The following is a 57,671-nucleotide window of genomic DNA, read 5'->3' on the forward strand; positions in this document are numbered from 1 at the left end:
TTGTTGTGCTCGAATTTCCACATGCGCCTCCAATGGTGTAGGTAATCGTATGCGTTCCTACGCCCGCTGATGCAGGATCAAATGTCCCGTTAGTAGGATTCGTAATTCCAGGTCCACTCCAGGTTCCACCTGCATCCACCGCGGTTAAGTTCACACTCGATGCATTGATACAAAATGGTCCCGCCGGTGTTATCGTCGTATTCGCTGTGTCGTTCACTACAATATTCGTAGTACCAATATCGCCACATACGCCACTAATCGTATAGGTAATTGTATGCGTTCCTACACCTGCCGTTGCAGGATCAAATGTTCCCGTTGCAGCATTGGTAATTCCTGTTCCACTCCAGCTGCCTCCTGTTTGTGCAGCCGTTAATGTCACCGACGGATCACCCACGCAGAATGGTCCTGCAGGAGTCACCGTTGCATCAGCATCAGCAATCACCTGAATGGTGGTCGTCTGTGTATCTGAACAAGCTCCTGTTCCTACCACATAAGTAATCGTATGCGTTCCCGCTCCCGCTGTAGCTGGATTAAACGTTCCATTAGCCGCATTGGTAATTCCTGTTCCACTCCATGTTCCGCCTGCATCCACCGCCGTTAAATTCACCGCCGCATTCGATTCGCAGAATGGTCCCGCCGGTGTTATCGTTGCATCCAGTTGTGCGCTTACGGTGATATTCATAGTGGCAGGATTGGTACATCCTGTTGGCGTATAAGTGATGGTATGCGTACCCACACCCGCAATCGACGGATCAAAAATTCCGGTAGTGGCATTGGTAATTCCTGTTCCACTCCATGTTCCTCCGGCAATCGATGCGGTTAATCCTACTGCTGGATCAGTATCGCAGAATGGTCCTGCAGGTGTAAGTGTTGGTGTGGCTGGACCTACAAATGGTCCGCCGCTATAGGTAATCGGACAGCCATTGGCATCTTGTATCGTTACCGAATACATATCGCCATTAACTAATCCGCTAATCACTATCGTTCCATTGTTATTGCAGGTTGTATTGTTCAATACCGCATTGGCAGGTGTTGCTCCCGTGGCCGTAAACTGCGATCCATTCATTGCTGGTAGTCCACCACTCACCGTCACCGTTACTGTTCCATTTGCACAATCTTCTACACCTGTTGCAGTGATTTCAGTGAGGTACTGCACCGCAAATGGCTGACCCAAATCGTAGCAATAACCGCCCCAGTTGGTCACCGAATAATAACCTCCCGTTACATCATACATCGTTATCGGTACTATGTAAACCGTGTTATTGGTAAAGGTGCCCGCAGGGAATGAATTGATGATAAATAAATCATTGATATCCGTAAACGTACTGCTGGTTTCTATTACACCCAATAAACATGGATCAGTAGTGATGTCCGGTAATCCTACAGTTGGTGGACAGGAATAAATCATGTACCAAATTCCGGGATTGTACGGAATCGTTGCATCGTTTACATCGTTGGCATACGTGAAATTTCCATTGGAGTTGATCGTAATCTGATCACCATAACACATCACGTAATTCGTAGTAGAACTTCCGGTGATTGTACCCGTGTATGTTCCCGCATCGGCAGGACATAAGCAGTTGGGTTGTGGTGTAAACGTAATGGTTTGCTGACAGGCAGGATTCGCTGTAAAGTACACTTGCACATCACAGGTCGCTAATCCCGGTGTACCTCCATTGATCGTATAAGTAAGCGGAGATACAAACGGAGGATTGAATACTTGTTGTAATCCTTCACAGGTTTCTACAATGAGCTGACCTGTACTCGGTGGTGATGTAAATTGAATATTTCCATTGATCGGATAAGTATTCGTTGCAGGATCACATACACCAATATTCACATCGAAGAAATCGAGGTTACACGGACAAACCGGTTCGGTGAATGTGGGACTCGTAATGGTACATGCCGGTGATGCACTAAACACTGCCGTAATCGAACATCCCGTGGAGCCATCCGCATTGATATTACTCAATGTGAAATTCGTTGGCGATGTAAATGGCGCATTAAATGTTTGCGATCCGCCACAAGAACTGGTCACCGTCATCGTTCCACTCGATGGGGCATTGGTAAATGAAACACTTCCAGTGATGGAATAGGTGTTACTCGCAGGAACACATGCTCCCACATTCACGTTAATCGCTGTAAATGCACAAGGGTTACATGCTGCCGGTGCAGTATAATTCGCTGTATTAGTACAAGCCGTATTAGCAGAAAAAGTTGCAGTCACCGTACACGCTGCTCCATTAGCAGTAAGTCCGGTTAAGTTATAATTCAACGGCGATGTAAACGGCGCATTAAAGGTCTGCGATCCACCGCAGGAATTCGTCACCGTTAAGGTGCCACTGGAAGGCGCATTCGAAAACGTAACTGAACCCGACAAACTATATGTGCTATTGGCAGGATTACATGCCGATGGTGTAGCCGTTACTGAGGTAATGGAACAAGGTAAACATGCAGCAGGAGCAGTGTAATTGGATGTTGCTGTACATGATGTATTAGCAGAGAACGTGGCAGTAACAGTACATGCTGCACCATTTGAAGTAAGACCTGTTAAATTATAATTCAACGGAGAAGTGAATGGTGCGTTAAATGTTTGCGATCCGCCACAGGAACTTGTCACCGTTAAGGTGCCTGTAGTGGGTGGTGAAGAAAATGTAATTTGACCAGCAACTGAATATTGATTATTTGCAGGATTACAAGCTGAAGGTGTTGAAGTAAGATTTGAAATAACACAACAACTGTTGTTAAGCGAGATTTCTACTGTATAGGAATTAATCCCTGCAATTGGACAAGCATTATCTTCTGCCTGAATAGTTACTGTTTGAAAGGCAGGCGCACCGGTTGGCGGAGTCCAGCAAACTGTTGCTGTGGCAGGATTTGTTCCCGTAAAATTTACGGTTGCACCCGGTAATGCTGTAGTAATATTTGAAGTTAGTGTAATAATATTTCCTGCATTGTTATCACTGAAAACAACACTAAAACAACCATTGTTTCCATAACACATGGAAACAGCATTGGAACCCGTTTGATTGATGGTGCCCGATAATCCGGATACACCACCTGCAGGAGGTTGCGGAGCCTGATTTGTACAGTTGATTACTTCAACCTGGAATTGCTGCACAACAGTACCAACGACTTGTCCGGATGTATTTGTTTAAGTAATTAAAACAGCTACAACAAAGTTTCCAATTGTATTTGGAGTGAAGGTTAACACCCCTGCATTATTGTCAATTACAATTCCATTTATTGGTGTTCCACCGGTAAAGCCAGCATTATAGGTAACAGGCGTACCCGCTGCAGATAATGCTGATACCAATTGATATGTTAAAGTGTTTCCATTGGGATCTGATCCTCCCAAAGAATAACTCACCGGTTGATTTACGCAAACATATGGAATAGGTGGTGCTGTAATATCTGCTGATGAATTACATGGAGATGTAGCACTGTTTAGTGTTGTAGGAAAATAATATCCAGGCTGACCGGATAAATTATTTGTCGTGTTAACGCAACAACTTGAATAGGATAATGTCCATGTATTACATGGTCCGGGCAGTGTAATTGTAGCCTGCCATTGATGCATCCAGATACCGGGAAGTGTACCTCCAAAACATTCACTTTGATTTACCTGTGAAGGACATAATTGAGAAACGTCCTGCTGGAAAATAGTATTGGTCATTGTAAAATTGAGATCAATACCGCCATTTAATCCACAGGTATTCGATGCTACCAATGTCATGGGATCGGTAGCACTCGTAAATGCTGTACCACAATCTTCGTACAAGGTTAAGGTTACCAGATATTGATTAGGTCCTACACAATCGTAGGTAATGTTACCACCCGGATTGTGAGAAGCAAAAGCACCGGATGTGAAAAGAAAAATTGAAACAAATAAAAAACTCAATTTTCCAATTAGAAAATTTCGCATGGCAAGCAAGTATTATATTATGTATTCTAAAATTTAACGCATCAACTATTAAATATGTAATCCCGGTTTAAACTTCCATCTAAACCGGGATTGTGTTTTTTATCTCAATAAAGTGATATGTCCAATGTAATCATGTTGCACTCCACGATGATCGAAGGCTTTCACTTTCCACACATACACATCTTGTTTTGCAGGTTCTCCTTTGTGGGTACCATCCCAACCTGTATTCGGATTATGGGTTTCGAAAATTAATTCGCCCCAACGGTTAAATACAAGCATTTCATATTCATCCATACTGATTCCAATTCCAACCGGAATAAACACATCGTTTTTACCATCACCATTCGGTGTAAATGTATTTGGTGTAAAGAGGATATAATCTCCTTCAACCGTTACCTGATAAGTAATAACATCTGTACATCCATATTGGTTGGTGATAAACAATGTAACATCAAATGTTCCTGTATCAGCATAAGTGTGAATCGGATCATCAAATGTGCCGATGGTTAAACCATTGTGTGTATTTGCAGGAACATTTACTCCGGGAGCACCTGTTAGGGTAAATCCATCTCCAAAATCCCATTGGTAAGTAACAGGTGTTCCTGTAGAAAGATCACCAAAGGTGATGGTAGGACTAAGGATTGTTGTTGTACCTGGAGTTGTAGAGAAATCAGCAACAGGTACTGGATATACATCCACCATTTCTGTTTGAGAAACTGTAGTAACACAACCCAAAGCAGAAGTTACTGTAACACATACATCGTAAGTACCCGGATTAGGATAAGTAAATGTTGTATTTGGAGAAGTACCTGAGTAATCCACTACTCCATCGCATTGGAAATCGTAATCGAAATTGACACCGATATCCGTATTCAGAATAAACTGTGCCGTAAATGGAGCACATCCTGCACTATCCACTACATTAAAGAATACAATCGGTAGATCATTTATAGTAACCTGAACTGAATCGAGTGCTACAATTGAACAACCATCATCAACTTTAACCGTGTACCATGTATCCACAGAAGGATTCACAGTAACTGTAGATTGATTTCCTGATTCAATATCATTTAATGTTGCTCCGTTTTGATCGTACCATGTAAAAGTATATGGTCCGCCATTTCCACCTGAAGCAGATGCTGCTAATGTGGTAGAATCATTTAAGCAGATGGCAATCGTTGGACTAACATCAACATCTAATGGAGGATTAACCGTAATGGTAATACAATCTTGCGGCGACAAACATCCGTTTGCATCTGTAATATCGAAGCAATAGGTTGTTGTGGTAAGCGGATTAACCATAATTGGTCCAGGCCCACTTAATCCAGGCGTTTGCCAGTTTACAGTGTATGGTGTTGTACCGCCGGTTCCACTTGCCCAAAGTTGAGTTGAGTCACCATAACAAATAGTAACATCTAAATCTCCAACAGCGCCAAGTGGATTTGGTTCAGTAACATCAACACAGTTGGTGGCATTACAGTTATTGTTATCGCTAACAACAACGCAATATAAACCGGTTACCAGATTGGTTGCAGTTTGAGTTGTTTGTACAGCAGGATCATCCCAAGCATAAGTTAATGGAGCAGTTCCGCCTGTTGTATTAACTGTAGCCGTTCCGTTGCTCTGACCATAACATAATGGCTCTGTAAATGTAAGTCCGGTAATTACTGGTCCTGCCTGATCGATAATAGTTGCATTGCTTGTTATTACGCATCCATGTGCATCGGTAACTGTAATATCGGTTACACCTGCACAAAGTCCTGTGTTGTTTGCAGCATTCATCGCAGCACCGGAAGTCCATGAGTACGCATAAGGCGTTGTACCTCCGGTTACCAATGCAGAAGATGCTCCATTACATTGCGAACAAGTAGCATCTGTTACCGAAACTGTAATTGCTAATGCAGCTGGCTCTGTAATGGTATTGCTAACAGTTACCAAACATCCATGATTATCCGTTACATCTGTAATGTAATTTCCTGCACAGAGGTTTGTAGCAGTTGAACCTACACTTACGTTATTGGTCCAGGAATAGAAATATGGAGCAGTGGCACCACTCACTCCCAGGTTTACAATTCCATCACAAACTGCATTACACGAAACGTTTTGCAGACTAGTTGTGTTTACCACTAATTGGGTTGGTTGCGTAATGGTAGTGTTGGCGGTAAACTGACATCCATTTGCATCCGTTATTACTGCGCTATAATTTCCAGCGCATAATCCTGTATTATTTGCAGATGTTGTGTTTGCACCACCCGACCATGCAATGGTGTATGGTGTTGTACCACCACTCATGGAAACTGTCGCAGCACCATCACATCCTCCAAAACACAGTGGTGATGTTGTTGACGTAACCGCCGCATTTAATCCTGTTGGTTCAAAAATAAATTGTGAAGTTGCAACAACACAGTTTGCAGAATCGGTTACCACAATACCATAGGTATCTCCCGGTAAAGTGGAAACAGTGGTTTGTCCGGTATAAGCAGGAATTACATTGTTGGCGCCATCTAACCATTCAATCACAAGCGGATTTGTTCCTCCTGTTGCGCTGATTACAATTTCTCCATCTGAAGCACCAAAACATGTTACATCAGAATGTGACGTAACAGCAAGTGTTGGTCCCGGAATATCGCTGATACAAATCAGACTATCTTTTACACATCCATTTCCATCTGTAACAGTAAGCGTATAACATCCGGAGAAAAGGTTAAATGCACAAGGAGTGATTTGGCCGGCAGGATCATCATACTGGAAAGTATATGGAGCAACACCACCAATAACACTTGCGCAAATCTGCCCGTTATTCTGTCCGCAGAATGCATTTTCTACAGTAGAAATTGCAAAGCTCAGAATACTTGGTTGATTCAATGTTACCGTATTTGAAACTGAACATCCGTTGGCATCAGTTACAATTACATCATATGTACCGGCGCATACATTCGAAACATTCGCTGTTGTGGCAAAGGATGGATCAAACCATTGAATTGAATATGGTGTTGTACCTCCGGAAACAGCTGCAGCCATTGTACCATCGCAGGCATTGAAGCAGGAAATATCTGTTCCGCTCACTGACACTGCAAGAGAACTTGGCTCAATGATATTAACTGTAGCTGTTGCTGTACAACCATTAGCATCGGTAACAGTGAAGGTATAGGTACCAACGCATAATCCATTATTCATTTGTGTATTTACTCCATTGCTCCATGAATAGGTATAAGGAGCAGTTCCGCCTGATGCAACTCCATTTGCAAATCCGTCGCAGACTCCTGCACATGATACATTACCACTTAAATCAATCGTGGCAGTTAACAAGGTAGGCTCAGTGATGGAAACATTGTATGAATTGAAGCAGCCATCCGCATCTGTAAGTGTAACGGAATAATTTCCTGCACAAAGTGATGATGCAGTAGATGTAGTTTGTGCGGCTGGATCATTCCATGAAAAACTAAATGGCGCTACACCAGAGTTGGCAACCAAAGTAGCTGTTCCATCGCATGACTGAAAGCAGAGATTATTTGTTCCTGAAATCGATCCTGTTACTGCAACAGGTTCGGTTAATTGATATGGAATAATATTCGTACAACCGTTTGCATCACTTAATATGAGTGTATAATTTCCATCACACAATCCATTAACTGATGATGTTGTACCAATAGATGCATTAGCGTTATCTCTCCAATCAAAGTTATACGGTGTAACACCACCAGTTACGGCGATAGAAATTACACCATCACAATAGGTGAAACAAGTAGGATCAATGGCTGTAGGAATATAAACGACTAATGGTGGCTCGGTGATGGTGACATTTGTAGAAGCAGCACAACCGGCAGCATCAGTAACCGTTACAGAATAAGTTCCGGCTGGTAAATTGCTAGCTGTAGGAGTGGTCTGACTGAATGCAGCTGCATCCCATTGAACAGTAAAGATTCCTGTTCCACCGATCATATCAACAGTTGCAGAACCATCATCTAATCCATTACAACTTACATTGGTTTGAGCAATGATCGCTGCAGAAGGACCTGCGATGTCGTTAATTTGAATTACCGCTGTATCTAAACATTGATTAGCATCTGTAATTTGAACCAAATAGGTTCCGGAGAACAAATTGCTTTCACAGTTATTGGTGCTAGCAACAGATAACCATTGTAAAGTGTAAGGTGTAATTCCTCCACTTGGCGTTACACAACCTGAACCATCGTTTTGCTGACAGTGTGCATCAACAGCAGTAATTGTATTGGTAAGTTCTGCAGGTTCTGAAATGGTAGCTGAAGCACTTAATGTACATCCATGGTCATCAGTAACTGTTACTGTATAATTTCCGGGACATAAGAAGAACGCTCCTGATGTTGTTTGATTCAATGGATCATTCCATGCATAGGTGTAAGGTGTTGTTCCACCAGTTACAGTAGCCGAAGCATTTCCATTACATGCACCAAAACATTTCACATCCAAACTCGATAATGAAAGTGAATATGCAGGTGGTTCATTCACAACCACACTGGCAGTAGAGTTACAGCCATTATCATCATTAACAGATACTGTATAAGTTCCGGCTATTAAACCAGATTGATTGGGCGTGGTTCCTATAACTGTACCGCCGCTATTGGTCCATGTTAAATTATAAGCAGGACTTCCACCGGTAGCAGACACAGATACTGAACCGTCACTTCCACCGAAACAGTTTACATCAACTGCGGATGGAGTGGCGACTAATAAAGTTGGTTCTGTTATTGTTACTGAACCTGTAATGATACACGAATTGGCATCAGTAACAGATAATGTCCAAACACCAGGTGCAAGGTTAGTGGCGGTTGAAGTTGTTTGCACTGGTGAAGTATTCCAGCTATATGTAAATGGTGCAGCGCCTCCGGTCATAACACCTGATGCAGAACCATCATTCGCTCCAAAACAAAGTACATTGTTCACAACGGACATCGTTAATGTTCCAGCAGGATTATTACCTACTGTGGCAGCTACTGTAACAGTACAGCCATTTGCATCCGTTACTGTGACATTATACGTGTTGGCTGCTAAGTTATTTTCAGTAGTTGCTACACCTCCGGAAGACCAGCTATAAGAATATGGTGCAGTTCCACCTGCAGCAGTTACGGTAGCAGATCCATCCGAATTCCCGCAGTTTGCATTTACAACTGTTGTACTTGCCGTTAATACGGCAGGTTCAGTTACAACAGCAGTTGACGTTTCTGTACAACCATTTACATCGGCAACAACAAGGCTATACGTTCCAGCACATAAACCGGATTGAGAAGCTCCGGTCAAGCCACCAGTCCAGGTATATGTTAGAGCTCCTGTACCTCCTGCAGCAGTTGCATTTACTGTTCCATTACAAGCTCCATTACACAATGCAGGAGTTGCAGTGGTATTTGAAATAACGATATCTGTAGGTTGCGTTACTGCAACACTTGCTGTAGCCGTATTTCCATTTGCATCAGTTACCGTAACGGTATAGGTATTTGCACAAACATTGATAATGTTTACTGTGCTGGCACCATTGGACCATGAATAGGTATAAGGAGCAACACCACCTGCTGCCAATGAATTTACTTGTCCGGTGCAGATATTAAAGCAAGTTAAATTTGTCGGACTTAAAGTTACAGTTAGTGGTGCTGGTTCGGTAATGGTAACACATGCTGTAGTTACACAACCGGCAGCATCAGTAATGGTTGCGCAATTATTTCCAGCGCATAAATCATTAGCTGTTGCATTGGTATTCGAATTATCCCAAAGGATTGTATAAGGAGATGTTCCTCCACTTGGTGTTACTGTTGCAGAACCATTGCATAATCCGGCACCCGTTACGTTACTATTTACCACTGCGGTGGCAGAAGGTCCTGCAATGGTTCCTACTGTTGCGCTGATGGTGGAAACACATCCGTTTGCATCCGTAGCTGTTACTGTATAGTTACCCGCAGGAATTGCTGTTGCGCTTGCTGTTGTTTGCACAGGTGATGTATTCCACGAATAAGTAATCGGATTTGTTCCTCCGGTAGCAGTAACTGTTGCAGAACCGTCAGCTTGTCCACAATGCGCATCAACAACTGTTGTAGAAAGTGCTAATGCAGCTGGCTCAGTAATGGTTGCAGTAGCTGTTTGCGTGCAGCCATTAGCATCCGTTACAGTTATGGTGTAAGTACCAGCATTCATTGAACTGGCATTAGTGGTGTTTTGACCTGCACCAGGTGCTGGACTCCAAGTTTGTGTATATGGTGAAACTCCACCACCAATAGTTGCTGTTGCTGTTCCATTTGAACCACCATTACAACTTACTGGAGTAACAATTGTACTTACGGTAAGTAAAGTTGGTTCAGTAATGGTAACTGTAGCTGTTTGCGTACATGCATTTGCATCTGTAATCGTAACTGAATAGGATCCTGCAAGCAAACCAGTTGCAGCAGCTGTTCCTTGTCCTCCACCAGGAACAGGTGACCAAGCATAACTATAAGGTGAAACACCTCCTGTGATACTTACACTTGCACTTCCATTATTTCCTCCATTACAACTCACCATTGTTGGCGTACCCATACTTGCAACTAATGCAGCAGGTTCTGTTATTGTAATATTCGTAGTTGCAGAACAACCATTAGCGTCCGTTACAGTCACAGTATATGACCCTGCAGTTAATCCACTTGCATTTGCAGATGATCCTCCAGATGGTGACCATGAAATAGATAATGGATTTGTTCCACCTGCTACCGTTACTGCAGCAACACCATTATTTCCTCCATTACATGATACATCAACATGTGAAATCATGTTTTCTACGATGGTTGGAGCAGCATCATTGATAACATTTGCAGTTTGTGAAAATGTACATCCGTTTGCATCGGTTACTGAAACTGTATATGATCCCGCAGGCAATCCAGTAGCAGTAGAACTAGTTTGAACAGGACTTGTATTCCAACTTATATTATATGGGGTTACACCTCCGGAAATAGCTGCAGTGGCAGTTCCATTACTTGCACCACAAGTTGCATTCGTTGTAGAAGTGCTTATTGCTAATTGAACCGGTTCTGTTATAGTAACTGTAGCTGTACTGGTACAGTTGTTTGCATCCGTTACAGTAACAGTATATGAACCTGCAGTCATTGATCCAGCACTTGAAGTTCCTTGTCCACTTCCTGGGGCAGGACTCCAACTGTATGCATATGGAGTTGTACCTCCTGCTGCTGTAACATTCACACTTCCATTATTTCCTCCATTACAACTCACCATGGTTGGTGTGCCCATGGTTGATGTTAAAACTGTAGGTTGTGTAATTGTAACACTTGATGTACTTGTACAACCATTCGCATCTGTGATGGTCACAGTGTATGTACCCGCAGTCATTGATCCTGCATTCGCAGTTCCTTGTCCACTACCAGGTGCAGGACTCCAGTTATACGAATAAGCTGTAGTTCCTCCTGCTGCTGTTACACTAACGCTTCCGTTATTTCCTCCATTACAACTCACCATAGTTGGTGTGCCCATGGCTGAAGTTAAAACTGTAGGTTGTGTAATTGTAACACTTGAGGTACTTGTACATCCATTCGCATCTGTGATGGTTACAGTGTATGTACCCGCAGTCAATGATCCTGCATTCGCAGTTCCTTGTCCACTACCAGGTGCAGGACTCCAGTTATATGTATATGGTGTTGTTCCACCTGCTACGGTTACACTCACGCTTCCATTATTTCCTCCGTTACAACTCACCATGGTTGGTGTGCCCATGGTTGAAGTTAAAACTGTAGGTTGTGTAATTGTAACGCTTGATGTACTTGTACAACCATTTGCATCAGTGATGGTAACCGTATAAGCACCTGCTGTCATTGATCCAGCATTTGCAGTTCCTTGTCCGCTTCCAGGTGCAGGACTCCAGTTATACGTATAAGGTGCAGTTCCACCAGTTGCAGTCACGCTTACACTTCCGTTGTTTCCGCCATTACAACTTACCATTGTTGGTGTGCCCATAGCAGAAGTAAGGGCAGTTGGTTGTGTAATTGTTGTACTTGCAGTTATTGTGCAAGAGTTAGCATCAGTTACAGTTACGGTGTATGTACCTGCTGTAAGACCTGAAGCTGTAGATGCAGTTCCTCCTGATGGGGACCACGAATAAGTTAAAGCACCTGTTCCGCCTGCTGCACTTACGCTCACTGCTCCATTATTTCCTCCATTACATAATACTTGTTGTGTAGTGCTGGCAGTTGCTGTTAATACAGGAGGTTGAGTAATAATAATATTTACAGATGCCGCACAAAGGTTAGCATCTGTTACTGTTACTGTATAGATACCTGCTGTTAATCCACTTGCAGTTGCAGATGTTCCGCCAGATGGAGACCATGAAATCGACAATGGTGCTGTTCCGCCTGATACTGTTACTGCGGCTGCTCCATTATTTCCACCATTACATAATACATCTATATGTGAAGCGATGTTTTCTGTAATTGTAGGCGCAGCATTGTTATTTACAGAAACCGTTGCAGTAGCCGTACAACCATTTAAATCTGTAACGGTAACTGTATATGTTCCCGCTAATAAATTAGATGCTGTGGCTGTGGATTGCACAGGAGTAGTGTTCCAACTATAAGTATAAGATCCTGCTCCACCTGTTGCAGTTACAGTTGTTGTTCCAGTTGACGCTCCACAGTTTGTCGGTGTTGATGCAGTGGTTAAACTAATTGCTGTTGGTTGTGTAATGGCTACAGAAGATGTTGCACTACAACCATTATTATCAGTTATAGTTACTGTATAAGAACCTGCCGTTAATGAACCTGCATTGGCAGTTCCTTGTCCACTTCCAGGTGCAGGACTCCAGTTATACGTATAAGGTGCAGTTCCGCCCGCTGCTGTTACACTCACACTTCCATTATTCCCGCCATTACAACTTACCATTGTTGGCGCACCCATTGTCGCTGTTAATACAGCAGGTTGAGTTATTGTTGCACTAGCAGTAGTTGTACAGCCAGTATTGTCGGTAATGGTGACTGTGTAAGTTCCAGCAGTTAATGAAGATGCTGCTGCTGTTCCCTGACCCGCTCCGGGAGCTGGACTCCAGTTGTAGGTATAAGGTGCTGATCCGCCTGCTGCTGTTACACTCACACTTCCATTATTTCCTCCATTACAACTCACCATTGTTGGTGTACCCATGGTTGCAGTTAATGCGGTCGGTTGTGTAATCGTAACACTCGCTGTTGCTGTACAGCCTTTGTTGTCAGTAACAGTTACAGTATATGTTCCTGCGGTAAGTGATCCGGCATTGGCAGTTCCTTGTCCGCTTCCAGGAGCAGGACTCCAGTTGTACATATAAGGTGCTGTTCCGCCTGCTGCTGTTACACTCACACTTCCATTGTTACCTCCATTACAACTCACCATTGTTGGTGTGCCCATGGTGGCAGTTAAAACTGTTGGTTGTGTAATCGTAACACTCGCTGTTGCTGTACAGCCTTTGTTATCGGTGATGGTTACTGAATAAGTTCCTGCGGTAAGTGATCCTGCATTGGCAGTTCCTTGTCCACTTCCGGGTGCAGGACTCCAGTTGTAGGTATACGGTGCTGTTCCGCCCGCTGCTGTTACACTCACACTTCCATTGTTTCCTCCATTACAACTCACCATTGTTGGTGTACCCATGGTGGCGGTTAGTACGGCAGGTTGTGTTATCGTTACACTCGCTGTTGCTGTACAGCCTTTGTTATCGGTTATTGTTACTGTATAGGTTCCGGCAGTTAATGAAGATGCTGCTGCGGTTCCCTGACCTGCTCCAGGAGCAGGACTCCAGTTGTAGGTATAAGGTGCTGTTCCGCCAGCTGCTGTTACACTCACACTTCCATTGTTACCTCCATTACAACTCACCATTGTTGGTGTACCCATGGTGGCAGTTAATGCGGTAGGTTGTGTAATCGTAACACTCGCTGTTGCTGTACAGCCTTTGTTATCGGTTATGGTTACAGTATACGTTCCTGCAGTAAGTAATCCTGCATTGGCAGTTCCTTGTCCGCTTCCAGGTGCAGGACTCCAGTTATACGTATACGGTGCTGTTCCGCCCGCTGCTGTTACACTCACACTTCCATTGTTACCTCCATTACAACTCACCATTGTTGGTGTACCCATGGTTGCAGTTAATGCGGTCGGTTGTGTAATCGTAACACTCGCTGTTGCCGTACAGCCTTTGTTATCGGTGATGGTTACTGAATAAGTTCCTGCGGTAAGTGATCCTGCATTGGCAGTTCCTTGTCCACTTCCAGGTGCAGGACTCCAGTTATACGTATAAGGTGCTGTTCCGCCAGCTGCTGTTACACTCACACTTCCATTGTTACCTCCATTACAACTCACCATGGTTGGTGTGCCCATGGTGGCAGTTAAAACTGTTGGTTGTGTAATCGTAACACTCGCTGTTGCCGTACAGCCTTTGTTATCGGTGATGGTTACTGAATAAGTTCCTGCGGTAAGTGATCCTGCATTGGCAGTTCCTTGTCCACTTCCAGGTGCAGGACTCCAGTTATACGTATACGGAGCTGTTCCGCCCGCTGCTGTTACACTCACACTTCCATTGTTACCACCATTACAACTCACCATGGTTGGTGTACCCATTGTGGCAGTTAAAACTGTTGGTTGGGTAATTGTAACACTGGCTGTTGCAGTACAGCCTTTGTTATCGGTGATGGTTACTGTATAAGTTCCTGCGGTAAGTGATCCTGCATTGGCAGTTCCTTGTCCACTTCCGGGTGCAGGACTCCAGTTATACGTATAAGGTGCTGTTCCACCAGCTGCTGTTACACTCACACTTCCATTGTTACCTGCATTACAACTCACCATTGTCGGTGTACCCATGGTTGCAGTTAATACAGCAGGTTGTGTTATTGTAACACTTGCTGTTGCTGTACAGCCTTTGTTATCGGTAATGGTTACTGTATACGTTCCTGCAGTCATCCCTGTGATCGAATAGTTGCCTCCTGATATTGCAATTTCATTCCCTGCTGGATTTCCACTAGTTGGTCCAGTCCAGCTAACATTATAGGCTGCAGTTCCACCAGTTGCTGTTACACTCACACTTCCATTATTACCGCCATTACAATTCACCATTGTTGGTGTACCCATGGTTGCAGTTAAAACTGTTGGTTGTGTAATTGTAACACTCGCTGTTGCTGTACAGCCTTTGTTATCTGTAACAGTTACAGTATATGTTCCTGCGGTAAGTGATCCTGCATTGGCAGTTCCTTGTCCGCTTCCGGGTGCAGGACTCCAGTTATACGTATAAGGTGCTGTTCCGCCCGCTGCTGTTACACTCACACTTCCATTGTTACCTCCATTACAATTCACCATTGTTGGTGTGCCCATGGTGGCGGTAAGTTGTGTAGGTTGGGTCATTGAAGCGGAAGCTGTAGCTGTACAACCAAAATTGTTAGTTACAGTTACGGAATAAGGTCCTCCTACAGGAACAGAAACTGTTTGTGTTGCTTGTCCCGCAGGTGGATTCCATGCATATCCAAATGAAGAACCTCCGGTTGGATTTGCAGTGATGGTTCCATTTTGCCCAAAACAGTTAGGTGGAGTAACCGTTAAAGTAACTGCCGGATTTGGATTTACTGTGACGCTTAATGTTTCTGTATTTGTACATGTACCATTCGAAACTGTTAATGTCACCGTATAGGTTCCTGTTGCTCCGTAAGTGTGAGAAACTGTTGAACCTGTTCCAGTGGTTGCATCACCGAAATTCCAGGAATAACTTGTAATTGATCCTGAAGAAATGGTAGATGTTGTTCCTGAAAAATTGAACGAGTTTCCAGTTAAACACTGTGCTGCCACCGGTGTGATATTTGCATCTATCGTAACACCTGGGTTAACCGTAGAACTTGCTGTTCTGGTACAACCATTAGCATCAGTTACAGTTACTGTATACGTACCTGCAACTAATCCGGTAATGGAATAACTACCTCCAGAAGATGCAATCTCTGTTCCAACAGGTGCACCACTTGATGGACCAATCCAGCTTACATTGTAACCTGCAGTACCTCCAGAAGCCGTAACGGCTATTGATCCATTATTTCCTCCAACGCAAGCAACCGCTGTTGGTGTTAATGTTGCGGTAATTGCTGTTGGTTGAGTAATGGTTACAGAAGGTATTACACGCGTACAACCATTTGCATCTGTAACTGTGATATTATAGGTTCCAGCTCCAAGCGCATTTAAAGTATAAGTTCCACCTGAAGATGCAATTTCATTTCCGGCCGGATTTCCAGTTGTTGTTCCTGTCCATGAAATATTATATGGAGCAGTACCGCCAGATGCAGTTACTACAATACTTCCTGTAGTTCCTCCATTACATGCAACGTTAGTTTGTGTTGTGGTAGCAGTTATTGCAGTTGGTTGAGTAATGGTTACACTTTGTGTACATGTTACTCCACCAGAAGCAGTTACTGTTACAGTATAAGTTCCGGCTGATAATCCGGTTACGGAAGCTGTTCCTTGTCCACCACCAGGTGCAGGACTCCAACTGTAAGAAAATGGCCCCGTCCCACTTGGGGTTGCAGTCGCTGTTCCATTGTTTCCTCCGTTACAAGTAACATTGGTTTGGGTAGTGGTAATGGAACAAGGACTTACAATATTACAGTTGGTTGCACCAGTACCACCCGATTGTGAAAATTGGATATACCCGGCGGATCCATTATAGTTGGTGATTAATAACATGTACCATTGTCCGGCTACTGCATTTGGTATATCAGCAGTTTCGGTATATGATGCGGAATAAGAACAATCCACAAGGTTTCCACTTGGATATGTGGTAGGAATTGTTGTTGAAGGTGCAATGTTAGCACAGGCATTTGCCACCGAGGTGAATGGACCCCATAATGCAAAATCGACATCAATACCGACACCGCCAGTGGTATATTGATTGATATTTATGGATATTGGTCCGGAGGTAGCAATATTTAAATACATCCACATTGGGTTAGGGGTGGAATACAAACAATTGTATTGACCCATTGATGCAACTCCGGTTGTATTACAATAGTTATAGGCAGTACCCGTACAAAATGGATCTGCAGAATTACAGTTGGTATTTACGGCACCGGCCAAGCATGGTCCGGTTCCTCCACCAGTTGCTGATTCAGTAACACAAAGACTAAACGAACCAAAATCTGTTCCTCCGTAATCCCAAACCATGAGATAAACCGTAGTACCTGGAGTTAACCCGGATAAATTTAATTGAGGCATGGTTGTTCCACCCGCATCATCATTACAAGAAATCAATGTAAAGGTTCCGGAACAACTTGTGGCAGTATAAGCAGCCATCCCCATGTCCGTTAAAGATCCGGCATAAGTTTGAACATTTACCGCTCCAGAAGCAGGAACAGTAAACGAATAAAAAACTTCATTTCCACTGTAGAAAGCACAACCCGGAGCAGGAATAGTTTGCGAGGTGGTAGTAGCTCCTGAATTATTACCTGAGGTAGTTGTACAACCAGTATTGGAAGGATATACTGTTAATGGCGTTGCACCACACGGGTTATCATTGGATGGAACAGTAGTATTATTTGTACTTGCACATATTGAGAAATTACCATTGTCATTTCCTCCATAATCCCACAAACGAACGTAAATTGTCGTGCCAGGAGTTAAACCAGAAACAGACAAATATGGCATCAACCCATTAACGGATCCGTCATCATCACAAGCAATTTGTGTGAAAGTACCTGAACAAGATGTTGCAGTATACCATGCCATTCCCATATCCGTAAGAGTACCTGTATTCATGTCGATGGTTAAGTTACCGCTCGCAGGCACGGTAACACTATACCATACGTCATCAGATCCAGCTGGATATGAAGAGCAAGTTGGAGCCGGAATACCTACAGTTCCTGTTGAGTTTGCAGGCATACTTCCCGCAACATAGGTACAGGATGTTCCAACTGTTAAAACGGTAGCCCCACAAGGATCATCGTTTGTAGGAGGTGGCATTGCATTTGCCAGGAATGGCATCAAAATAGCAAATGCCAGAAATAAATTCTTCATCAATTTCATCATCGCAACTTCTTAGAAAAAAAATTATTTTGAACTCGGATCGAGTGTGTATTTGAAAATATTCGAAATCTGAAATCCGCCGTTAGTAATTGCAGTTTTCAAATCGAGCGAAGAATATTTTCCGGGGACTTCCAAATGAATCCGGTTTTTCTCATCTACCGAAAATTTCAAAACCGGAATTTGATTTTCGATTAGGGATTTAATCGCATTTAATTTCTCTTTCGACTCCACACCCTGAATGGTGAATTCAAAATAGCGACTTAAACCAAAATAAAAATCACGATTAAATGATTTGTTTGCATCAACAATAGCTTTAACATCTTCGGAGAGATTTTCGTAATTATCACCGGCGTTACTACTGTTAGAACTGAATTGCCCGAAAGATGAAGTGGCAACAAAGAATAAAGAAAGAAATAATAATTTCTTAATAGAATTTTCCATCGCAAGCTTGATTTGATTCTGACTTTGAAATTAAGAAAATGGTAGAAATACCGAAGTAAAAAATGCAAAAATCAAAGTGAGTTATCAACAGGTTTTCATTGGAGAAAATCGCAGAAAAAAAAACGCGAATGTGAATTTTACATCCGCGTTTACAAAAATATTTAACAAAAAGTTATTTAAGCAATGTCACCGATCCACGATACAATTCTTCACCTTTTATTGCAACCGTCCAGATATAAACTCCTTCCGGTGCCGCCTGGTTATCGCTCATGAATTTACCATCCCAGGGACGGAAAGCAGAATTGGTTTGATACACTAAACGTCCTTCACGGGTGTGTATGGTCATTACAAACTCAACATCCATTACAGTTAAAGAGAATGGGATAAAGGTGTTATTGGTATTATCCCCATTTGGTGAGAAGGCATTTGGTGCCAACAGATTGAAGTCCTCTTCTATATGTACAGTCTGAACTGTTTTATTACTGCAACCATTTGCAGCAGTAACTCCAAGCATTACCTTATAATCACCTTTGTGACGGAAAAATTTATCGACTTGTGAAGCAGAAGAATTTGTGCCATCGGGGAACAACCATTTTGCATTGACAAAATCAGAAGAATTATTTTCGAAATGGACGATGGGTCGGCCATTTACGATTTCCTCATTGAATCTAAAGGATGCTACAGGTGCTGGTTTTACTAGTATTGATTTTGTAACGGTCGACGTTTTTTCTTTTCCATTGGTGTAATACAATGCAATGGAATAGATACCTGGTTCAGAGAAATAATAACTGAGTTTTTCGGTCTGAATAGGCAATCCGTTACCATTGATTTCCCAAACACAAGAATAATTTTTTACAGGTTTAGCAGAACTAAATTCAATTTCTTGTCCGGAACAAAACTCTTCTGCCCCAATGATAATTTCAGGCGAAGGTAAAACCTGGGATGCGGTTGAATGATCCTCAACTTTATCCGTTAAATCAACGGGATTCGTTTTGTCGTCCTTTTTATCATTCGGATTAACCGTATGCTTATCATTAGGAGAAACATCGGTTAAGTCCTGAGGTCCTTTTTTATTCAGATCTGCATTAAAATCATTTGGTGCAGGGTCTTTTGAAACCGACAAATCAACACTGCTAGAATTATTTCCTATGGTGGACTTATTCTGATTATTATCAATGGAATTATCGGCGTTTACAACTGTATTGTTGTTGTTGACCTCAATTTTATTATCCGATACAGCAATCGTTTTCTCGTGTGTAAGCGGATTCGTTTTTTGTGATTCGTTGGGCGTTCCGGAAAAATAAATCAGGGAACTTATACCAACAACACCTGCAATTCCGGCGGCAATCCACCAACCATATTTAACAGGGTGCAATGAAGATTCGAGGAGGGACCATTGACTAGCATCATAGGGAACCTCAACTTGATTGACTTTATTTTGTAATGTATTTTCAAAAGCATCGTGAACAGGAGCTTGTTCGGAAGCATCCAACCCCGACGCAATTTGCGACCAGGCGGACGGATCAAATGGCATCTCGAAATTCTCGAGCGACTCATTGATCATTTTTTCGAACCCGTTTAACTTGTGCTCCATTTTATTTATAAGTCAAATGCTTATTCAGCAATCCTTTTAATTTCAATTTTGCCTTTGAAAGATTGGATTTGGAGGTACCTATACTAATATTTAAAGTATCCGCAATTTCCTTGTGTGAGTAATTTTCGAAAACATATAAGTTGAACACGGTTTGATAAGCAGGACTCAATTTTTGCATTGCCTCCAATACCATTTCCGGTTTAATGCTTTCGTAAATGGATAAGTCTTCTTCTTCGCTTAAATCGCCTGGGGAATCACCTTCCTCATCCGCAATTCCTGCCTCATCTTCCAGCATCAGTAAATTTTTATTTTTCCTGAAGTGGTCAATGGCAGTATTGACAACAATTCTTCGCAACCAACCTTCAAACGAACCTGAAAAATTAAAATCCTTCAATTTTTCAAACGCTTTAATAAAGGCATCCTGAAGCATATCCTGCGCAGTATCCCGATCACGGGTATATCGCATGCACACAGCCATCATCTTTCCAAAGAACATCCGAAAGATTTGTTCCTGCGCCCTGCGATCACCTGCAACGCAGCCTTTGAGGGCAGATTCCAGTTGATCAGAGTTTAGTTTCATTAGCTTTCGTGTTCGTTAGACGTGAAGGTCCGGCAGGGGTTGCCTGATTTAAGGGTAAAACAATCGAAATAGCTCAAATGTTACAGAAAATCAGCAGGTTCCCCGAAAAAAATCCCAAAACCTGACCTTAAAAATAGGGCTTCGCCTGAATAATTGGGGAAAAAATTAAAACGAATTTGATCAAATCGACCGAAAGAAGAGCTCAGGAAAAACGGCATTGAACTGAAAACTCTTAATTTAGAGGCCGATTAAATCAATTGAACCCTATAAAAATAAAATCATGAAAATTACAGTAGTTGGAGCAGGTGCAGTTGGGGCAACATGTGCCGACAACATTGCTCGCAGAGAACTCGCAGAAGAAGTGGTACTTCTCGACATTAAAGAAGGATTTGCAGAAGGAAAAGCACTCGACATGCTTCAAACTGCTTCACTTTTGGAATTCGACACACGCATTAGCGGTAGCACTAACGATTACAGCAAAACAGCAGGATCTGACGTTGTGGTTATCACCTCCGGTGTGCCGCGCAAGCCAGGTATGACCCGCGAAGAATTAATCGGTATTAATGCAGGGATTGTAAAAAATGTAACAGAAAACATTTTGAAGCACTCACCCAATGCCATTATCATCGTTATTTCGAATCCAATGGATACGATGACTTATCTCGCACTTAAAAGCGCAGGCGTTCCTAAAAACAGAATTATCGGAATGGGTGGTATTCTTGATTCGGCCCGTTTTAAATGTTATATGAGTGCAGCATTAAATTGCTCACCAAACGATCTTCACGGAGTGGTAATTGGTGGACATGGCGACACCACTATGATTCCATTGATTCGTCAGGCAAGCTTAAATGGTACTCCTGTTACCAATATGCTTTCTGAAGATCAGCAAAAACAAATTGTTGCAGATACCATGGTAGGTGGAGCAACCTTAACTAAATTGATCGGAACATCTGCATGGTACGCACCAGGAGCAGCAGGAGCTTTATTGGTAGAAAGCATTGTTCGCGACCAGAAAAAAGTTTTCCCATGCTGCGTTTACCTTGAAGGTGAGTACGGACAAAAAGACATCTGTCTTGGAGTACCTGTAGTAATCGGAAGAAACGGTTGGGAAAAAATCATCGATTACAAATTGAACGCTGATGAACAAGCTGCATTCGATAAGAGCGCTGAAGCTGTTCGTAATATGAATAGCGTTTTGGATACATTGACTGTTTAATCACATCATTTCAATTCTAAAAGGGAACTGATCATTTCAGTTCCCTTTTTTTATCTATCTCGAAATGCAATTTTATTCAATTGCTTTTTTATTCTTTATAAGCCTAACTACGGTTATCTTCTACATTCTTCCCCAAAAATGGAGGTGGATACTACTATTAACTGCCAGTTGTGTTTTTTATTCCTATTTTATTCCAATATACCTATTGATTCTTTTTCTGATTATTGGAATTGATTATTATGCTGGATTACAAATTTTTAAAGTAGAAACTAAAAAAAAGAAACGATGGCTAATCCTTTCCATTGTAAGTAACCTATCAATTCTTGCCTTATTTAAATACTATAATTTTGGACTCGAACAGATCAATTCAATTTTAAGAATATCCGGATTTGAACATCAACTTCCACTATGGAATTTAATATTACCTATCGGACTTTCATTTCACACTTTTCAATCGATCAGCTATACCATTGAAATTTATAGGGGCAATGTTTGTCCTGAACGACATCTAGGAATATATGCTGTTTATGTTTTATTTTTTCCACAGCTGGTTGCAGGACCGATTGAACGACCGCAGAATATAATTCCTCAATTCAGAAAAAAAATCGATTTTAACCACGAACGATTCATCACTGGTATTCACCGGATTTTGTGGGGACTTTTCAAAAAAGCAGTGGTTGCAGATCTACTTGGCAAATACGTTAATTCCATTTACGACTTTTATGGTGTTAACAATGGAGCAACATTTTGGGTTGCAAGCTGGGCGTTCGGATTCCAAATTTACTGCGACTTTTCCGGCTATTCAGACATTGCTCTGGGTAGTGCCCGTATTCTGGGTTTCGATTTAATGGAAAATTTTAATCTACCCTTTTTCGCAAAAAGCATTTCAGAATTTTGGAGAAGATGGCACATTTCTCTTTCAACCTGGCTGAGGGATTATTTATATATTCCATTAGGTGGAAATAAAAAAAGTAAAATTTTCACTTACCGGAATTTATTTATTACAATGACCATTGCAGGTTTATGGCATGGTGCAGCATGGAACTATGTTTTATGGGGGATAAGTATTGGATTATTATTAATATCAGAACGAATTTTAAAATCCTTCATTAAAAAAGAATACAACAATTCCATTGCAAAACCGATACAAGTTTTTATTGTTTTTCAAATTATCACATTAACATGGGTTTTATTCAGAAGTGAAACCTGGGACCAAATTCTTTATATCTACCATAAAATGCTAAGTCAGCCGATAGTTGGAGGCATCAGTATTAAAGACACCTCCATATTCGTTTCAATGATTCTTATGACAGGCATTATGGTAATGTTCGAATTTTTCTTTTTGAGAAAACGGAGCATTTATTCATTAAACCCGATAAAACATCCCGTGCAATCACTATCCTTCATTGTAACATTTACAATGCTTTTAATTTGGTTTAGCGTTTCCGATGGCGATCAATTTATATATTTTCAGTTTTAATGAAGAAATCAATAATTCATATCACAATAGCGCTTTTTTTGATTGTAATCGTTGATAAAATCAGTAGTATTATTTTTGATTCATTTTACCAAAAACAACTAAGTGGACAATCGGGAGGGAAAATAAACGCCTACTTAAAAAGTGAAATTAACCCTGAACTTTTAATTTTAGGCGATTCAAGAGCATTATATCAGGTGATACCTGACAGTTTAAATCCGGAAGCATTTAATCTTTCACACGCGGGAATGGGATTATCCTTTCAATCCGCATTATTACATATATTAATATCGAACCACAAAAAGCCAAAAAACATTCTTATTCATTTAGATCCTGATCAATTTCTGATTCAAAAAAACACATTTGGTGACAGAAGTGTTTTACAACTGCGCTATTATTATAATTCAGATGCATTTGTAAAAAAATACATCGATGAACTGGGTTTTGAAGAAAAATTTAAATTCTTATTTAGTTCATACCGCCACAATGGAAAACTATTCAGCGAAATAAAAAACGGCATTTTCCCATTAAGGTTAAAGTCCAGCCTAAACGGTTATGAACCATCCTTGCCGGAGGCACAAGACAGTTCCAATGTGATGTATATGGCACAAAAAGAAAAAGAGCCTAAGAATCCGGCCTTTAACATTCATTATTTCCATTATGTAACCGACATTATTTTACAGTGCAAAAAAAACAGAATCGGAATTTACTTTTTTACTGCACCTACATTCGTTTATCTGAACTTTCAAAAAAAATTTAGCAGGGAAATAAGTGATTACCTGAAGGAAAATAAAACGCCCTACTTCAATTCCAACGAATTCAACGAAAGTTGGAAAAATAATGCATCGAATTGGAAAGATGCGCGACATTTAAATCACAATGGTGCACAATTATTTAGTCGTGAAATAGGAAACTGGTATAAGCTATTACAAAAATCGCGATAAAAGATTTTTTTCCGGAATCATACAGGAATCTCTCTTCCCATACCACTTATAGCGATTCTTACCTACATAATCATAAACCGCATTTCGAATAAATCCGGGAACCAGAAGAAATGGATACAACAAAGGGTATGGAAATTTCAATTTTCCGGCAATACGTAATACCGCGCCAGATTTCGAATAAACTTTTTCACCATTAAAATATAAAATGGTGTTTAACTTTTGAGGATCAACTCCAAATTCAGCAAGGAAGTTTTTTGCATAATCACCTTGGAGCGGAGCGAAGAAAAAAATTGATTTTTTATCGTTACGAATAATCCGCTGCACACTTGAGTTGCACAGATTACATTCACCATCAAAAAAAACAATATGTTTTGATTCCACAGGCATTAAAAGGGATCCGCCTCGCTAAAATCGACCACCACATGCGTTTCTCCCGGCTTATTGTTTATCAACACATGAGCACCACCTTCTAATGCAACATTTCCGGTTGAATCAGTGGTATATGCGTAAACATAATAATCGCCTCGTTTTAAATTATCGAAGGTGTAGTCACCCGTATAATCGCAAGTTGCGTTTTCATCGTAGGAAACATTCTGACCCGGATACGAACTTGCTCCGTATTTTATTTTTAATTGAGCGTACGGCATGTTGGATAGGCCATTGATGCAGGTGACATTAATCTTTGCTTTTCCTCCTTTACCGGGACCCTTTTCGCAGGAATAAACAAAAACAGAAATGATGAAAAGAAAGAGAATACTAACGCGATTCATTTTTTACCAGTTTTAAAGTTTGAGTTTTCCCTTCGGAAATTATTTGAACCAGATAGATACCGTTCGACCACGACTCAATATTTAAATCAATCCTTGAGCTAGTCATTCGCACAAATTGAATTTTATTTCCTACCATGTCGTAAATGTGAACATCGGCATTTACACCAAATTTATCCGCATTCAGGGTTACCTGTTGGTTTGCAGGATTGGGATAAAGCATAAATTTTACCTGCTGCATGATTTCATTTAATCCGGAGGTACCATTGTAATCCCCATTGTAATAGGAGATACCGCCACGGTAATTCCCAAGCAACATATCCATTTGACCATCATTATTTAAATCGGCCACAGCAGGAGATGTACGGAGTCCATCTAAAACTTCAAAAACGGTTGTATCTACTCGGGTAAATGCGCCACTTAAATTTCCATCAATATTATTGTAATGATGCACCCAGCCGGCTTTTGAACCAATGAATAACTGATATTCTCCGTTATCATCGTAAATCGAAGGAACTGAATAACCACTGGCATCCCACCATTCCTTTACGTTTAATTGTCCGAAATAATCGGTGATGTATTTAAATAAAGGAGTAGTAACTGTTCCTGTGTTTTGGTAATAGGTAATTTTTCCTGATTTATTTCCAACCAGCAAATCCAAATCATTATCTCTGTCGATATCGATTAAAAGTGGAGCAGAAAATTGTCCCACATCAATAATATTCCCCACATCGTCGGTCATTCCTGCCTGTGTTAATTGATGATCATACGGATTTCCGGCGCCGGCGATATTGGTAAAGAGTGAAAGAATACCTAATTCATTTCCAACAATCATTTCATCATCGCCATCATTATCCAAATCACCAAAGGTGGGATAATAGCTTCTGCGGTTGATCAGAACATCAAGCGATTCGTAATTTTCAGTGACCAATTCAAATGAAGGCACGGTAGCTGTGCCAATGTTTTTATAGAGACTGATCTGAGAAAATACAGAGTCGTTAACCGGATTGTAAAAGCCATATGAAGCTACAAACAAATCGAGCAACCCATCTTCATTATAATCTGCTAAAACCGGATATGCACCTTCTCCTTTTTCGATCATTTCATCTTGAAGAAAATCGCGTTTTACAAAACTGAAATTAGGGACAGCATCCGTATTTGAATTCAGATAGTACAATACACTTTTTTGATTTTCGGATGAGCCGGTCGATTGCGGTGTTACAACTAAATCCCGCTTTCCATCGTTATTGACATCCAAAAAGAATGAACAAGGAAAAAGCTCCAGCTTAATTGGGGTATCATATACCGGAAACAAGGTATCGAGTGAGGTCATGCATTGGTGAGCATTTGGAACTGTTGCTCCGTTTACTACTAAAACCTCATTGGGAAAAGAAACATCGCCCATTAGCAGGTCCTTCATGTTATCTCCATTTACATCCAATACGCACGTACATGAACCGGAATGACGCATTACACTTCTGTTATCGGGATCATCGCGATAATTTTTATCACGCTCGGTGGCCTCTTCTATTAGTTCGGCTAATTGCGGATTAGGAATTCCCGTATTCGCGCACGTGTCGTTTAAATAAACTGAATTGTTGGTTTGATTTTCGGTAAAACAACCCCAGCATTGATTCATTAATGTGTAATCCAAACTATCGCAACCAAATCCGTTTTCTACCGAGTAATTCCGATGATATTCCAATGATGTACCAAACACGCCAAAAGTTAATACATCCATATCGCCATCACCATCTATATCTTCAATTCCGGCAAGGTCGACGGAGCTCACGTATAAATTGACATAATTACCCAATTGCCAGGATCGGATTAAATCTTTAACCAAAACAAAACTCAACACGCCTCCGCTGCTTGTATTCTTATACAGACGAATACCCCCGGGTGTGTAGGTCCACAAATCTTCCAGTCCATCACAATTATAATCTTTCAAAATCGCCCAGTTCATCATAGTGGGAAACTGCATCTCGTATTCCGGCGCATAACGATATTCAATATTATTTGCACCTGGCTGGTGAAGAAAACACAAGGGTTTATTTCCGGTTCGATCGAACAACAACAAGTCTTTCACCCCATCCCCATTTAAATCAATGGTGTTAAACTGAGCATAATTGATTCCACCGGCCCAGGCCAAACGAAGAGTATCGGTTCCGGAACGTACAGCCACTGAATCATATCGGGTAAATAAATAAGGCGTTTGTGCACTTAGGCTCCCCGCCAGTACCATTATCCAACCCAAAAACAAATATTTCCGCATATCACCCGGTGATTTCTTACAAAAGACGTCTATTTTGCCACATGTGATGCAACAAAGCCTTCAAATTTAAGGAAAAGGGTCCAAATGCGGGTGAACGGTAAAACCCTTGCTGAAAACCAAATACTTACGCTTTATCAACATTGAATTGGTAAATAAGCCCACAAATTCTATATTTGCACCCCAATTTTATCTAACCGAAAAACTGTTTTCAATGCAAAACAAGAGTGCTATCTGGACTTTCACCATTCTTCTGACACTTGCGTGTCTGTTCCAGATTTCCTATTCCTGGGTTACCAACAGCGTGGAAAAGGAAGCCGCAGAAGAAGCTGACCGTCAGCTGGATTCTATCATTCAGACCAAACAACAAATGGTTGTTTACGGATCTGACAAATTCGACATGCAAAAAGAAATCGACCAGGAAAATCTCCGCAGTCGGTTAACGGAAGACTACCTGAAGAAGGTAGCACACGAGCCTGCATATCCTATTTTGGGAGAATCGTATCAGGATTGTAAAAAACGTGAGTTAAGTCTTGGTCTTGACCTTAAAGGCGGTATGTCCGTAACCATTGAGGTATCAATTCCTGACCTGATCAACAATCTTGCAGGTAAAACCAAAACACCGGCATTCCGCAAACCATACGAAGCTGCACTGGCTAAATGGAGCAAAAATCCGAGCGAAGATTTTATTAATGTATTCGTAACAGAATTTACGTTGAACAACCCTGAAGGTCGTTTAGCTACTGTATTCTCTGCAGCGAACAAGGATAAGTTCCAAAGTAAAATGACCAACGATGAAGTGGTTGCTAAACTTCGTGATGAACGAGAAGTAGCGATGGCGAACATCGAGCAGATCATGAACAACCGCGTAAATAAGTTTGGTGTAAGCAATGCCACACTTCAACGTTTAGGTTCGTCCGGTCGTATTCAAATTGAACTTCCGGGTGTAAAAGATAAAGTGCGTGTTCGTGCTTTAATTCAAGCTACTGCTAATCTTGAGTTCTGGGAAACCTACAACAACTATGAAGTTGCCCCTTCACTTGAAATGGCCAACAACCTACTGAGCCGCGAATTGTACCCTGAATTGTACACCGGTGATGAAGTAGCTGCAACTGTTCCTGATACAACTCTGCCTACGCCTCCGGACACTTTGAAAACAGCTGGAGATTCTTCAAAAATTGCCGCGGTTAATCCTGATTCAGGTGCTGCTAAAGAAAAAGCAGATACCAATCTTACCGACCTTGAAAAAAGAAAAAAATATCCGATTTACGCTTATTTAAATCTGGCTATTCGTCAGGTTGAAGGTGGCGGTTATTCCTGGGAAGAAAAATCATGCCGCATCGGTACTTGTTCTATTGCCGATACTGCACGTTTAAATTCATTATTGTTTCATCCAATCGTTGCCAATATCTGGCCGGAAGGATTAACCTTCTTATGGGATGCAAAACCACTTCGTATTGACGGAAATGAAACCAATCAGATTTCGTTATACTGTATTAAGAAAAACAAAAAAGGTGTTCCACTGTTAGATGGTGGATCAGTGACCGAAGCACGTTACGATTTCTCTCAGTATTCGAATAAAGTAGAAGTTGTAATGCAGATGAATGCCAAAGGATCTGAAACCTGGGCTATCATGACCGACCGCGCTAAAGGTAAATCCTGTATTGCGATTGTAATGGACGATTATGTGTATTCTGCTCCCTGGGTTAATGACAAAATCACCGGCGGACGTTCTTCCATTTCCGGTAGCTTTACTCCTGATGAAGCTAATGACTTAGCCAACGTATTGAAATCAGGTACCCTCCCTGCGAAAGCTCAAATTATTGACTCCGTAGAGGTAGGTCCTTCACTTGGTCAAGCCAACATTAATTCCGGTTTAAATTCCTTCCTGATTGCATTGTTGATTGTATTGATCTACATGTACATCTATTATAAAAAGGCAGGACTTATTGCCAACGTTGCGCTTCTTGCCAACTTATTCTTCCTGATTGGTTCACTCGCTTCCATTCAAGCTTCATTAACACTTCCCGGTATTGCCGGTATCGTTCTTACCATTGGTATGGCGGTAGATGCTAACGTACTTATCTACGAACGTATCCGTGAAGAACTGAGATTAGGCAAATCATTGAAAATGGCGGTAAATGACGGATTCAAACGCGCATTATCGTCGATCATTGACGGAAACTTAACTACCCTTTTAACTGCAGTGGTACTTGCAGCATTTGGATCAGGTCCGATCTTAGGATTCGCTACCACACTTATCATTGGTATTTTCACATCCTTATTCTCTGCCATCTTTATTTCGCGATTAATTATTCATGAATTACTCGATCGTAAAAAGGACATCTCCTTCTCTACTAAATTCTCTGAGAATTTATTGGTTGGCTCTAAATTCCAATTTATGAAGCGTCGTAAATTATACTACGGAATTTCATCGCTTATTATTATTGGAGGTATTGCTTCCTTATTTGTGAGAGGATTAGATTATGGCGTAGAATTTACCGGTGGATACGCGTTTGAAGTTCGTTTTGACGAAGCTGCTGATTACGATAAAATCAGAACAACACTTGCGGATGCATTTGTAGAGGATGGTCAAAAACTTACTCCTGAGGTAAAACGTATTGAAAACAAATTCAAAGCGAAAATCACGACGAAGTATTTATTCAACGATCAAACACCTGAAGCAGAAACAAAGGTGGAAGATAAACTGAAAGAAGGTCTTGATAAAATCTATAATGGAAAATATACCGTTGAAAGTAAACGTAAAGTAGGAGCCGTAATTTCTGAAGAACTCATCGGATCTTCGATCTCTTCAATTTTATTCTCTCTTTTAATCATCTTCGGTTACATTGTAATTCGCTTCTCTAAATGGCAATTTGGACTTGCAGCCGTATTGGCCTTGTTCCATGATGCCTTAATTGTATTGGGAATCTTCTCCATCTTCTACGGAATCCTTCCGTTCTCGATGGAAATTGACCAAGCCTTTATTGCAGCGATCCTTACCGTAGTTGGTTATTCTATCAACGATACCGTGGTTGTATTCGACCGTATTCGTGAATATATTCATGAGCATAAACGAATGGAATCTTCTTCCATGATTGATACGGCATTAAACACCACCTTAAGCCGTACCATCAATACATCTATGACCACCTTTATCGTATTGCTCACCATCTTTATTTTCGGTGGGGAATCGGTGAAAGGATTTACATTCGCTCTTCTTGTAGGAGTTGCAGTAGGTACATATTCATCCTTGTTTATCGCATCACCTCTGGTGTACGATTTTACAGGAAAAGACTTATCGCAAGCAGCTACTAAAAAACCTGAATAATCAGAAAAGCCTCCTTCGGGAGGCTTTTTTTTTGAAATATATGTTGGCACTATCCTTCCTTCCTTAACTTTGCAAGCATGCTATTGTTCCTCAATATCTCAGGTGGTGAAGTGGTGGTTATTTTCCTAATCATCCTTATTTTATTTGGACCGCAAAGCATTCCAACCATTGCCAAGACCCTTGGAAGAGGAATCAGGACCATTAAAGATGCTACTCAGGAAATCCAAAACGAAATCCGCAACTCTGCCGAACAAGCCACTAAACAATCCGGGGCAATGAATTCCAGCCTTGACATCAGTAAGGAGCTGGATATCAGTAAAGAAATTGATATTGATAAGGATTTAGAGAATCCAATACGATAATGAAAGAGGTCCACAAGGACCTTTTTTTATATCCTTTTGCTGAAAAACCTACAATTTTCTAGCCTACCCCCCAATTTTTCGACACCTGTTTATATTTTTTTTGACTTTTTTTGACGACACCCCCCTTTTTTCGCATAGATTTGTCAAAAAACAGGAAAATTTATGTCAACCATCCGATTTAAGGCCTTAGACGAAGTATTTAATCGTCAACCCAACCATTCCGGCGGCTCCAACGAGCGAATTTCTTCCTTCTTTGGAGAAAATGTTTTTGGAGATATCGCCATGCGCCAGTTTCTTTCCGAAGGTGTTTACGAAAAAGTAAAAGAAGCCATCGTTGAAGGAAATCAGCTGGATCGATCGATTGCCGACCAGGTAGCGGTAGGGATGAAAGATTGGGCTATATCGAAAGGTGCCACACATTATACACACTGGTTCCAACCTTTAACAGGAACAACTGCAGAAAAACACGACTCATTTTTTGAACCTATTATCGGAGGTGAAGGTCGCTCCATTGAAAAATTTTCAGGAAGCATGCTGGTACAACAAGAACCGGATGCCTCCAGTTTTCCGAATGGCGGAATCAGAAATACATTCGAAGCTCGTGGTTATACTGCTTGGGATCCATCTTCACCTGCATTTATCATAGGGAAAACACTTTGTATCCCAACAATTTTTATTTCGTATACCGGTGAGTCGCTCGACTACAAAATGCCTTTATTGAAAGCACTTCATGCATTGGATAAAGCAGCAACAGATGTTTGCCAGTATTTCGATAAAAACATAACAAAAGTTCATTCTACACTTGGATGGGAACAAGAATATTTCCTGGTTGATTCAGCATTATTTAATGCTCGTCCGGATTTAATGATGACAGGTCGCGCTTTGTTCGGTCACGCACCGGCTAAAGGTCAGCAATTGGAAGACCACTATTTCGGTTCAATTCCTGATCGCGTTTATGCTTACATGCGCGAATTTGAAACGGAAGCCCTGAAACTTGGAATTCCTGTGAAGACTCGTCACAATGAAGTTGCTCCCAATCAATTTGAGTGTGCTCCCATTTTCGAAGAGGCGAATGTTGCGAATGACCACAACCAATTGTTAATGGACCTGATGGAAAAAATTGCACGCAAGCATCACTTCCGTGTATTATTCCATGAAAAACCCTTCTCAGGAATTAATGGTAGCGGAAAACATAACAACTGGTCGATGGGAACCAATACCGGGAAAAATTTATTGAGTCCGGGAAAAACGCCTAAGGCAAATTTGATGTTCCTTACGTTTTTCATCAACACCATTAAAGCGATTCACGACAATGCAGATTTACTTCGTGCATCCATTGCAACCGCATCTAATGATCACCGTTTAGGTGCAAATGAGGCGCCTCCTGCGATTATTTCGACCTTTATCGGTGCTTCACTTTCGCGCGTGTTGGATGAGTTAGAGAAAAACGTGAAGAGTGGGAAAATGAGTGCTGAAGAAAAAACAGAACTCAAACTGAATATCGGTCGCATTCCGCAAATTATGCTCGATAATACAGACCGCAACAGAACTTCTCCATTTGCATTTACAGGAAATAAATTTGAATTCCGTGCAGTAGGATCTTCTGCAAATTGTGGAAATGCAATGATGGTATTAAATACCATTATGGCGAATCAGTTGAAAAAATTCAAAAAAGAAATTGATACAGCCATCAACAAAGGTGGAGATAAAGATGAAGTGATTCTTCAAACGTTGCGCAAATACATCGTTGATTCGAAAAAAATCCGTTTCGAAGGAAATGGTTATGGCGAAGAATGGGTGAAAGAAGCAGCGAAAAGAGGTCTTTCGAATGTAAAAGATACGCCTCGCGCTTTGGATGTTTGGGCAAGAAAAGAAATTGCGAAATTATTTGAAGAAGAAGGTGTATTAACGCATCGCGAAATTGAGGCGCGTCATGAAATTGAATTGGATCAATACACATTGAAAATTCAGATTGAATCGCGTTTGGTGGGCGATATTGCCATGACCCGGATTGTTCCGGCTGCGATTAAATATCAAAATCAGTTGATGGATAATCTGGCAAAACAAAAAGACATTTTAGGCACAAACGCTAAAAAAATGACTGAAGGTTTACAGAATCTCATTATCGAAATCAGTGAACATGTAAATACCATTATCACTAAAGTGGATGATATGATTGAAGAACGCAAAAAAGCAAACAACATCTCCGATTCACGCGAGCGAGCGATTGCTTATTGCGATCATGTAAAACCATTCTTTGACAAAATCCGTTACCATGCCGACAAACTGGAAATTGTGATTGATGACGAATTGTGGAGCATGCCAAAATTCAGAGAATTACTCTTTACCAAATAAGAAAAAAAATCCCGCTCCGTGCGGGATTTTTTATGGCATTTTATTAATTATTTCAATGGAAACGATTCGGTCATTTTCAAAACTAAAACGCATGGCTTTAGAATTTCCATCCGTAATTAAGAGTATCCGGGGATAAACATGTCCATCGAAATTAATCAATTTAAAAAAATCAAATTGCGTCATACCACACACCAAACCTCCGCAAATATCTATTTCCTTGTTTCGTAAAATTGCCTGATCCAATACTAAATTACTCTCAGCTCTCCCACTAAATTTAAATTCGGAATTCATGCAATTGAACTCGGCGAAGAAATATTTATCGCCGCCTCCAGTTGTTTTGAAATAATTTTTGCTGTTTAATACAGGATTGCAAATAAATTCAGCCTCCCGTTTTAAACGGGAATACTCTACTGGTGGAAAGTATTTTTGGATGAACGACGAATCAAACATGTTATATTCTTTTGGAACTTCAACCGTGAGCAATTCATACTCTTCTGCCGTTTTAAATACGGGCACATGAGCTTCTAAAACCAAGGCTTTTAAATCTTCCAATTGTTTGATGGCACGTTGCTCCGTTTTTGAGGAATAACTGGTTTTCCTGATTGGACGTTTTGGTCCATAGAAATATACTCCCTGACAGAGAAAGCAAACCGACATTCTTCCAACCAGGGAATCTTTCTCATTGTATAAAAAAAGTGCATGATGAGGAATATAGCATTTCGACAAGCCCTCCTGAAGTAAACTTAAATCTTGCTTTAACCATTTTTTAAATGCGGTTATCTGCGATGCATTAAATTCGAAACCCTCCTTGCGCACTGAGGGAATAATTTCTCCGTTTTGAACGGGATCGTGCTTACCGTGCAATTCGCTGTTTAGGTTATAAAGACAGATCTTTACCCGACTGAATTCAGTATATGGCCAAATGGCACTCGCCTGCGATGGAAGAATTGCAGCAGAGATGAAGCCAATAATCAGTAAAATTTTAACTATCCAATTCATATCTGAATATAGTCATTTTCTTTTTCTTATGGCCTTCTTTCGATTATATTTGTTGATATTCCATTTTTATGATTACGGCTGTAATAATCGACGACAATGCGGAAGCCCGCACTAATCTGAAATCTGATTTGGCGGATTCTTTTCCGGACCTGCAAATTATTGGAGAAGGTGAAAGTGTGGTAAGCGGCACTAAATTATTAAAGCAGGTAAAACCTCAAATTGTATTTCTGGATATTCAGCTTGGTGACGGAAGCGGATTTGATTTACTTGAAATTTTGGGTGACGTAAACTTTAATGTCATTTTTACCACCGCTTCTGATGAATATGCGGTTAAAGCCTTCAGGTTTTCTGCCATTGATTATTTATTAAAACCCATTGATCCGGATCAATTAAAAAGTGCCGTTGAAAAGGCCGTCAATAATGGAAAGACCAGTAAAGAATCGCTGGATCTTTTAATGGAACATTCGAAAAACAACAATAAACCTCACAAACGTCTTGCCCTGAATACACTTGATAAAATTCATATTGTAAACATAACCGATATTGTGCGGTGCGAAGCGGATGTAAATTATACCACGTTTTATTTTACGGATAAAAGCAAATTATTAGTAACCCGTACACTTAAAGAATTTGAAGATCTGCTGAAGGATCATTCATTTTTACGCGTACATCAGAGTCACCTCGTTAACACCAACCTCGTAAAAGAATTTGTAAAAGGCGATGGAGGTTATCTGGTGATGAACGACGCTTCGAATGTTCCGGTTTCCACCCGAAAAAGAAACGCTGTTGTTGAAGCTTTGAACTCATTGTAAATGCAACCACTCGCAGAACGAATGCGACCCAAGTCGCTCGAAGAATATATTGGTCAGGAACATCTGGTAGGTTCAAACGCAGTTTTATTCCGAACCATTGAAACGGGGAATATTCCTTCCATGATTTTATGGGGTCCACCCGGTGTAGGAAAAACCACACTTGCCCAATTAATTTCTACTAAACTTCAACGTCCGTTTTACACCTTAAGCGCCATTAACAGTGGTGTAAAAGATATCCGGGAAGTGATTGAAAAAGTCAAAAACCAGGGCATGTTTGGCGGAAGCAATGCTGTTTTGTTTATTGATGAGATTCACCGCTTCAGTAAATCGCAACAGGATTCACTTTTAGGCGCCGTAGAACGAGGAATCATCACCCTGGTGGGTGCAACTACAGAAAACCCTTCTTTCGAGGTAATTCCCGCACTGTTATCGCGTTGTCAGGTTTATGTTTTAAGGCACCTCGAAAAATCGGATCTGGAGAAAATTTTACGCCAGGCCATAACAAAGGATGAACTATTAAAAAATAAATCTATTTCACTTGAAGAAACCGAAGCGTTAATGATGATTTCAGGTGGAGATGCCCGCAAATTATTAAATGCATTGGAGGTTGTTGTACAGGCGCAAAACAAAAAAGAGATTGTAATTACCAATGAACTGGTGCGGACGGTAATTCAGGAAAATCTTGCTTTGTATGATAAAAGTGGTGAGCAGCATTACGATATTATTTCAGCATTTATAAAATCGATACGGGGAAGTGACCCTAATGCTGCCGTGTATTATCTGGCACGAATGGCAGAAGGTGGAGAAGATCCGCTTTTTATTGCGCGCCGCATGTTGATTTTAGCTTCTGAGGATATAGGAAACGCGAACCCCACCGCATTGGTAATTGCCAATACCACCTTTCAAGCCGTGAATGTAATTGGATGGCCGGAGTCGAGAATTATTTTATCGCAATGCGCAATTTATCTTGCAACCTCGCCTAAAAGCAATGCATCGTATGAAGCCATTAACCAGGCGCAAATGGAAGTGAAACAAAGCGGACATTTACCCGTGCCTTTGCATTTAAGAAATGCACCTACCAAATTAATGAAGGAATTGGGTTATGGCGATGACTATAAATACGCTCATAGTTATCAGGGGAATTTTGCAGATCAGGAATTTCTGCCTTCCGATATCGCAGGAAAAAAATTCTATGAGCCCGGTAAGAATAAACGTGAAGAAGAAATCCGTAATCTATTGCGACAACTCTGGAAAGCGAAATACGGTTATTGATTTAAATTTTCACTTGCAAAGCCACATAAAAATTTCTTCCGTCGGCAGGTAATATTCCGGGACCAGGATAGGCGGTTGCTCTTCTGGTAAAATACATTTGATTCATCATATTATTTACTCCACTTTCCAATCTCCAGCGTTTATAATTCAACGACATTGAAAAATCCCAGACCCAATATGCAGGTACAATTCCACTTACTGCATTGGGAGAATAAGTTGCATTGGTTGCATCTGAATACTGTTCGGCTGTGTACGAATATTGCAAGGTTGCACTTATAAATTTGCTTTTAAATGAAGTTCCGGTTCTAAGTGTTTGCCTGGGGACCAATTCAACATATTTCCCGCTTACTGCAGCGTTTGAACTTTTTAAATAACGTGAATCAATAAAAGAATAATTAACGAAAATGGTCCAGCTATTTTTAAGCGAATCATTCCACCATTTCAACAAATCAGTTTCTACAAACGATTCCACTCCCATGTTGTAGGAATTTCCCACATTGGTACGGTAACGATAAACCTGTAAAGTTTGCGGATCACTTTCCAGGACTTCTCCAATACGATTTTTATAGTTGATATAAAATACAGAAACATCGTAGGTCAATTTTCGCTTCCAGTTCCCTCTCCAGCCTGCATCGGTGGTATAACCATACTCATCGCTTATGGATGGATCAACTTTGTAATTGGGATTTGAAATTTGAAGATCAGAAAAATTAATGGCGCGATAATTTTGAGAAATATTTCCATAAACCTCACCCGCATTTTTTGTTTTATAAGCGAGACCAATTCCCGATAAAAACACCCAACGTTCCCGTTCTGTTTGACTATTTATATTTTGCTCAAAAATGATATTCCCAGCTAAATCAGTAGCGATTTGCTTATAATAACCTTTCGATTTTGTATTGATGTACTCCAGTCGAACACCGGGTGTGATGGTAAAGTTTTGAGATATATAAAATATATTTTCAGAAAACAGTGCCATGTTTCTACTTGGAAAGGTATAATCTGAACCTTCTAAATCATCCGCATGGTTAAATGAAAAATTGGCATTAGAAAGACTATCGGATTGACCTTGCTGATTGATGGTTTGTCCTGCATACACCCGAATTCCCGATAGAAAAACACCTATATTTTTCCCTAATGCATAGCGATGAAGGAAACGGGTTTCACTTCCGATATTATGGAATTGACCAATTATTAAATCGCGATTCCCGCCCGGATCAATTCGGGTGATAGAACCTAAAAACCCGACCGATTTACGATCGGCGAGTAAACCGAAATTACGGATGTTGAGTTGCGATTTGGAACTTAAATTGATGTTTGCACTAAATGAAAATAAATTCCAGTTTACATTGAACCAATTTCTGTTTCGAATAGATTGTTTTGGATCCTGACGAAACATGGCATCGGTTAGTCCGCCCGGTTGTTGAGCCAGATAACTCATGTGGGTATAATCTGCATTCAGCAGAATGTGTTCCCTTACTTTAAAGCTTAATGATACAAATCCATTCTTCTGATTAAAACCGGCGTTATTTCTCCAACCCTCTCCTTGCTTATATTGAAATCCCGCAAAATAATTGAACCTTTTTTTGGTGCCCCCTACTGTTATGGAACTATTCACCAATGCAAATGACCCGAGCGATTGACGAAATGTAATTTCGAAGGGTTTTAATTTTGTGCCTTGCTTCATTACAAAATTGACCACACCTCCAAATTGAGTCCCGTACTGCAAAGAAGATGCACCGCGTACAACTTCAATACGATCTAAAAATTCGGTAGCAGGTGTATAATAACTTTCCGGATAACCCAATGCATCGGCACTGATATCATAACCGTTTTGTCGGGTATTAAAATTAGATGTGCGGTTGGGCGACAATCCTCTTCCGCCTATACCTAATTGGAGTCCTGCCCCATCACTTTCCCAAATATTTAATCCCGCAATTTTCGCATAAACCTGTCGCGAATTATTGGTGGCTTTGTTAACATCCATTTTATCCAACACAACCACTTCATTTTTTTTACCGGCATAAATTGCAGTTCCTTCTACCGGATTTAAACGTGTGATTGAAAAATTCTGATCCTCTGCGCCAGTCACCTCAACCGGATCCAGTTCATATCCTACCGGCTTCAAATAAACTGAAATCAGGGTGTCCTTTTGGATTTCGATATTGACTCGCAATACATCATATCCATATTGAAAAAAAACAAACTCCAGGGGAAATTTGCTTTTACTGGTATAAATAAAAAATCCGTTTTGATTGGTGGTGACTGCATTATTTTCCTGTTCGCAAATAACACGTACTCCTTGAATTTGCTTTTTAGTTTCCGCATCGAAAACCGTTCCGGAAATGGTCTGTCCCAGTACTTCCACTCCACCTGATAATATCAGAATGAACGAAAGCAGAAAATGATATGAAAAACAAATTCTCATTCGAAATCAAGCACCCATTTACGATGTTTAAGATTGTATTCTTCTTTTGCAAGATCTACTTCCGGATCAATAAAAGGTTGACTTCCGCTTCCATTTAATGAGACGTAAGATTTCACTTTAACAATTGGCTCCGTAAATGTAAACGTAGTATCGCGAATCGTAATGGATTTTCCTGTATAACGATCCCGCAGAAAATGGGCAAATTGCAAAATCATATCCGGTTGGGTGGACATCATCTTTTCCTGCACCGGGGTGAGGTATTTTCGATTATTTATTTCAATCGTCCCGGGAAAGGTCGGATCGCCAACCGTAAATACAGCAGTTCCTCCCTTTTCCATCAGCATAACCCGCCAGGAAAAACGAAAACCTTCTTCTGTCCAAAATAATTTTCCGGGATACAAAACATACCTGAACGGAACCAATATTTGTACAACAAAAAATAAAAGAAATAAGCCTGCCATTAATTTCCCCTTGGCAGGATAAATAGTTTTAGGGAAACTCATTTCTCTCATAGAGATTCCTTTCCTGATTTTCCGAATCCATTTCTCGTGCCATTCTGAAGGGAAAAACACGAGCGTACTTAAAATCATGATATATGGAAACATTCCAATATTAAAAAGTAATCCGGTTAAAACATGAAATAGAATGACCGCCATGTAGGCCCAAATTCTTGTTTTTTTCATGAGCAGAAAAAAGGGAATGGTCAAATCATAGATACAACCAAACCAACTAAAAAAATAAGCTAACCATACTTTATCAAGCACTGGTCCGATGAAGGGTAAATGTGCTTTAGCCGGCAGCCAAATACGCAAGGGTTGTGCTTCAAATAACCAATCGGGATTAATCTTTGCTATACCTGCAAAAAAATAAACGATTCCCAACTGAAGGCGAATACTTCCCACCATCCAACGCGGAACCATGTCGAGTTTGATGGATTGATTAAACATCACATCCACAGAAAAAAACCGGTGAGCAGGAAGAAAAATCAATAAGAATGAAACAAGACTTACAAAATAATAATGATTCAGATAATTGGTCTTATCGATTAGCTCTACATAGGTAAATAAAATGAAAAACGTAATGGCTGATATGCGGTAGAACAATCCGATCATGATTCCGAAAGCTGCCAGAGCCATGATCATAAACAGCATGTGCATTCCTGTTTCACCGAGTGGCTTCACCCATTCGAATCCATAATATGTAAAATAATAAACCGGCTTTACATATAAATCGTTGATCCAACCTTTATAGGCGAAACGAATAATTCCCAATAACATCATGAATCCGAATATCAACCGGAACATTGCAAGGGGAGCAATGCTAACGGGAGCATTCAGGTAAGCAATGGACTTCTTCATGCACTAATCCCCATCCGTATCCTGGTAGGTTATGAGAATGCCTATTGCTCCGGGGACATCCGTTTTAAGGAGAATAAGTGCTTCCAGCAATTTGGTATAAACTACATTCATTCCGCTGACCTCATTCACCACTGCATCACTCAAAATTCCATTGATGGCTTGCATGGAAACAATGATGTCGTTTAATTTATTTTTCACGGCCACCGATAAAGCAGATCCGTTAGAAGTTGCGCCAAGGTAATCCACATAATCATCCAAACCGGAACCGTCTATTCCGGTCCTTGATTTTCCGCAAAACACATTATTAATGGCCGAAATATGTTCTATCGCCAATTCCATAGAAAAACCTGCAAAATAGGCTTCACATTTTTCGGGAAGCGGAACATCGAGGGTTTGTTTTCCCAATGGAATACCAATGCGCGGATTTTTGGTGATTTCATAATCATAATTCAATTGGTTGACTAAAAATCCAAGTGAACTTCCCACATCTGTTCCTAAAGAATTTACGAAGGTTGAGTAATAATTAGAACCGGCGGGCGACCAGCCATTAACTACTGCATCAATTTTTGATTTCATTTCCAGCACCACTGCAACTAAATAATTTTTTCTTGCTGCAGCATTGGCATCAATCGTAAACGAATTCATCACCAGTGCATCATTTCCATCTCTGCGGTTCAATAAATAATCGACAGAAGGAAATCCAATGGCGTCGATATTTGCAGCTAAATTAAAATCCCAGGTTCCGGCAATTATATTGTTTTTTATTTGCACGGTATCGGTTGGAAAGGTGTTTAAATTTTGGCGAATCATCACATCAGCTGCGGGTCCAAATTCGAACATGGAACAATGCATCCAATCTTTGTAACATACTTTCCATTGATCCCGCATGGATTCGAGTCCCATTAATCCCGGAGAATTCACAAAGCTGTTGGTTAATTGAACCAGGGAATCAAGTGAAAATTGAAGCTGATTATAATTTGGAACAATAACATTTGAAGCCAGGTTATTTAACAAACCCGAACGATCGAAATTATCCTGAAACTCATCGGTGTCGTTATTCTTTTTGCAGGAATAAAGAAGGAGAGACAGCGATGCAATGAAAAATAATTGTTTCATTTTATAATATGGTTTTGATATCGTCTAATTGGTAAATCGTGGAAATTTCATCCCTTGCACTCAACAAATCATTCATGGTAACAGCATACAAATTGCCGCCGATATAACCCAAAATGGAAGATCGTTGTTGTGAAGTCATGGTAGCATGTGCACTGTATTTTGTTGCGTTTACAAATCCAACAAATTCCGACAGGGTATGATTTCTAAGCGCATCATCGGCGAAATAAGTCATTGCCTCATTAATTTCATGAATCGCCGCTGCAGCAATAATTTTTTCCCACCAATAAATGATCGAGGAAATTTTTTGATCGCGTGTGGAATAATCCTGATTACTGATGGCTGCTCTTGCATGTAAAAACAAATTCATAATGGTCGCATTCGAATTTAATACCGCATCCAGATCATTGCAATATTCACCCCAGAATAAAACATCAGCGGTATTCGTTGGAAAATCAACCGGCACTCCAAAATATCCGAAGGCCTCATCGAAATGATGTTCCATAGCTGTGCCTTGTCCGGGAGTAACGGTGGAATTATCGTCGGAAGAAATATTATCTAAATAGGTATTGATAGCCTGATAATAAAACACAGCGCCCATTAATGATTTTTCAACCATTTCTGCATAATCGTAACCATTAGCTGCCAGACAATATTTTTTTAATGGATTTACATTACTGGTTACAATTCCTGCAACGCCATTGGAACCACTCACGGATGATTGCGAAGCGATGGCCATACTATCCATATAGGATTCTACCAAGGGCTGATCGGGTAAAAAGAATTTATCCTTTAACTGCTTACCGCAATTATTCAAAACGGTATCCGAAAAAGGAGAAGCCGTGTTGGAAAACATATTTTTCATCACCTGTGCATCCACCACTGTTCCAGCATTGGCCGAACTTTTCATGTAGGTCACCAATTCATCCGCCATCGCCAGGCGATAGGTTTGACCGGAATAATTGACATTATTAAACGTGTATTGTGTGGGGACCGAATAACCTGAATCGGGCAGGGAATCCGGGTCCTTTTTACAGGAAACAAAGGCAAAAACGATTGCCAAACAACTGTATTTGAATATATTGTATCTCATGATGATTTATTTAGACTTATTTTAAATTAGGGTCAAAAATAAGCGCCGTCTCTACATCATGAAATACCTAAAACAGGGTATTTTAGAAAGTAAAGTACATTTGCACAAAAAACAGCAACCATGCGCTACAATTTAAGTGAGATCACCGCCGTAATTCAGGATAGAAGAACCATTGCGCCTGAGTTTTTTTCTGATAGAAAAGTACCACGCGAAATCATAGAAAAGGTATTAAACAATGCCATTTGGGCCCCTAATCATGGCATGACCCAACCCTGGAGATTCAAAGTAATGCGAGGATCGGCCATTGATTCTTTTGCTGCATTTCAGGCTGATCACTACCGTGAAATTACACCCGAAAGCGAATTCGATCAGGGTAAATACGATAAATTGCGGAGTCGTCCATTGTTATCGTCGGTGATTATTGCCATCTGCATGAAACGAAACGAGGCAGGGAAAGTCCCCGAAATTGAAGAAGTAGAAGCAGTGGCATGTGCCGTACAAAACATGTATTTAACCTGTACAGCATATGGATTAGGTGCTTATTGGGGAAGTGGAGGAGTTACCTATACAGAGGGGATGAAATCGTTTTTGGGATTAAGTGAAAAGGATAAATGCCTTGGCTTTTTTTATATCGGATATCCAAAAGTGGAATGGCCAAAAGGACAGCGCAGACCCATTGAGTATGTTACCGAATGGCAAGGTGAAGAAGATTAATCATGGAAGATATTTTCAGAATTACCAATTATTATGATCATCCTTCGGATGAAAACTATATTGTTGTTCACTATTTAAAAGAAGAACAATCGAAGCTATTTAAGTCCTACCTGGAAGAAGAAAAAATTAGCTTCGAAGATTTTGTGGATACCGATGGTGCAAATCCGATTTATCTTTTTGCCATTCACAGAAGGCACAGAAGAAAAATTGAACATTTAAATTTTCTCACCCTCGGAAAAACAAGGTCGCCATTTGTCCCCAACAAAACATTCCGCTGGTTTTTAATCCTGTTGTTTTTCCTCATCATTATTTTATCCCTTATTGGTTATTATTCCAAAGTGGGATGAATTTCTTATCTTGTACACTCTCATGTTGCGGATAAGTCTTTTTTTAATCTTCTGTCTAAGTTTTCTGTTTTCGTTTAAAACAGACGAATTACCTTTTTATCTTCCGGGGCAGAATGATACATTAATGGCCACCGTTAGTTACGGTGATGATTATTTACTAAACGGCCGGGCCGACCTCAGCGAAGAGGAATTGAATCATCTAATCGATTCTTTAAAGTCAATTCCCACCCAGGTGAAAACGGTAAGTGATTTATTGTTTTTTAAATCGGTGCGAAAAAAATCGCCGGAGGAAATTGAAATCACTCTGGATTCATTGTTTAAACTCGATACTATTCCATATGGTTTAATCAATGAACTCAATTTATGGCTGGTCAATTATTCACCTCCTGCCTTACCTGAAAAAATTCTGACCATCCATCCTTCCAAAGAAAAATCCAAGCACCCTTCGGGTGAAACCTATGCCGGTGAGTGGAATATTCATCATCCCTTTAATTATTCGAACGATTTACTGCTGAACGACTCCACCTTTTACATTCCTCTAACTGAAAACTGCTCTTTTCATCACCCGGTGAGCCGGCAAAGCATAGAAAAATACGGAGGTAAAATCGGATCGCCATTTGGGTGGAGGGATGGTAAAAATCACAATGGTGTAGATGTGGAATTAGACCAATGGGATACCGTACAAAATGCTTTCGACGGCACAGTTCGTTTTGCAAAAATGTATAGTGGTTACGGAAAAGTGGTAGTGGTGCGTCACCCTAACGGTTTAGAAACGCTTTATGCCCACTTGGCGCGCATCAATGTGAAGAGTGGTCAGCATATTAAAGCTGGCGATGTAATTGGCCTTGGAGGAAGTACCGGAAATTCCACCGGCAGTCATTTGCATTTCGAAATCCGTTACAAAGGTGTTCCATTGAATCCTGCCAATGTAATCGACTTCAACGAAAAAAAATTATTGAGTGATACCTTACTGATACGCAAAATGAAAAATGCATTGGTTTGCATTCCTGTTGGTGTAAATTATCACACGGTGGAACGAGGAGATTACCTGAGAAAAATTGCTCAACGGTATGGCATATCGGTAAATGAATTATGTTTGATGAACAATATTTCATCCGGAACACGGTTAAGAATAGGACAAAAACTGAGAGTGAGTAATTAATGATTCGGCGTGCTGCATTTTTCTTATTTCTTTTAGCGCAATTCCACGGATTTGCACAGGAGCAGCTCATTACTGTTGGTATGCAGTATAAACCCATATTTGCCAGTAAATTTTTTGGAGCTGGTGAGGTAAGCGCGAGTGATTCGAATTTTACCGTAAGTGTAAAACCGACATGGGGACATAGCTATGGCATGATTATCCGCAGAGGATTTACCAAAACCATTTCGCTTGAAACCGGTATTAATTATGTGCGCCGCCGCTATGGAATGAGCTGTACCGACACCGATTCGGGCTTTACGGATAAATCGGATTTCTCGATTATTTCCTATGAAATTCCAACTCAAATGTTGATTTATGTTCGTCTCGGCGAACGGTTCTACATGAACAATGCCTTTGGACTTTCACTCACCGCTTTCGCCAGTGATGTTGAGTCGCATGGTACGGACCAGCGTTTTTTCCAGTATTCACGAATGACCACCAACTTTTTAAGTGCTGCATTAATTGCCAATGTGGGTTTTGAATACCGAAGCAAAAAAGCCGGATTTTATTATTTGGGCGCCTCTTTTCATAAACCCGTAAAAAACATAGCCAATTCCTACGCCACCTATAATCAGGACCCATTCCGCAGCCACACTGCATTTTTCGACCTCACGGGAACTTATTTAACGGTCGATTTGCGCTATTTCTTCCATGAAGCGCCCGTAAAACCTAAAAAGAAAAAGAAAAGCTGACGAAAATCTGTCCTTTTCCCTCTCATTTTCATCATCTAAAGCATGGAATCTGACCAATTTTGGTGTTCTTTGTTTTATATTTATCGTCTTAATTCCTGAATCTCTAAAGGATAAGAATTTATGCTGAATAGAATTTCCATTTTACTGGCCGGCTTTTGTTTCATTTTTATACAAAACCTTAAAGCTGCCGACTTGTATGTTACCAATACCAACGACGCCGGTGCGGGCTCATTGCGGGCTCAAATTGCTGCAGCTGCTGCGGGCGATCGGGTAATCATTGATATTAAGGGGACGATTAATTTATTGTCGCCTATTACCATTACCACTACGGTGATGGTTCATGGTCCCTTCCCTGCGCATTGCAATATTAATTCCTCCAGCATTGGTATTACCAACCATGCTTTCATTGTACAAAGCGGAACCTTAATGTTACGTGGAGTAGCCGTTACCAATACGGCATCAAGTTCTGATGTAGGAGGAATTTATGTGATGGCAGGTGCAGGTTTACAAATCGACGATTGTGTAATTGAAGGTCAAACCAGCTTTGTTGGAGCGGGAATTAAATCACTAGGTTCTGTACTAGCAAACAATGTTTCATTCGTGAATAACATTACCGGCAACGATGGTGGCGGTATTTGGTTTAATACTGCTTCTGCATCCGGTACATTGGTGAATTGTACTTTTTCAGGCAACGGATCAACAGGTGGTCACGGCGGTGGCGTGTATGCAGGGAATGGTGCGAATATTACCATCCGCAATTGCACGTTCAAAGGAAACAGCGTGGCCGGAGTTGGAGATGATCTGGCTTATGGGTCTGCCGGTACCACAGTAAAACTTCATAATTGTATTTTCGATAGCAACCTTGCCAATTCTATTTCCAATTCAGGAGGACCCAACATTACATCACTCGGTGGAAATGTTTTTGGTATAAACAACCCGGGATTTATCACTACCGCCGCTAATGATATTTTTTCTGCAACACTTCTTAGTTTAGCTCCGCTCAAAACCGATGGATACGGATTAAAATACCATTTAATTACTTCACAATTGTCGCCAGCGGTTGACAATGGTACAACGGGTTCTTTACCACTTACAGATTGCCGAAGAGCTCCGAGAACCTTGTATGGTGACAGCGGTTTAAATCCGGATGCAGGTGCTGTTGAATTCACACCTTTTTCTGTAATAAATGCCTTTGCTACAGGTGCAGGATCGTTTACAGATGCTGTAACCAGCATAAACATAACTTCCTTTCCTCCGCCCTACTTTATTGATTTCCGAATCTCGCTTACACCAACTATCAATTTGGGTGTTCCCATTTCATTGAGTAAACAAATGATTATTGATGGTTATTCTCAGGAAGGATCTTTAATTGGCGGACCCGGTACAACACCGAATACGTTGGTTACGCTTACGCCATCTGTTACACTCGACGGAGGTGGAAGTACTGCTGTAGGTTTAGTGGTGAGTAATGGCGCCTCCGGAAGTAAAATCATGGGATTGAAAGTCCAGAATTTCTCTCAACAGGGAATTTTATTATCCAGCAATAACGGAACGCAGGTATTGGGATGTATGTTAATTGATAACGACATCCGCGGTATTGAAATCAATGCAGGAAGTGCGAATATGGTTGGCGATAGTGCTTATCATTTTACCAATATGATTTCGGGTAACACTTCAAGCGGAGTTATGATTTTTAATTCCCCCAACAATATGGTGCGCAACAATTTGATTGGAACCAATGCCAATGGAACTGCTGCCTATGGAAATCAATTGTCGGGTGTAGAAATTTTTGGAAATACGGCCACGGGAAATATGATTGGTGGTCAACATAAAAAAGATCATTTCAACATCATCAGCGGGAGCACAAGCAATCAAGTCCTCATTAACTCGGCAGCCAACAACAATTATGTTCTTGGTAACCATATTGGAACTACATACAGTGGAATTAATTCAATCGCTGGAGGCTCTAATGGCATAATGGTAACAGCAGGTGCAGGATTTAATTTTTTAGGAGGCGGCAGCTCTGAAGATTACAATGTAATTTGTGCACAAACCAATGCGGGAATATTTTTAGATAACTCTTCCGGTAATGTCATCATCAACAATTACATTGGATACTCCCCTTTTCCATCACCTGCACAGATTTCCAATAACTCGGGTATTATTCTGGAAGGAACAGGAAGTGTAAACAACACCATCGGAACTGCGGCTAAGCGGAATTATGTTTGCGGCAATACAGGCTCAGGGATGAAACTGAATAATGGTGCCAATGGAAATTCATTTACCAATAATTTTATTGGCATCAACCATTTAAATGCCATTATGGGGAATAGCGGAGAAGGAATTCTGATTCAGAATAATTCTCCTGGTAATTCCATCGGAACTGCCAACGGCGGAAATTTTATTGGCGGAAATGGTTCAACAGGTATCTCCTTATTTGGATCACGTTCCAACAACGTCATCAATAATACGATCGGGATGGACTCCACCAGAACGCTTGCACGAGCAAATAATCTGGATGGAATTTCATTAAATTCGGTGAGTAACAACAATACCATCAACGGAAATTTTATGAGTTTCAATCTCGATCAGGGAATTGAAATTAACTCCGATTCTTGTCTCGTTTTAAACAACATCATTGGTACAGATATTTCCGGTACACTTTCTATGGGTAATGGTGGCGGAGGAATTGTGATCTCCGGTAATGCCAACCGTATTGGCGACGGAGCCGTTGGCGACAATACCATTGCATTCAATACCGGAGCAGGAGTAGTTGTTTCTTCCGGAATTTCGAATTCCATTATCAAAAACAAAATCTATTCGAATACACAATTAGGAATTGATTTAAATGGTAACGGCGTAACAGCCAATGACCCGACCGATTCAGACAATGGTCCGAATAATTTATTAAATTTCCCTGATGCCTTAATTGCCGTTCAATGTGGTGCGGGAGTAAATATTGCCGGATCATTTTACGGAAATGCCGGAATTACCTACCGAATCGATTTTTACCAATTAAACGCCAGTGATCCGAGTGGATATGGAGAAGGTGATTTATGGTTAAATTCTATTTTAGTTACTCCAAGTGTTACCGGAACAAATACATTTACCTATGCGCATGCAGCAACATTGCCATTGGGCACATTAATTTCCGCGACACTTTCAGAACAAGTTGGTGCAGGTGGTTATTATCACACTTCCGAGTTTTCTGCGGTGGTCACTGTTGAACCCGGTATGTCTGGCAGCACTGCTACAGCAACCAACATCTCTTGTTTTGGAGCTAACGATGGTGAAGCGATTGCTGTTGCTAATGGGGGATTAGGTCCTTACACTTTCGATTGGTACAATTCCTCTAATACATCTATTGGAGTGTTTAATGATACAGCTTCAAATCTTGCTTCTGATACCTATTTGTGTATTATCATTGATGCAACTGGTTGTGCAGATACAACCAATACCGTTACCATTACAGAACCAGCTGCATTAACTGCAGTGCCCACTTCTACCAATCCGGTTTGTAACGGCGATTGCAACGGGACCATCACCATTGCTGCGGCTGGAGGAACTGCACCCATTCAATATTCCATTGATGGAGGAAGTACTTATTTTACCAGTTCCCTTTTCAACTCCTTGTGCGCCGGAAATTACAATCAAATACAAGTAATCGATGCCAATGGCTGTACACAATTGGCAACGGCAATTAGCCTTGTTGATCCACCTGCTCTTGTAGTGAGTTTTACCACGAGTGATGAAAGTTGTTCCAATGCATGTGATGGATCAATTACCATGACTGTCACATCAGGTGTAACACCCTATCTTTACAGTATAGATGGCGGGTCCACCTTCTTTGGAACGTCAACCTTCAATGCATTATGTGCAGGAGTATATTCCTGTGTTGTTACAGATGGAGGAGGTTGTTCTGCTACTTCTTCCGAAACGATTTCTACCGGTTTAATCATCACCGCGAATGCAGGTGCCGACGCATCCGTATGCCCGGGTGCAAGTTATACGCTTGATGGTAGTGCAAGTGTAAATGGTATGACCTATTCCTGGTTTGATGTGAGTGCCGGATCGATGATTGGTAGTACAGCAACAACCAATATTAGTCCTACAGCAACCGGAAATTATGCTTTGGTTATTTCCAATGGCGGATGCAGTGATATGGATACCGTTTTAATTACGCTCTTAACCGCAGAGAATCCGGATGTACAATATGCATTTATTGTTAACGACACCGTAGTATCCTGCGAATCTGGTCCTGCTTTTAATCCTACGAGTATTGCTACACCGGGAGGAACGTTTACAGTAAGCGGATTATCCATCAATCCTTCTACGGGAAATGTTACCGTTAGCGGTGCACCTTACAACCAGTATAACATTATTTACACTACGCCAACTTGTGCGCAAACTGACACCATTTATTTATTCGTTTTACCGGATCCAACTCCACCTGTTTCTACACAATATGATTATATCATTTGCCAGGGAGATCCGGTGCCTACTTTAACTACAGATCCAACCGGTGTAGTAGGCGCAATGGTTTGGTATAACAACGCTAATCTGAATATTCCCGTTCAATTCGGATATAACTATACTCCTGCGAATGTAGTTTCAGGTTATAACGATTATTTTGCTGCTATTTCCTACGCAAACTGCAAAAGTACCGGAACACAATTTTCAATTTCCATGGTAGATGCATCGCTTATCAATGATGGAGGTCCATATACAACTTGTCCCGATCAACCGGTGCAGATTTCATTAAGTGCCATTGCCGGAACAATCGGATCCATTTTATGGACACCAAGTGCAGGTTTGTCGGACAGCACCATTACCAATCCCATTGCTGTTTTAAACCAGACACAAACATTTTACTTTACAACAGATATTGGTGGCTGTTCAATCACCGATTCCGTTACTGTACAAGTGAATTCAGATCCGAGTTGCATATTCGACGAAATGTATAATGCATTTAGTCCGGACGATGATGGGGTAAACGACACCTGGATTATTCCAGCCGTAGTTCAAAATCCGAATAACAAAGTAATCATCTTTAACCGCTGGGGGAATGAATTGGTATCCTTCGACAATTACGATAATGTGAGCGTAGTTTGGGATGGAACATATAAAAATGAAAAATTACCAAGCGGCACCTATTTCTATGTGATAAAATATATTGATGTGGATCGTCAATATTCCGGATGGGTACAATTAACGCGATAAAAAACAGTAATCATCAATGAAAATGATGACGATGAAAAAATATTTATTTGTTTGGGCAGTACTGCTTTCACCTTTATTGGTGAATGCTCAGCAGGATGCCATCTACTCGCAATACATGTTTAATCCTTTTGCGATTAACCCCGCCTATGCCGGAAGTCGTGATGCATTGAGCGGCGTATTGTTAATGCGTGAGCAATGGAGAGGTATTGAGGGCGCACCTTCAACTCAAACGTTCAGTTTGCATTCCCCGATTGGCGGTAATAAAATGGCTCTGGGATTAAATTTATTTAACGACGGAGTGGGTCCCACAAAAAACACCGGAGCACTGGCTTCTTATGCTTATCACTTACGCTTAGGTAAATTAAAATTATCCTTCGGAATTCGTGGGGGGATTTTTAATTCACGGTTGGACCGTTCTAAATTAAACTATCAAAATCAGGCAGACCGTTTTAACAATACTGGAACCGTAAATACCATTGTCCCCACATTTGATTTCGGATCTTATCTCTATTCAAAACGATTTTTTGCCGGGCTTTCTGTCTCTCATTTACTGGAAAACCAAATCAACTATCCCAACTTTCCGAGCGATGCTTATGTCGTTATGCGCAGGCACTTCATGTTCACTTCAGGAGCCGCTCTTCCATTGGGGAAAAACACAGTTATTAAGCCTTCCATCCTGGTTAAATACGTTGAAAATGCTCCTGTAAATTTCGATATCAACACGAGTTTTCTTTTCAATAAAGTGTTTTGGCTAGGTGCAAGTTACCGCAGTGGAAATGGAATAGTACTGATTACCGAATATAACATTACCGATTTTATTCGCATTGGTTATTCGTACGATATTGTTATGAATCCATTGAAGCAATTCACAACCGGAACACATGAAATCATGGCCGGTTTTGATTTAAACCTCAAAAAAACCAAATCAGTTTCTCCACGATATCTATAATGGAAATTCAGATAAAAATGTTAAAACACCTCCTGCATATATTTTTCTTCAGTATTATCTGTTCTAATGCTATTGCACAACATGAAGCAATTCTGAACACCACTGTAGAAACGCATTACACCGTTAAAAAAATTAATGGATTGAATTCTACCTACAGCGAATTTAGTCCTGTGGTATATGGCGACATTTTACTCTTTACTTCCGATCGCGATTTTGATTACCTGAATTGGGGAGAAAACCGTTGGAAGAAAAGAAAATTTTTAAATGTATTCAGCGCCAAAATAAAATCACTCGAATCCGACAGTGCAATTGTTAGTCCTGCCTTTTTATATTCCAAGGAGCTCGAAAATTTTAATCATACAGGTCCTGTTGCCATTTCTCCGGATGGAAATTTGTTGGTTTTTACGCAAGTAGCAAGGGAAAAACATAAATTGAACAAGCCGCAACTTTATTACATGGAAAAATCGAATGGCAAATGGGGAAATAAACAACTGTTCTCCTTTTGTGATCCAGAATTTTCGTTTGGTCACCCTGCTTTCAGCGCCGATGGAAAACGTCTTTTTTTCTCATCCGATATGAAAGGAAGTATGGGCGGAAAGGATGTTTTCTATGTGGAAAAAACAACTGAAAACTGGAGCGCTCCTGTTAATCCGGGATCAATGATCAATAGCAGCGGCGATGAAGTTTTTCCATACGTTCACCAAAATGCATTGTATTTTTCTTCCTCATCACAAGGTGGTGAAGGTGGTTTGGATTTGTTTAAATCTTATTTCAGGGATTCCCTTTTTACCAAGGCAGAAAATCTGGGAAATGAAATCAACAGTAAAGGTGATGATTTTGGATTTTTTATTCTCCCCAATAGAAAAGGAGGATTTTTCTCTTCTAACCGTGAAGGTGGAAAAGGTGACGATGATATTTATTACGTAAAAATTGAAGAAACCGCAGTGGTTGGCTCTAAAGATATCGTGGGCCGGTTTAGCTACCGCACCCTCAATTCGGGAACGGAAGGTCTGGATGTTTTGCTGATTGACGATAATGGTGAAATTGTTATGCGAACCAAAACCGATAACAAAGGAGAATTTGCATTCCGTAATTTACCTGCCAATGAAAATTACTCGATTCGCGTAATAAATCCGGATCCTGATCTGAAACTGGAAATTATCGACCGTGACGGTGTTGCCGTTGCCGTTTTAAGAAGTGATCAGAATGGAACCTTTGTGTACAAGAAACTGGATCCTGCTCTCAGTGGTACGCTTTCCCTTATGGAAATTGAAGAAACTGAACTGGGGAAAAAATCGGGTCGACTCTCGGGTCAGTTTATTTTCGAAAAATTACCCGGCGTATATCCCGATGGATTAAATGTATATCTGGTCGACGATCAGGGCAATGTTGTTCACAGATCTAAAACCGATAACTATGGTAATTTCACGTTCCGCGAATTAGATCTTGGTAAAAATTACATTTTAAAAACAGATAGCACAGGTGAAGATGTCATTCTTCTGATCTATAACAAATCTGAAAATGTAACTGCAGAATTAAGAAGGAATTCAAACGGTGAATATGTCTTCCGCAAACTTACACCTGAAGCGGCGGGATTGCGGTTCATGGAAATATCCGATGATACCAGCATGCTGGCCAAACCAACGGTATCGCTGGCCGGGCAATTCCGGTATAGAAATTTAGATGGAAGTCCTTCCAACATGAACTTTGTGATTATCGACGACAAGGGCAACGTTCTATACAAGGGAAGCACGGACGAAAAAGGATTTTTCCGTGTAAGAAATCTGAAAATTGCAGAAGAATACATTTTCCAGATTGATCCGAATGATCCGAATTTTGAGAAAAAATTAATTCTCGATTTATACAATCGCACCGGAAGGTCGCTGGCGATGCTGGAAAACGATAAAACCGGAAGATTTACTTATAAACGCCTCAAGCAGGAGTTTTCCTATTTGCAGGAAATTTCCACCACCGACATGGAGTTTCTGGAGAAGGTCCCCAATATCTATTTCGAGAAAAACCATTCCGATTTAAGTGCCGACTCCAAAAAAACGCTGGACAAAGTGTTCCTGATTATGACCAAGCATAAAAAACTGAAACTCCAGATTAGCGGATATGCAGATTCGAGGTATAATGAGGACTTTAACCTGGCTCTTTCTGCCCAACGCGCAAAAGCCGCAAAAGCCTATTTGGTTTCCAAGGGTATTTCAGCTTCACGTATCAATGTTCAATCTTACGGAGAATCCCGCCTGGTTAATGGCTGTAGCGATGGGGTTGATTGCGAGGAAGAGCAACACCGGATGAACCGCAGATGCGAATTCCGACTGGAACAATCGTCCAAATAATTGTTAATACCATTGTAAAAAATTATTTCACCCTTCGGGTGAAGGCTTCGCTTTCTTACTAATTTTGAGTATTGCAAGTCCAAACCCGGTGGAGAATTATAGTCCTTCCAAAGTCTTATTATTTATCCTCATAACCCTTTCCTCGTTATTGGGTTTAATGTTTGTTTTCCCTAAAGAAGGAATCAGTCTCGGAAATGATTATGCCCTAAAATATCCAAGTTGGGATAAGTTCATCCACACGAAAAAAAAGGAAAAGAAAAAGATCGATAACATCCTTAATCGTCTCGACACTTCCTTAATGGCCAGGGAACCCGTAGATACTTTTATTCGTCACGATAACAACATCGGCTCTGAATTGGGCGCTCCCACCGATACGGCAGAGGTAACGCTTAACGCGGGGGGGATAGCGCGTTTGGAATTCGGGAAGAATAGTCCGTCTATTTTAAATCCCATTTTTGAAAAACTAAATCAGGTAAGCGCCAATAAAAAAACGGTACGCATCATTCACTACGGCGATTCACAAATTGAAGGCGACCGTATAACAGGGTATTTCCGTCAGAAATTACAAGCCAAATTCGGAGGTTATGGTCCTGGAATGATACCTGCATTTAATCAATACCATACCCTTTCTTTTGTTCAAACCGTATCTCCCAATTTTAAGCGCTTCACCATTTTTGGTGAGGTGAGTAAATCTGTAAAACATAAAAAATACGGATCTATGGGCTCCTTTGCACGATTTACAAAAATTGTAGAGGATTCGCTCATTTCCTTGCAGGAAGTACAAGAGGGCTGGATTGAAATTGGTTTTCATAAACAAGCCTATGGCAACTCCAGAACTTTTAATTCGGTTCGACTTTTTTACGGCAATTGCAAATCGCATACCGACATGCAAGTGTTTAACAATGGAGAACTGATTCATGAAGACACCTTGAATCCTGATCAAAACTATCATGTTATTGAACTGAAATTCGATCAAACACCTGAGAAATTAAAATACGTGTTCAAAGGAAAAGACTCGCCCGATTTTTATGGTTTTTCATTGGATGGTTCCTATGGGGTAGCAGTCGACAATGTGGCTATGCGAGGTGGTTCAGGAACATTTTTTGGAAAGGTTGATCAATCTTTAATGAGCAGAATGTATGCGGATCTTGATGTGGAAATGTTCATCATGCAGTTTGGAGGTAATTCCATGCCTTATCTAAAAGATGCTGCTGCCTCGAAACAATATGCCAATTATTTTAAATCGAATTTATACACCCTTAAAAAATTAAAACCGAACGCCGTTATCATCGTAATTGGACCATCGGATATGTCGACCAAAATTGATGGCGAATACCAAAGCTATCCTTTGCTTACTACACTCATTGCCGATATGAAACAAGCCTCCTTTGACGCCGGAGCTGCCTACTGGGATATTTACTCGGCCATGGGAGGAGAAAATTCGATGTTGACCTGGGTTGAAAAAGACCTAGCTGGTCCTGACTACACGCACTTCACACCTTCTGGCGCAAGATTTGTTGCTGAAATGTTTTACGAAGCATTTTTATTCGAATACCAGCAATATCAGAAAGGAGTGAAACCGTGAGGAAGATTTTTTTCGTTTTTAGTTTGTTATTTGTTTCAATCACAAGTGAAGCGCAATACGATGATGATATGGATGCAGATACCCTGATGGGTATTATTGACACTTCAATTATCAATAAATACAAGTTCATTCACTACGCACATAATAAATTTTATTTTCCATCGGAGGAGAGTCCCAACTTCGAATACTTCTACTCAAAATTCGACAGTCTGATTAACCGCAGAAAAGGTCAAGTTGTGGTTTATCACATGGGAGGAAGCCATATTCAGGCCGATGTTTACTCCAATAAAATGCGCACCTGGATGAACAGTTACTGGCCCGGATTAAAAGGTGCAAGAGGACTCGTTTTCCCTTATACCATTGCAGGGACAAACAATCCTTACAATTACAAATCGGAAGGGACCGGCGAATGGACATCCCTTCGTTGTGTGCAGCGAAAAGATACAAGTCGTTTAGGTATTGAAGGAATTTCAATTAGTTGCAAAGACACCATTTCTTCGATTAAAATTTATTACCGCGAAAAAGAACCCATGCCTTACCGGCACGACCGATTCAGGATTTACCACAATATGAATCCATCGTTTATGGTTGAGTTTGGATATCCCTCCATTGTGAAATCGGTAACGAAAGACAGCTTAAGAGGATTTACGGAATTTAATCTGAGCATGGAATTTGATACCGCATTTTTTGTGATCACCAGAGTGAAATCAGATACTTCCTCCTTTACCTGCTACGGCGTAGAAATGATGAATAAACAACCCGGTGTAATCTACAATTCAATCGGAGTAAACGGAGCAGCCTTGCCCAATTATTTGCGTTGTCAGGATTGGGAAATGCAATTAAAAAATTTGCCACCCGATTTATTTATTCTTAGTGTGGGTACCAATGATGCAAATGTGCCCGATGGAGAATTTGATACGCTTGCTTATTTTAGAAATTACGAAGAGATTACAAAAAAAATATTGAGGGCAAATCCCAATTGCGCTATTTTATATACTGTTCCCAATGATGCTTATTATTATAAAAAACACCCCAACAGAAATGTTGCATTAACCCGTAATGTAATTATTGACCTGAGTAAAAAATACAATATGGGATTTTGGGATGTATATGGAATGATGGGTGGGCTCGGCTCTTCGAATACCTGGTACAAGGCAGACCTTATGCATAAAGACCGCATTCACTTTACATGGGATGGCTACTTGTTAAAGGGAGATTTATTTTTTGAAGCCTTTCTAAAGTACCTCGATGAATACGAGTACAAGCGATTGGTAAAACTTACAAACGAAAAGTAATGGAACGTCTGGAAGAATTATTTACCGCATTTCCGAGCTTCACATGTGAAGAACTGGGAAAACAGGCGAATGATTTTTCGAAAGTCCAAACCGCACCCATTACTTTTACCCAGGCCAATTTCTGGATTTTCTTTTTATTGGTTTATGGTGTTTTCACCCTCGTGTACAAACGAAACCAACTCAGAACATTATTTCTGCTTCTGGTGAGTTGCTTCTTTTATGTTAAAACCAGCGGACTCTTTTTAATTATCCTCGTTTTCTCTACCCTACTCGATTACAACGTTGGGAATGCCATATTTAAAAGTGATAATCAACGAAAACGAAAGACCTTGCTATTTATCAGCATGTTTTTGAATTTGTTTGTTCTCGCATACTTTAAATACGCCTTTTTTTTCACGGAATCGTTCAACTCACTTTTTTCCACTCAATACGAATTCTTTAATCATTTCTCCTATTGGACCAATAGTTTCTGGGGAAGTGAATTATTGTGCGTAGATAAAATTATTTTACCGGTTGGAATTTCATTTTATACATTCCAAACGATGAGTTACACCATCGATATATATCGAAGGGAACTGCATCCGGTAAAAAACATTATTGATTTTGGATTCTTTGTAAGTTTCTTTCCGCAATTGGTGGCAGGACCTATTGTACGTGCCAAGGATTTTATTCCTCAAATGTACGAGCCCTTTAAATTAACAAAGCATGAATTTGGATGGTCCTTGTTTCAGATTTTAAAAGGTCTCACAAAAAAAATAGTTGTAGCCGATTTTTTAGGTGGCAATTTTATCGATCACACCTTTCAAAATCCTGATAATTTTCCGGGATTTGTTTTGGTAGTAGCCATGTGGGCCTATTCCATGCAAATCTATGGCGACTTCAGCGGTTATACCGATATCGCCATTGGTATTTCCAAACTACTCGGGTTCCAGCTGAATATCAATTTTAATTCACCCTACAAAGCAGTTAGT

32 protein-coding genes (1 of these 32 running past the window's edge) are annotated in these 57,671 nt (G+C 40.6%); 18 read left to right on the forward strand and 14 right to left on the reverse strand.

The window, feature by feature from the left end; genetic code table 11:
• The 6 genes from K1X56_00005 to K1X56_00030 form a co-directional block, all read right to left on the reverse strand.
• Positions 1-3,121, reverse strand: a 3,121-nt coding sequence (locus K1X56_00005; protein ID MBX7093073.1) for a hypothetical protein, incomplete at its 3' end; no start/stop codon positions are given.
• Positions 3,122-3,154: 33 nt separating this feature from the next.
• Entirely contained in the window at positions 3,155-3,925 is a 771-nt protein-coding gene (locus K1X56_00010) for a hypothetical protein (GenBank protein MBX7093074.1), read from the reverse strand.
• A gap of 99 nt (positions 3,926-4,024) precedes the next feature.
• Positions 4,025-17,929, reverse strand: a complete 13,905-nt coding sequence (locus tag K1X56_00015; protein MBX7093075.1) for a PKD domain-containing protein — start codon at positions 17,927-17,929, stop codon at positions 4,025-4,027.
• A 33-nt stretch (positions 17,930-17,962) separates the two neighbouring features.
• Positions 17,963-18,379, reverse strand: coding sequence for a hypothetical protein (locus tag K1X56_00020; GenBank protein ID MBX7093076.1), 417 nt, complete (start codon positions 18,377-18,379; stop codon positions 17,963-17,965).
• Between the two features lie 172 nt (positions 18,380-18,551).
• Positions 18,552-19,973 (reverse strand): gliding motility-associated C-terminal domain-containing protein, encoded by a 1,422-nt coding sequence (locus tag K1X56_00025; GenBank protein ID MBX7093077.1) that lies wholly within the window; start codon positions 19,971-19,973, stop codon positions 18,552-18,554.
• 1 nt (position 19,974) lies between these two features.
• Complete coding sequence (locus K1X56_00030) at positions 19,975-20,553, reverse strand: RNA polymerase sigma factor (protein ID MBX7093078.1); 579 nt, start codon at positions 20,551-20,553, stop codon at positions 19,975-19,977.
• Between the two features lie 280 nt (positions 20,554-20,833).
• Here K1X56_00030 and mdh point away from each other — a divergent pair, with 280 nt between their 5' ends.
• From mdh to K1X56_00045, 3 genes are all read left to right on the forward strand, one after another.
• On the forward strand, positions 20,834-21,769 hold the full coding sequence (mdh, locus tag K1X56_00035) for a malate dehydrogenase (protein ID MBX7093079.1): 936 nt from the start codon (positions 20,834-20,836) through the stop codon (positions 21,767-21,769).
• Between the two features lie 205 nt (positions 21,770-21,974).
• A complete protein-coding gene (locus K1X56_00040; GenBank protein ID MBX7093080.1) occupies positions 21,975-23,249 on the forward strand; it encodes an MBOAT family protein in 1,275 nt (424 codons plus the stop codon).
• Positions 23,249-24,190 carry a DUF1574 domain-containing protein gene (locus K1X56_00045; protein ID MBX7093081.1) on the forward strand — a complete coding sequence of 314 codons (942 nt, stop codon included), beginning with the start codon at positions 23,249-23,251 and terminating at the stop codon, positions 24,188-24,190. Before K1X56_00040 ends, K1X56_00045 begins: the two co-directional genes overlap by 1 nt.
• On the opposite strand, the gene K1X56_00050 is transcribed toward K1X56_00045, so the two are convergent.
• From K1X56_00050 to K1X56_00060, 3 genes are read right to left on the reverse strand one after another with little or no spacing between them, the layout of a single operon-like run.
• Positions 24,173-24,577 carry a DUF393 domain-containing protein gene (locus K1X56_00050; GenBank protein ID MBX7093082.1) on the reverse strand — a complete coding sequence of 135 codons (405 nt, stop codon included), beginning with the start codon at positions 24,575-24,577 and terminating at the stop codon, positions 24,173-24,175. The genes K1X56_00045 and K1X56_00050 overlap by 18 nt on opposite strands.
• Entirely contained in the window at positions 24,577-24,960 is a 384-nt protein-coding gene (locus K1X56_00055) for a hypothetical protein (protein ID MBX7093083.1), read from the reverse strand. The genes K1X56_00050 and K1X56_00055 overlap by 1 nt, the downstream gene beginning before the upstream one ends.
• Positions 24,947-27,232: a T9SS type A sorting domain-containing protein gene (locus K1X56_00060; GenBank protein ID MBX7093084.1), complete on the reverse strand. Its 2,286-nt coding sequence runs from the start codon at positions 27,230-27,232 to the stop codon at positions 24,947-24,949. The genes K1X56_00055 and K1X56_00060 overlap by 14 nt, the downstream gene beginning before the upstream one ends.
• A 211-nt stretch (positions 27,233-27,443) precedes the next feature.
• On the opposite strand from K1X56_00060, the gene secDF reads away from it, so the two are divergent.
• The 3 genes from secDF to K1X56_00075 all read left to right on the forward strand — a co-directional run bounded on the left by secDF (position 27,444) and on the right by K1X56_00075 (position 33,277).
• Positions 27,444-30,560: a protein translocase subunit SecDF gene (gene secDF, locus K1X56_00065; protein ID MBX7093085.1), complete on the forward strand. Its 3,117-nt coding sequence runs from the start codon at positions 27,444-27,446 to the stop codon at positions 30,558-30,560.
• A gap of 77 nt (positions 30,561-30,637) precedes the next feature.
• Positions 30,638-30,922 (forward strand): twin-arginine translocase TatA/TatE family subunit, encoded by a 285-nt coding sequence (locus K1X56_00070; GenBank protein MBX7093086.1) that lies wholly within the window; start codon positions 30,638-30,640, stop codon positions 30,920-30,922.
• A gap of 162 nt (positions 30,923-31,084) precedes the next feature.
• A complete protein-coding gene (locus K1X56_00075) occupies positions 31,085-33,277 on the forward strand; it encodes a glutamine synthetase III (protein MBX7093087.1) in 2,193 nt (730 codons plus the stop codon).
• A gap of 30 nt (positions 33,278-33,307) precedes the next feature.
• On the opposite strand, the gene K1X56_00080 is transcribed toward K1X56_00075, so the two are convergent.
• Positions 33,308-34,276, reverse strand: a complete 969-nt coding sequence (locus K1X56_00080; protein MBX7093088.1) for a hypothetical protein — start codon at positions 34,274-34,276, stop codon at positions 33,308-33,310.
• Positions 34,277-34,344: 68 nt separating this feature from the next.
• Between K1X56_00080 and K1X56_00085 the strand changes: the two genes are divergently transcribed.
• Both K1X56_00085 and K1X56_00090 read left to right on the forward strand, forming a co-directional pair.
• Positions 34,345-35,088 carry a LytTR family DNA-binding domain-containing protein gene (locus tag K1X56_00085; protein MBX7093089.1) on the forward strand — a complete coding sequence of 248 codons (744 nt, stop codon included), beginning with the start codon at positions 34,345-34,347 and terminating at the stop codon, positions 35,086-35,088.
• Positions 35,089-36,360 carry a replication-associated recombination protein A gene (locus tag K1X56_00090; protein ID MBX7093090.1) on the forward strand — a complete coding sequence of 424 codons (1,272 nt, stop codon included), beginning with the start codon at positions 35,089-35,091 and terminating at the stop codon, positions 36,358-36,360.
• 1 nt (position 36,361) lies between these two features.
• Here the strand turns inward: K1X56_00090 and K1X56_00095 are convergent, their stop codons facing one another.
• From K1X56_00095 to K1X56_00110, 4 genes are read right to left on the reverse strand one after another with little or no spacing between them, the layout of a single operon-like run.
• Entirely contained in the window at positions 36,362-38,728 is a 2,367-nt protein-coding gene (locus K1X56_00095) for a TonB-dependent receptor (protein ID MBX7093091.1), read from the reverse strand.
• 56 nt (positions 38,729-38,784) lie between these two features.
• On the reverse strand, positions 38,785-40,146 hold the full coding sequence (locus K1X56_00100; protein ID MBX7093092.1) for an HTTM domain-containing protein: 1,362 nt from the start codon (positions 40,144-40,146) through the stop codon (positions 38,785-38,787).
• A 3-nt stretch (positions 40,147-40,149) separates the two neighbouring features.
• Entirely contained in the window at positions 40,150-41,262 is a 1,113-nt protein-coding gene (locus K1X56_00105; GenBank protein MBX7093093.1) for an imelysin family protein, read from the reverse strand.
• Position 41,263: 1 nt separating this feature from the next.
• The gene (locus K1X56_00110) at positions 41,264-42,352 is read right to left on the reverse strand and encodes a DUF4856 domain-containing protein (protein MBX7093094.1); all 1,089 of its coding nucleotides are present in this window, start codon (positions 42,350-42,352) and stop codon (positions 41,264-41,266) included.
• 120 nt (positions 42,353-42,472) lie between these two features.
• On the opposite strand from K1X56_00110, the gene K1X56_00115 reads away from it, so the two are divergent.
• The 10 genes from K1X56_00115 to K1X56_00160 form a co-directional block, all read left to right on the forward strand.
• Positions 42,473-43,066: a nitroreductase gene (locus K1X56_00115; GenBank protein MBX7093095.1), complete on the forward strand. Its 594-nt coding sequence runs from the start codon at positions 42,473-42,475 to the stop codon at positions 43,064-43,066.
• A gap of 2 nt (positions 43,067-43,068) precedes the next feature.
• Entirely contained in the window at positions 43,069-43,413 is a 345-nt protein-coding gene (locus K1X56_00120; GenBank protein ID MBX7093096.1) for a hypothetical protein, read from the forward strand.
• A 10-nt stretch (positions 43,414-43,423) separates the two neighbouring features.
• Positions 43,424-44,575, forward strand: coding sequence for a peptidoglycan DD-metalloendopeptidase family protein (locus K1X56_00125; GenBank protein ID MBX7093097.1), 1,152 nt, complete (start codon positions 43,424-43,426; stop codon positions 44,573-44,575).
• Positions 44,575-45,306: a hypothetical protein gene (locus K1X56_00130; GenBank protein ID MBX7093098.1), complete on the forward strand. Its 732-nt coding sequence runs from the start codon at positions 44,575-44,577 to the stop codon at positions 45,304-45,306. Before K1X56_00125 ends, K1X56_00130 begins: the two co-directional genes overlap by 1 nt.
• Positions 45,307-45,426: 120 nt before the next feature.
• Positions 45,427-50,526 (forward strand): gliding motility-associated C-terminal domain-containing protein, encoded by a 5,100-nt coding sequence (locus tag K1X56_00135; protein MBX7093099.1) that lies wholly within the window; start codon positions 45,427-45,429, stop codon positions 50,524-50,526.
• Between the two features lie 31 nt (positions 50,527-50,557).
• Positions 50,558-51,475 (forward strand): type IX secretion system membrane protein PorP/SprF, encoded by a 918-nt coding sequence (locus tag K1X56_00140; protein ID MBX7093100.1) that lies wholly within the window; start codon positions 50,558-50,560, stop codon positions 51,473-51,475.
• A gap of 17 nt (positions 51,476-51,492) precedes the next feature.
• Positions 51,493-53,820 carry an OmpA family protein gene (locus K1X56_00145; GenBank protein MBX7093101.1) on the forward strand — a complete coding sequence of 776 codons (2,328 nt, stop codon included), beginning with the start codon at positions 51,493-51,495 and terminating at the stop codon, positions 53,818-53,820.
• A gap of 157 nt (positions 53,821-53,977) precedes the next feature.
• A complete protein-coding gene (locus K1X56_00150) occupies positions 53,978-55,405 on the forward strand; it encodes a hypothetical protein (GenBank protein MBX7093102.1) in 1,428 nt (475 codons plus the stop codon).
• Entirely contained in the window at positions 55,402-56,700 is a 1,299-nt protein-coding gene (locus K1X56_00155) for a hypothetical protein (GenBank protein ID MBX7093103.1), read from the forward strand. The genes K1X56_00150 and K1X56_00155 overlap by 4 nt, the downstream gene beginning before the upstream one ends.
• Positions 56,700-57,671: the 5' portion of an MBOAT family protein gene (locus K1X56_00160; protein ID MBX7093104.1), read on the forward strand. It continues 804 nt past the right edge of the window; the window shows 972 of its 1,776 coding nt (coding positions 1-972); its start codon is at positions 56,700-56,702; its stop codon lies beyond the right edge, outside the window. The genes K1X56_00155 and K1X56_00160 overlap by 1 nt, the downstream gene beginning before the upstream one ends.

It is taken from the genome of Flavobacteriales bacterium (genome assembly GCA_019694795.1).
Classification (GTDB): Bacteria; Bacteroidota; Bacteroidia; order Flavobacteriales_D; family UBA2798; genus UBA2798.

Excerpts from the sequence above, each read along its gene's own strand:
- mdh (MBX7093079.1), top strand. The coding sequence starts at position 20,834 with ATGAAAATTACAGTAGTTGGAGCAGGTGCAGTTGGGGCAACATGTGCC.
- K1X56_00140 (MBX7093100.1), top strand. The coding sequence starts at position 50,558 with ATGAAAAAATATTTATTTGTTTGGGCAGTACTGCTTTCACCTTTATTG.
- K1X56_00045 (MBX7093081.1), top strand. The coding sequence starts at position 23,249 with ATGAAGAAATCAATAATTCATATCACAATAGCGCTTTTTTTGATTGTA.
- K1X56_00080 (MBX7093088.1), bottom strand. The coding sequence starts at position 34,276 with ATGAATTGGATAGTTAAAATTTTACTGATTATTGGCTTCATCTCTGCT.
- K1X56_00020 (MBX7093076.1), bottom strand. The coding sequence starts at position 18,379 with ATGGAAAATTCTATTAAGAAATTATTATTTCTTTCTTTATTCTTTGTT.
- K1X56_00070 (MBX7093086.1), top strand. The coding sequence starts at position 30,638 with ATGCTATTGTTCCTCAATATCTCAGGTGGTGAAGTGGTGGTTATTTTC.
- K1X56_00145 (MBX7093101.1), top strand. The coding sequence starts at position 51,493 with ATGTTAAAACACCTCCTGCATATATTTTTCTTCAGTATTATCTGTTCT.
- K1X56_00085 (MBX7093089.1), top strand. The coding sequence starts at position 34,345 with ATGATTACGGCTGTAATAATCGACGACAATGCGGAAGCCCGCACTAAT.
- K1X56_00110 (MBX7093094.1), bottom strand. The coding sequence starts at position 42,352 with ATGAGATACAATATATTCAAATACAGTTGTTTGGCAATCGTTTTTGCC.
- K1X56_00075 (MBX7093087.1), top strand. The coding sequence starts at position 31,085 with ATGTCAACCATCCGATTTAAGGCCTTAGACGAAGTATTTAATCGTCAA.
- K1X56_00030 (MBX7093078.1), bottom strand. The coding sequence starts at position 20,553 with ATGAAACTAAACTCTGATCAACTGGAATCTGCCCTCAAAGGCTGCGTT.
- secDF (MBX7093085.1), top strand. The coding sequence starts at position 27,444 with ATGCAAAACAAGAGTGCTATCTGGACTTTCACCATTCTTCTGACACTT.
- K1X56_00100 (MBX7093092.1), bottom strand. The coding sequence starts at position 40,146 with ATGAAGAAGTCCATTGCTTACCTGAATGCTCCCGTTAGCATTGCTCCC.
- K1X56_00060 (MBX7093084.1), bottom strand. The coding sequence starts at position 27,232 with ATGCGGAAATATTTGTTTTTGGGTTGGATAATGGTACTGGCGGGGAGC.
- K1X56_00050 (MBX7093082.1), bottom strand. The coding sequence starts at position 24,577 with ATGCCTGTGGAATCAAAACATATTGTTTTTTTTGATGGTGAATGTAAT.
- K1X56_00150 (MBX7093102.1), top strand. The coding sequence starts at position 53,978 with ATGTTTGTTTTCCCTAAAGAAGGAATCAGTCTCGGAAATGATTATGCC.
- K1X56_00010 (MBX7093074.1), bottom strand. The coding sequence starts at position 3,925 with ATGCGAAATTTTCTAATTGGAAAATTGAGTTTTTTATTTGTTTCAATT.
- K1X56_00105 (MBX7093093.1), bottom strand. The coding sequence starts at position 41,262 with ATGAAACAATTATTTTTCATTGCATCGCTGTCTCTCCTTCTTTATTCC.
- K1X56_00090 (MBX7093090.1), top strand. The coding sequence starts at position 35,089 with ATGCAACCACTCGCAGAACGAATGCGACCCAAGTCGCTCGAAGAATAT.
- K1X56_00055 (MBX7093083.1), bottom strand. The coding sequence starts at position 24,960 with ATGAATCGCGTTAGTATTCTCTTTCTTTTCATCATTTCTGTTTTTGTT.
- K1X56_00025 (MBX7093077.1), bottom strand. The coding sequence starts at position 19,973 with ATGGAGCACAAGTTAAACGGGTTCGAAAAAATGATCAATGAGTCGCTC.
- K1X56_00130 (MBX7093098.1), top strand. The coding sequence starts at position 44,575 with ATGATTCGGCGTGCTGCATTTTTCTTATTTCTTTTAGCGCAATTCCAC.
- K1X56_00115 (MBX7093095.1), top strand. The coding sequence starts at position 42,473 with ATGCGCTACAATTTAAGTGAGATCACCGCCGTAATTCAGGATAGAAGA.
- K1X56_00015 (MBX7093075.1), bottom strand. The coding sequence starts at position 17,929 with ATGAAGAATTTATTTCTGGCATTTGCTATTTTGATGCCATTCCTGGCA.
- K1X56_00135 (MBX7093099.1), top strand. The coding sequence starts at position 45,427 with ATGCTGAATAGAATTTCCATTTTACTGGCCGGCTTTTGTTTCATTTTT.
- K1X56_00120 (MBX7093096.1), top strand. The coding sequence starts at position 43,069 with ATGGAAGATATTTTCAGAATTACCAATTATTATGATCATCCTTCGGAT.